The sequence below is a fragment of the Arthrobacter alkaliphilus genome, from assembly GCF_021483235.1.
Taxonomy (GTDB): domain Bacteria; phylum Actinomycetota; class Actinomycetes; order Actinomycetales; family Micrococcaceae; genus Arthrobacter; species Arthrobacter alkaliphilus.
This window is the reverse complement of record NZ_JAKEEC010000013.1, coordinates 1-57671: the sequence shown is the minus strand read 5'-3', so window position 1 is coordinate 57671 and position 57671 is coordinate 1. Positions and strand designations below refer to the sequence as shown.

At 65.2% G+C, this 57671-nt stretch carries 53 protein-coding genes (1 of these 53 running past the window's edge); 11 read left to right on the top strand and 42 right to left on the bottom strand.

Annotated features, from left to right (window positions below; all coding sequences use genetic code 11):
• Together L0B83_RS10900 and L0B83_RS10895 are read left to right on the top strand one after the other, a co-directional pair.
• On the top strand, nucleotides 1-744 hold the 3' portion of the coding sequence (locus tag L0B83_RS10900) for a DUF3097 domain-containing protein (RefSeq protein ID WP_234758433.1). The gene continues 114 nt to the left of window position 1, outside the view; 744 of the gene's 858 nt are visible here — the last part of the coding sequence; the start codon falls outside the window, past its left edge; the stop codon is at nucleotides 742-744.
• A 103-nt stretch (nucleotides 745-847) separates the two neighbouring features.
• Nucleotides 848-1261, top strand: a complete 414-nt coding sequence (locus L0B83_RS10895) for a DUF4870 domain-containing protein (protein ID WP_234758432.1) — start codon at nucleotides 848-850, stop codon at nucleotides 1259-1261.
• Between the two features lie 58 nt (nucleotides 1262-1319).
• On the opposite strand, the gene hemW is transcribed toward L0B83_RS10895, so the two are convergent.
• Together hemW and lepA are read right to left on the bottom strand one after the other, a co-directional pair.
• A complete protein-coding gene (gene hemW, locus L0B83_RS10890; protein ID WP_234758431.1) occupies nucleotides 1320-2549 on the bottom strand; it encodes a radical SAM family heme chaperone HemW in 1230 nt (409 codons plus the stop codon).
• Nucleotides 2550-2552: 3 nt separating this feature from the next.
• Nucleotides 2553-4406, bottom strand: a complete 1854-nt coding sequence (gene lepA, locus L0B83_RS10885) for a translation elongation factor 4 (protein ID WP_234758430.1) — start codon at nucleotides 4404-4406, stop codon at nucleotides 2553-2555.
• Nucleotides 4407-4633: 227 nt separating this feature from the next.
• Between lepA and L0B83_RS10880 the strand changes: the two genes are divergently transcribed.
• Complete coding sequence (locus L0B83_RS10880; RefSeq protein ID WP_234758429.1) at nucleotides 4634-5203, top strand: type II toxin-antitoxin system PemK/MazF family toxin; 570 nt, start codon at nucleotides 4634-4636, stop codon at nucleotides 5201-5203.
• 170 nt (nucleotides 5204-5373) lie between these two features.
• Nucleotides 5374-5634, top strand: coding sequence for a 30S ribosomal protein S20 (gene rpsT, locus L0B83_RS10875; RefSeq protein ID WP_234758428.1), 261 nt, complete (start codon nucleotides 5374-5376; stop codon nucleotides 5632-5634).
• 94 nt (nucleotides 5635-5728) lie between these two features.
• Here rpsT and L0B83_RS10870 read toward each other — a convergent pair whose 3' ends face one another.
• On the bottom strand, nucleotides 5729-6547 hold the full coding sequence (locus tag L0B83_RS10870; RefSeq protein WP_234758427.1) for a sulfurtransferase: 819 nt from the start codon (nucleotides 6545-6547) through the stop codon (nucleotides 5729-5731).
• 77 nt (nucleotides 6548-6624) lie between these two features.
• A complete protein-coding gene (locus L0B83_RS10865; RefSeq protein ID WP_234758426.1) occupies nucleotides 6625-6783 on the bottom strand; it encodes a DUF1059 domain-containing protein in 159 nt (52 codons plus the stop codon).
• Between the two features lie 64 nt (nucleotides 6784-6847).
• Here L0B83_RS10865 and L0B83_RS10860 point away from each other — a divergent pair, with 64 nt between their 5' ends.
• Entirely contained in the window at nucleotides 6848-7600 is a 753-nt protein-coding gene (locus L0B83_RS10860; RefSeq protein ID WP_234758425.1) for an AfsR/SARP family transcriptional regulator, read from the top strand.
• Nucleotides 7601-7627: 27 nt separating this feature from the next.
• Here L0B83_RS10860 and L0B83_RS10855 read toward each other — a convergent pair whose 3' ends face one another.
• From L0B83_RS10855 to L0B83_RS10810, 10 genes are all read right to left on the bottom strand, one after another.
• Entirely contained in the window at nucleotides 7628-8875 is a 1248-nt protein-coding gene (locus tag L0B83_RS10855) for an Nramp family divalent metal transporter (RefSeq protein ID WP_234758424.1), read from the bottom strand.
• 354 nt (nucleotides 8876-9229) lie between these two features.
• Entirely contained in the window at nucleotides 9230-10246 is a 1017-nt protein-coding gene (holA, locus tag L0B83_RS10850) for a DNA polymerase III subunit delta (protein WP_234758423.1), read from the bottom strand.
• Nucleotides 10165-11643 (bottom strand): ComEC/Rec2 family competence protein, encoded by a 1479-nt coding sequence (locus L0B83_RS10845; RefSeq protein ID WP_234758422.1) that lies wholly within the window; start codon nucleotides 11641-11643, stop codon nucleotides 10165-10167. Before L0B83_RS10845 ends, holA begins: the two co-directional genes overlap by 82 nt.
• Before the next feature lie 234 nt (nucleotides 11644-11877).
• A complete protein-coding gene (locus L0B83_RS10840; protein ID WP_234758421.1) occupies nucleotides 11878-12639 on the bottom strand; it encodes a ComEA family DNA-binding protein in 762 nt (253 codons plus the stop codon).
• A gap of 267 nt (nucleotides 12640-12906) precedes the next feature.
• Nucleotides 12907-14394 (bottom strand): HNH endonuclease signature motif containing protein, encoded by a 1488-nt coding sequence (locus tag L0B83_RS10835; protein WP_234758420.1) that lies wholly within the window; start codon nucleotides 14392-14394, stop codon nucleotides 12907-12909.
• A gap of 232 nt (nucleotides 14395-14626) precedes the next feature.
• A complete protein-coding gene (locus L0B83_RS10830; RefSeq protein ID WP_234758419.1) occupies nucleotides 14627-15637 on the bottom strand; it encodes a DegV family protein in 1011 nt (336 codons plus the stop codon).
• A gap of 57 nt (nucleotides 15638-15694) precedes the next feature.
• Nucleotides 15695-18223 carry a leucine--tRNA ligase gene (gene leuS / locus L0B83_RS10825; RefSeq protein ID WP_234758478.1) on the bottom strand — a complete coding sequence of 843 codons (2529 nt, stop codon included), beginning with the start codon at nucleotides 18221-18223 and terminating at the stop codon, nucleotides 15695-15697.
• Nucleotides 18224-18682: 459 nt separating this feature from the next.
• A complete protein-coding gene (glpK, locus tag L0B83_RS10820) occupies nucleotides 18683-20197 on the bottom strand; it encodes a glycerol kinase GlpK (RefSeq protein WP_234758418.1) in 1515 nt (504 codons plus the stop codon).
• 57 nt (nucleotides 20198-20254) lie between these two features.
• Nucleotides 20255-21004 carry an MIP/aquaporin family protein gene (locus tag L0B83_RS10815; protein WP_234758417.1) on the bottom strand — a complete coding sequence of 250 codons (750 nt, stop codon included), beginning with the start codon at nucleotides 21002-21004 and terminating at the stop codon, nucleotides 20255-20257.
• 173 nt (nucleotides 21005-21177) lie between these two features.
• Nucleotides 21178-22992 (bottom strand): glycerol-3-phosphate dehydrogenase/oxidase, encoded by a 1815-nt coding sequence (locus tag L0B83_RS10810; RefSeq protein WP_234758416.1) that lies wholly within the window; start codon nucleotides 22990-22992, stop codon nucleotides 21178-21180.
• Between the two features lie 122 nt (nucleotides 22993-23114).
• Between L0B83_RS10810 and L0B83_RS10805 the strand changes: the two genes are divergently transcribed.
• From L0B83_RS10805 to L0B83_RS10790, 4 genes are read left to right on the top strand one after another with little or no spacing between them, the layout of a single operon-like run.
• Nucleotides 23115-24077 (top strand): sugar-binding transcriptional regulator, encoded by a 963-nt coding sequence (locus L0B83_RS10805; protein WP_234758415.1) that lies wholly within the window; start codon nucleotides 23115-23117, stop codon nucleotides 24075-24077.
• 54 nt (nucleotides 24078-24131) lie between these two features.
• Nucleotides 24132-25013: an aldo/keto reductase gene (locus tag L0B83_RS10800; RefSeq protein WP_234758414.1), complete on the top strand. Its 882-nt coding sequence runs from the start codon at nucleotides 24132-24134 to the stop codon at nucleotides 25011-25013.
• A 10-nt stretch (nucleotides 25014-25023) separates the two neighbouring features.
• The gene (locus L0B83_RS10795) at nucleotides 25024-25971 is read left to right on the top strand and encodes an alpha/beta fold hydrolase (RefSeq protein ID WP_234758413.1); all 948 of its coding nucleotides are present in this window, start codon (nucleotides 25024-25026) and stop codon (nucleotides 25969-25971) included.
• Nucleotides 25968-27053: a glycosyltransferase family 4 protein gene (locus L0B83_RS10790; RefSeq protein ID WP_234758412.1), complete on the top strand. Its 1086-nt coding sequence runs from the start codon at nucleotides 25968-25970 to the stop codon at nucleotides 27051-27053. The genes L0B83_RS10795 and L0B83_RS10790 overlap by 4 nt, the downstream gene beginning before the upstream one ends.
• Here the strand turns inward: L0B83_RS10790 and L0B83_RS10785 are convergent.
• The 27 genes from L0B83_RS10785 to L0B83_RS10655 form a co-directional block, all read right to left on the bottom strand.
• On the bottom strand, nucleotides 27050-29182 hold the full coding sequence (locus L0B83_RS10785; protein ID WP_234758411.1) for a primosomal protein N': 2133 nt from the start codon (nucleotides 29180-29182) through the stop codon (nucleotides 27050-27052). The genes L0B83_RS10790 and L0B83_RS10785 overlap by 4 nt on opposite strands.
• Before the next feature lie 87 nt (nucleotides 29183-29269).
• The gene (gene metK / locus L0B83_RS10780; protein WP_234758410.1) at nucleotides 29270-30499 is read right to left on the bottom strand and encodes a methionine adenosyltransferase; all 1230 of its coding nucleotides are present in this window, start codon (nucleotides 30497-30499) and stop codon (nucleotides 29270-29272) included.
• Nucleotides 30500-30591: 92 nt separating this feature from the next.
• Nucleotides 30592-31839: a bifunctional phosphopantothenoylcysteine decarboxylase/phosphopantothenate--cysteine ligase CoaBC gene (gene coaBC, locus L0B83_RS10775; protein WP_234758409.1), complete on the bottom strand. Its 1248-nt coding sequence runs from the start codon at nucleotides 31837-31839 to the stop codon at nucleotides 30592-30594.
• Nucleotides 31840-31865: 26 nt separating this feature from the next.
• Nucleotides 31866-32126, bottom strand: a complete 261-nt coding sequence (rpoZ, locus tag L0B83_RS10770) for a DNA-directed RNA polymerase subunit omega (RefSeq protein ID WP_028267125.1) — start codon at nucleotides 32124-32126, stop codon at nucleotides 31866-31868.
• 39 nt (nucleotides 32127-32165) lie between these two features.
• The gene (gmk, locus tag L0B83_RS10765) at nucleotides 32166-32738 is read right to left on the bottom strand and encodes a guanylate kinase (protein WP_234758408.1); all 573 of its coding nucleotides are present in this window, start codon (nucleotides 32736-32738) and stop codon (nucleotides 32166-32168) included.
• A gap of 79 nt (nucleotides 32739-32817) precedes the next feature.
• Nucleotides 32818-33144, bottom strand: coding sequence for an integration host factor, actinobacterial type (mihF, locus tag L0B83_RS10760; protein WP_234758407.1), 327 nt, complete (start codon nucleotides 33142-33144; stop codon nucleotides 32818-32820).
• A gap of 109 nt (nucleotides 33145-33253) precedes the next feature.
• Nucleotides 33254-34150, bottom strand: a complete 897-nt coding sequence (gene pyrF, locus L0B83_RS10755; RefSeq protein WP_234758406.1) for an orotidine-5'-phosphate decarboxylase — start codon at nucleotides 34148-34150, stop codon at nucleotides 33254-33256.
• On the bottom strand, nucleotides 34143-37463 hold the full coding sequence (gene carB, locus L0B83_RS10750; RefSeq protein WP_234758405.1) for a carbamoyl-phosphate synthase large subunit: 3321 nt from the start codon (nucleotides 37461-37463) through the stop codon (nucleotides 34143-34145). Before carB ends, pyrF begins: the two co-directional genes overlap by 8 nt.
• On the bottom strand, nucleotides 37463-38752 hold the full coding sequence (gene carA / locus L0B83_RS10745; RefSeq protein WP_234758404.1) for a glutamine-hydrolyzing carbamoyl-phosphate synthase small subunit: 1290 nt from the start codon (nucleotides 38750-38752) through the stop codon (nucleotides 37463-37465). The genes carB and carA overlap by 1 nt, the downstream gene beginning before the upstream one ends.
• Complete coding sequence (locus L0B83_RS10740) at nucleotides 38733-39254, bottom strand: PH-like domain-containing protein (protein ID WP_234758403.1); 522 nt, start codon at nucleotides 39252-39254, stop codon at nucleotides 38733-38735. Before L0B83_RS10740 ends, carA begins: the two co-directional genes overlap by 20 nt.
• Nucleotides 39254-40612, bottom strand: a complete 1359-nt coding sequence (locus L0B83_RS10735; protein ID WP_234758402.1) for a dihydroorotase — start codon at nucleotides 40610-40612, stop codon at nucleotides 39254-39256. The genes L0B83_RS10740 and L0B83_RS10735 overlap by 1 nt, the downstream gene beginning before the upstream one ends.
• Complete coding sequence (locus L0B83_RS10730) at nucleotides 40612-41640, bottom strand: aspartate carbamoyltransferase catalytic subunit (RefSeq protein ID WP_234758401.1); 1029 nt, start codon at nucleotides 41638-41640, stop codon at nucleotides 40612-40614. Before L0B83_RS10730 ends, L0B83_RS10735 begins: the two co-directional genes overlap by 1 nt.
• Nucleotides 41637-42218: a bifunctional pyr operon transcriptional regulator/uracil phosphoribosyltransferase PyrR gene (pyrR, locus tag L0B83_RS10725; protein ID WP_234758400.1), complete on the bottom strand. Its 582-nt coding sequence runs from the start codon at nucleotides 42216-42218 to the stop codon at nucleotides 41637-41639. Before pyrR ends, L0B83_RS10730 begins: the two co-directional genes overlap by 4 nt.
• A 197-nt stretch (nucleotides 42219-42415) precedes the next feature.
• Nucleotides 42416-42826, bottom strand: a complete 411-nt coding sequence (gene nusB / locus L0B83_RS10720; RefSeq protein ID WP_234758399.1) for a transcription antitermination factor NusB — start codon at nucleotides 42824-42826, stop codon at nucleotides 42416-42418.
• Nucleotides 42826-43389 (bottom strand): elongation factor P, encoded by a 564-nt coding sequence (gene efp, locus L0B83_RS10715; RefSeq protein ID WP_234758398.1) that lies wholly within the window; start codon nucleotides 43387-43389, stop codon nucleotides 42826-42828. The genes nusB and efp overlap by 1 nt, the downstream gene beginning before the upstream one ends.
• Before the next feature lie 156 nt (nucleotides 43390-43545).
• Entirely contained in the window at nucleotides 43546-44067 is a 522-nt protein-coding gene (locus L0B83_RS10710) for a tetratricopeptide repeat protein (protein ID WP_234758397.1), read from the bottom strand.
• Nucleotides 44064-45155 carry a 3-dehydroquinate synthase gene (gene aroB / locus L0B83_RS10705; RefSeq protein ID WP_234758396.1) on the bottom strand — a complete coding sequence of 364 codons (1092 nt, stop codon included), beginning with the start codon at nucleotides 45153-45155 and terminating at the stop codon, nucleotides 44064-44066. Before aroB ends, L0B83_RS10710 begins: the two co-directional genes overlap by 4 nt.
• Nucleotides 45152-45718 carry a shikimate kinase gene (locus L0B83_RS10700; RefSeq protein WP_372461185.1) on the bottom strand — a complete coding sequence of 189 codons (567 nt, stop codon included), beginning with the start codon at nucleotides 45716-45718 and terminating at the stop codon, nucleotides 45152-45154. Before L0B83_RS10700 ends, aroB begins: the two co-directional genes overlap by 4 nt.
• Nucleotides 45718-46917, bottom strand: coding sequence for a chorismate synthase (aroC, locus tag L0B83_RS10695; protein WP_234758394.1), 1200 nt, complete (start codon nucleotides 46915-46917; stop codon nucleotides 45718-45720). Before aroC ends, L0B83_RS10700 begins: the two co-directional genes overlap by 1 nt.
• 29 nt (nucleotides 46918-46946) lie before the next feature.
• Complete coding sequence (locus tag L0B83_RS10690) at nucleotides 46947-47852, bottom strand: shikimate dehydrogenase (protein WP_234758393.1); 906 nt, start codon at nucleotides 47850-47852, stop codon at nucleotides 46947-46949.
• A complete protein-coding gene (mltG, locus tag L0B83_RS10685) occupies nucleotides 47849-49408 on the bottom strand; it encodes an endolytic transglycosylase MltG (protein ID WP_443627141.1) in 1560 nt (519 codons plus the stop codon). The genes L0B83_RS10690 and mltG overlap by 4 nt, the downstream gene beginning before the upstream one ends.
• Nucleotides 49409-49536: 128 nt before the next feature.
• The gene (gene ruvX / locus L0B83_RS10680; protein WP_268820788.1) at nucleotides 49537-50124 is read right to left on the bottom strand and encodes a Holliday junction resolvase RuvX; all 588 of its coding nucleotides are present in this window, start codon (nucleotides 50122-50124) and stop codon (nucleotides 49537-49539) included.
• 2 nt (nucleotides 50125-50126) lie between these two features.
• Nucleotides 50127-52805 carry an alanine--tRNA ligase gene (gene alaS, locus L0B83_RS10675; RefSeq protein WP_234758391.1) on the bottom strand — a complete coding sequence of 893 codons (2679 nt, stop codon included), beginning with the start codon at nucleotides 52803-52805 and terminating at the stop codon, nucleotides 50127-50129.
• 119 nt (nucleotides 52806-52924) lie between these two features.
• Nucleotides 52925-53137, bottom strand: a complete 213-nt coding sequence (locus tag L0B83_RS10670; protein WP_234758476.1) for a hypothetical protein — start codon at nucleotides 53135-53137, stop codon at nucleotides 52925-52927.
• Nucleotides 53138-53179: 42 nt separating this feature from the next.
• Complete coding sequence (locus L0B83_RS10665; RefSeq protein WP_234758390.1) at nucleotides 53180-53554, bottom strand: DUF948 domain-containing protein; 375 nt, start codon at nucleotides 53552-53554, stop codon at nucleotides 53180-53182.
• A gap of 144 nt (nucleotides 53555-53698) precedes the next feature.
• Entirely contained in the window at nucleotides 53699-54325 is a 627-nt protein-coding gene (gene rpsD / locus L0B83_RS10660) for a 30S ribosomal protein S4 (protein ID WP_234758389.1), read from the bottom strand.
• A gap of 170 nt (nucleotides 54326-54495) precedes the next feature.
• Nucleotides 54496-55974: a replication-associated recombination protein A gene (locus tag L0B83_RS10655; RefSeq protein WP_234758388.1), complete on the bottom strand. Its 1479-nt coding sequence runs from the start codon at nucleotides 55972-55974 to the stop codon at nucleotides 54496-54498.
• 41 nt (nucleotides 55975-56015) lie between these two features.
• On the opposite strand from L0B83_RS10655, the gene L0B83_RS10650 reads away from it, so the two are divergent.
• Nucleotides 56016-56720, top strand: coding sequence for an acVLRF1 family peptidyl-tRNA hydrolase (locus L0B83_RS10650; protein ID WP_234758387.1), 705 nt, complete (start codon nucleotides 56016-56018; stop codon nucleotides 56718-56720).
• 69 nt (nucleotides 56721-56789) lie between these two features.
• Here the strand turns inward: L0B83_RS10650 and L0B83_RS10645 are convergent, their stop codons facing one another.
• A complete protein-coding gene (locus tag L0B83_RS10645; protein WP_234758386.1) occupies nucleotides 56790-56954 on the bottom strand; it encodes a hypothetical protein in 165 nt (54 codons plus the stop codon).
• Here L0B83_RS10645 and L0B83_RS10640 point away from each other — a divergent pair.
• On the top strand, nucleotides 56940-57407 hold the full coding sequence (locus tag L0B83_RS10640; protein WP_234758385.1) for a hypothetical protein: 468 nt from the start codon (nucleotides 56940-56942) through the stop codon (nucleotides 57405-57407). The genes L0B83_RS10645 and L0B83_RS10640 overlap by 15 nt on opposite strands.
• The last annotated feature ends 264 nt before the right edge of the window (nucleotides 57408-57671 follow it).

Here is a 57671-nt window from a genome sequence, read left to right as displayed (position 1 = left end):
GGCGCCGTGACCAGGGTGGAGAAGTCCGGAGGGATGCACATCGTGGTCCTGGAGGACCGCCGGGGAAAGTCCAAGTCGTACCGGCTCGGCTTCGGATTCCTGCTCGAGGGGCAAGCCGTAAAGCTCCTGCCGCCGGCCCCGCGCCCAGCCGTCGCCACGGGTGCAGCGCAAACAGGCAGGACAGCGTCAGGATCGGTCCGCGTCTCCGGCCAGCGGGCCCAGGTTGCCAAGGCGAGCCGGATATGGGTGGAAGGCAAGCACGACGCCGAACTCGTGGAAAAGGTGTGGGGAGATGACCTCCGGGTGGAGGGCATCGTCGTCGAACCCTTGCATGGCGTGGACGATCTCAAGTCGGCCATAGCCGCGTTCTCCCCTGGCCCGGGACGCCGGCTTGGGATCCTCGTGGACCACTTCGTACCGGATTCGAAAGAATCGCGGATTGCTGCCGATGCCATGACGCTGCCGGGCGCGGCAGGAAACGTCCTGATTGTGGGACACCCCTACGTGGACGTCTGGCAGGCAATCCGGCCCAAGACCTTGGGTATCGCGCAATGGCCGGCGATCGCGCGCGGCACGGACTGGAAGACCGGGATCCTCAAGGCATTTGGTTGGCCGCATGAGACGGCCGAAGACATCGGACTGGGTTGGCAGAAGCTTCTGGGAGCAGTCCGCAGCTACGCCGATTTGGAGCCTTCGTTGCTGGGTCGCGTGGAGGAAGTGATCGATTTCCTCACCGTTCCATGATCGGTCACTCGGCCAGTGCGCGGGACTTGGTCGGCTGACGGCGCGCCAAGCAAGTATTCTGGGACAGCAACACTGGACCATTAGAGACCCAAAGGAAGAAACTGTGGCAGACAACGCTCCTGACGATCGGGATGGCACCTCGGGCCGGTCCCAGTACCACGGTGTTCCTGCCAATGCGCTGCCCTTGACCGCCTCGGAAGACCGGCAGTGGGCAACCCTGGCGCACTTCGGCGGGATCCTTGGTTGTGTCCCCTCGCTCCTGATCTACCTGATCTTCCGCGACCGCGGCCCGTTCACGGCCCAGGAATCCAAGGAAGCGCTCAACTTCACTTTGCCTCCGACGATCGCGGCGGTCCTCGCGAATATCCTCGTCTTGCTCCCGGTGGTGGGAAACCTGTTCGCGGTTTTGGCGACCGCTATTTGGGTCGCCGTGACCTGCTACTCGGTGTCGGCCGGAATCCGGGTCAACCACGGACAGCCGCACCGGTACCGCTTCAACCTGCGCTGGATCAAGTAGCCCGCGTCCGCGGGCGCCTTAGGAGCTTCGGCCTTCCGCGCTTCGGCAGCGGCGCGCGCTAGTCCGGGAGGATCCGGCGCACCACGGCATCCGCGAGCAGCCGGCCCTTGATGGTCAGGACCAGCCGTCCTTGGAAGGCTGCCGCAGGTTCAACCAGGCCGTCGGCAATGAGGCCCGCGACGGCGTGGCGGCCAACCTTGTCGAGTGCATCGACGTGAAGCCCCGTGCCGAGCCGCGCCTCCAGCATGATGCGCTCCACTTCCCGGGTTGCGGCGTCGAGCGTTTCCCGTCCCGCGGCCGGTGAGGCCCCGCTGCCGAGCCTGCCGGCGTAGGCGGTGGGGTGCTTGACGTTCCACCATCGCACGCCGCCCATGTGTGAATGCGCACCGGGTCCGATGCCCCACCAATCGTCCCCCCGCCAGTAGGCAAGGTTGTGTCTGCATGCCTGTTCGGGTGTGCGGGACCAGTTGCTGACCTCGTACCAGTCCAGCCCGGCGGCGCTGATCAGCTGGTCGGCGAGCTCGTACTTGGCAGCATGGTCGTCGTCGTCGATTCCGGGAACCTCTCCGCGCCGGATCTGTGCCGCCAGCTTCGTGCCTTCTTCCACGATCAGTGCATAGGCGCTGATGTGGTCCGGCTCGTAGGACAAGGCGGTCTCGAGGGAGGTCTGCCAATCAGCCATGGATTCACCCGGGGTGCCGTAGATCAGGTCCAGGCTCACCGCAAGGCCCGCGTCGCGCGCCCACTGGACCACCATGGGGACCCGGCTGGGGGTGTGGGTGCGGTCCAGGACCTTGAGGACGTGAGGCACAGCCGATTGCATGCCAAAGGAAATCCGCGTGAAGCCCGCCTCGGCGAGCAGTTGGAGCGACTCCGGCGTCACAGAGTCCGGGTTCGCCTCAGTGGTGACTTCGGCTCCGTCTTCAAGGCCCCAGTGCCCGACGGCGGCCGTCAGGATCCGTGCGAGGTCCTCGGCGGGCAACAGGGTGGGCGTGCCGCCGCCAAAGAAGACCGTGCTCAGAGGCCGCCGAGGCAGTCCCGAGGCATCCATCGCCTGGACGGCGAACTCGACTTCCGAAATGGCAGTGGACGCGTAGGCGTCCTGCGAGGCCCCGCCGCCGAGCTCAGTGGCGGTATAGGTGTTGAAATCGCAGTATCCGCAACGCACGGCACAGAAAGGTATGTGCACGTACAGTCCAAATCGGCGTGAATCGACGCCGTCGAGCACCTGCGGCGGCAAGAGGCCGTCCGCAGGTGCCGGATCGCCGAGGGGTAGAACGCTAGGCACTGGTTACTTCTTGGCCTTGTCCTTGGACTCGTCGGTGGTCAGCGCCGCGATGAACGCTTCCTGTGGCACTTCCACGCGGCCCACCATCTTCATGCGCTTCTTGCCTTCCTTCTGCTTTTCCAGAAGTTTGCGCTTACGCGTGATGTCACCGCCATAGCATTTGGCAAGGACGTCCTTGCGGATGGCGCGGATGCTCTCACGTGCGATGATCCGCGAACCGATGGCCGCCTGGATGGGCACCTCGAACTGCTGGCGGGGAATGAGCTCCCGCAGCTTGCTCGTCATCATGACGCCGTAGGCATAGGCCTTTTCCCGGTGGGTGATGGCGCTGAAGGCATCAACCTGCTCCCCTTGGAGCATGATGTCCACCTTGACAAGGTCGGCGACCTGGTCGCCGTCGGCCTTCCAGTCAAGCGAACCGTAGCCGCGGGTCTTGGATTTGAGGATGTCGAAGAAATCGAAGACGATTTCGGCGAGCGGGAGGCGGTAACGGATCTCCACCCGGTCTTCGGACAGGTAGTCCATCCCGCCCATGACACCGCGGCGGCTCTGGCACAGCTCCATGATGGCGCCCACAAATTCGTTGGGCGCAAGGATGGTGGCCGAGACCATCGGTTCGCGCACTTCCGCGATTTTGCCCGTCGGGTACTCGCTCGGGTTGGTGACGTGGACGACCCGCTTGTCCTCGAGGGTGACCTCGTACTCAACGTTGGGAGCGGTGGAGATGAGGTCGAGGTTGTATTCGCGTTCGAGGCGCTCGCGCGTGATTTCCAGGTGCAGCAGGCCAAGGAAGCCCACGCGGAATCCGAAGCCCAGCGCGGCCGACGTCTCCGGTTCGTAGACGAGGGCGGCGTCGTTGAGCATCAGCTTCTCGAGGGCGTCGCGCAAGACGGGATAATCCGTGCCGTCCAGCGGGTACAAGCCGGAGAAGACCATGGGCTTGGCATCGGCGTAACCGGCGAGGGATTCGGAAGCGGGCTTGGCCATGTTGGTCACGGTGTCGCCGACCTTCGACTGGCGGACGTCCTTCACGCCGGTGATCAAGTAGCCTACTTCGCCGACGCCCAATCCCTTGGTGGGAGTGGGTTCCGGAGAGCTGACACCGATCTCCAGGAGCTCGTGGGTGGCACGGGTTGACATCATCTGGATCCGCTCGCGCGGGTGCAGCATGCCGTCGACGACGCGGACGTAGGTGACCACGCCGCGGTAGGTGTCGTACACGGAGTCGAAGATCATGGCGCGCGCCGGACCGTCCGGGTCACCGACAGGGGCTGGCAGATCGCGGACGATCTTGTCCAGGAGGGCCTCCACGCCTACGCCGGTCTTGCCGGATACGCGCAGGACGTCCTCGGGATCGCCCCCGATCAGGTTGGCGAGTTCCGCGGCGTACTTTTCGGGCTGCGCGGCCGGAAGGTCGATCTTGTTGAGTACCGGAATGATGTTGAGGTTGTTTTCCATCGCCAAGTAAAGGTTGGCGAGGGTCTGGGCCTCGATGCCTTGGGCGGCATCCACGAGCAGGACCGCGCCTTCACAGGCCGCGAGGGACCGGGAGACCTCGTAGGTGAAGTCGACGTGGCCGGGGGTATCGATCATGTTCAGGGCGTAGCTTATGCCATCCAGCTCCCACGGCATGCGGACGGCCTGGGACTTGATGGTGATGCCGCGTTCGCGTTCAATATCCATGCGGTCCAGATACTGGGCCTTCATGTCGCGGGACTTGACGACGCCGGTGTACTGCAACATGCGGTCGGCCAGGGTGGATTTGCCGTGGTCGATATGGGCGATGATGCAGAAGTTCCGGATGAGGGCCGGATCTGTCGCGGCGGGCACCGGTGCGGTGCGGGCCATGGGAGACACGCAGGGTCCTTACTGTCGATACTCACACGGCCGGACTCCGGACTGGTGTGGACCATTCCGGGCAAAGCCGCATATCTGAACTAATAGTCTCCCATGAACATGACGCCCCTTGTGCACTGTGATCGGGCGCCGTCGCAATGCGGGAGGCGTAGGCAGCTGCCTTCGATGCTTCGCGTGCGCCTCGGGTGCGACGCGTTTTGTGCGGCACAGGAAAGTACGGTGGTTCCATGGCTTCGGACACAAACTTGATTGGCAGGCTCTTTAAAGGCTCCCTGGGCTACCTCCGGCGGATCGTCGGGCCCGCGGCCGGCACATCCCCTCGCCGGCCCCGGAAGGTCCGGGCTTCGGCGAGGGCGGGCCGGGACCGGAACGCAACGTCCGGCGTCGGGCAGCTTTCCCGGCCCTACCCGGGCGACTACCGGGGTACCGTGTCTCCGCGGTACTCCCCCCATCCCGACGGCAAGCCGGATCCCGGGGAGATCGTGTGGTCCTGGGTGCCGTACGAAGAGGACTATTCCCAGGGCAAGGACCGCCCGGTCCTGCTGGTAGGGCGCGACGGCGGGTGGCTGCTGGGGCTGATGCTGACCAGCAAAGACCACGACAACGGCCGGCGTTCCGATGACTACGTCGACATCGGAACCGGCTCCTGGGACCGGCAAGGCAGGCCCAGCGAGGTCAAGGTAGACCGGGTGGTGCGCATTGATCCGGCGGACATCCGGCGTGAGGGTGCCGTCCTCGACAAACGCACTTTCCAACTCGTCGCGCGACGGCTCAACAAGCAACACGACCCGGCGTAAACCCGAAATCCCCGGAAAAGCGCCGAGTCTGATAATATTTATGGCTGTGTGTCCGTGCAGGTCGACGGCCACTCATGGTTGGCTGCCATAGGCATCCCCACGCCGCTCAGTCGATGGCCAACCTGACAACCCTCTAGACCATTTCCGCATTAAAAAGAGAGTTCACACACGTGGCTAATATCAAGTCCCAGAAGAAGCGCATCCTCACCAACGAGAAGGCTCGCCTGCGTAACAACGCCGTCAAGTCTGAGCTGAAGACGGCCATCCGCGCCGTTGCCGTCGCCGTTGAGTCCACGGACAAGGATGCCGCTGCAAAGGCTCTTGTTGCTGCCAGCCGTAAGCTGGATAAGGCTGTCAGCAAGGGCGTTATTCACAAGAACAACGCTGCAAACCGCAAGTCGGCGATCTCCAAAAAGGTCAACGCACTCTAAGGTTTATCCAGTTCGACTGAGCTGAACGCCTGAGGCCGGCACCCAACGGGTGCCGGCCTCAGGTCTTTAAAGCGTGGCTCTTTAATGTGCATCTTTAATGCGGAGCGAGATGGGGTGTCTCCACCGGGGTGTCGGGGCGAAGGCCCCATTCGGCCCATGATCCGTCGTAGACCCGCACACGCTCCCGGCCGAGAAGTCCGGTGAGCACGTACCACGCCGTAGCCGCGCGGCCACCGACTGTGCAGTATGTGATCAGCTCGTCCTCTCCTTCGAGCTCCGGCACCGCCAGCGCCTGGCGCAGCTCGTGGGCCGGGCGGAATGCGCCTTTTTGGTCGTAGAGATCGCCGAATGGCCGGTGAACGGCGGTAGGGATGTGTCCGGCGCGCCCTCCCGGCTCCATTCCGCCGGACGGCCAGAACCGCTCACCGGCGTACTCGGACTCGGAGCGGACATCCAGGATAGTCGTTCCAGGACGGCCGATGGCCTGGCGGACGGCCTGCATGTCGGCGTACAGGAGCTCGTTCCGTTCATTGAGCTCGTACGGTGCCGCCTCTACATGGGCCGTGGACGTGCTCGTGGGATGTCCTTCGGCACGCCACGTGTCGCGGGAGCAATTCAGGATGCGGACCTCGGCGTGACCGTATGTCTTGAGCAGCCAATAGCCGAGGGCCGGGGCGTATCCGTAGAGCACAACCGTCGAGTCCAGGCCAATGCCGGAGCGAGCCAACAGCCGCTCGATGGCCTGCCTGCCGACCGGGCTATACCCGTCTTGTTTGAGGTCTGCGTAGACGTTCCAGAGTACGGCACCGTCGATGTGCCATTGGTTGTAGGAGGCCGCGGACACGTCCACTTCGACGACGCGGACGGCAGGGTCGGACAAATGATTTACCAGCCAGATGGGTTCGATGAGCATGTCCACAGTCTCCCGCCTCGTCCTTGGGCCAATGTTGGCTCAAGGTTGGCGCTACCTTGGCGTCAGGGCGCGTCTGGCTATTCCACTTCAATCCAGCCCAGCAGATCCTCGCGACTGACGGATTGGAGCAGCACCGGGTGGTCGCTGGCGAGGTGGCCGCGGATCGCCCCGATCACTTCCTCCTCGGTATCACCGCGGCCGACGAAACCGCATTCGCATCGGATGAGCTTAGCCATAACGACCTCCTAAAACTGCTGGGTCCCTCTCCGAAATGATGGAAGCCCATGGGATCATGGTGTCATGACCGTGCAGTCAGCGCTGCGTCTGCAAATTTGCGGACCGCTGGTTGTGGAACGGGACGGGCTAAGGGTCGATCATGGCCTTCCCGGCCGTCAGGGACGCCTGCTTTTTACCTACCTCGTGGTCAACCGGCACCGGCAGGTGCCCCGGGACGAGCTCATCGAGGCGTTGTGGCGCTCCCCCGATTCCACTGGAATCGATGCCCGTCTCAATCCGCTGCTCTCCAAGCTTCGCCACGTCTTCGGTCCGGACGCTGTGGATGGCCGTGTCACTGTCCAGCTTCACCTGCCTGGTGCCTGGATCGACCTCGAAGCTGCCGTGGAGGCAATCCACCGCGCCGAGTCCGCCGTGGCACAGAAGAACTGGACGCGTGCCTGGGGGCCGGCGCTGGTCGCCCTGTTCGTCGCCGAACGCGGATTCCTGCCTGGCGAGGATGCGGATTGGATCGACCAGACCCGGAGCCAGCTCGCCGAGATCCGGCTCCGATCGCTTGAGTGTTATGCCGCCGCCGAGCTCGGCATCGGCGGCGCTGAACTCGCCGGTGCGCTCCGTGCCGGCCGCCGACTCATCGCCCTGGACCCACTCCGCGAAAGCGGTCATCGCTACCTGATGCAGGCTCTCGCCGCCCAGGACAACCTGGCCGAGGCGCTGACCGTGTACGGCCTGCTGGCCGACCTTCTCCGCGACCAGCTTGGCGTCTCGCCCAGCCCGCGGACGCGGGCGCTTTATCAGCAGCTCCTCGAACAGACCTGATTCCGCCTAGCCGCAGGCCGCCGCCTCTTAGGCGCCGCCGCTGACGGTGGTCCAGATGCCGATGGCGCCGGCCACAACCATGATGGCGGTCGTTGACCAGCCCAGTGTCGAAGCTAGTTTTCCGTTGCGATACTTCCCCATGAGTTCGGGGTCCCTCGCGATCAGCATCGTGACAATGAGGAATGGTGCCGCTGCTATTCCGTTGATGATGGCGCTGAGGATGAGCAGTCCGATGGGGTCGGAGGTGAAGAAACTGATGACAACGCCGCCGATGGTCCCCACGCCGAGCAGCATATAGAAGAGGGGGGCCTTCTTGGGTTGCTTGTCGAATCCCCACTCTTTGCCGAGCAGCCCGGCCAGCCCGGAGGCTCCCGCAGCCGCCAGGACAGGGACAGCGAGGATCCCTGAACCGATGAACCCGGCGGCGAAGAGGTACTTTGCGGCCGGACCAACGATGGGTTCCAGGGCCTTGGCGGCGTCGGCTGCGGTCTTGACGTCGGTGCCGTTTTTGCCCAAGGTCGCGGCGGTGGCCGCGATGATGGCAAACATGACGAGGACCGAGAAGAACATCCCGGTAAACACATCGGTGCGCGCTTCACGGAGTTTGCGCCTGGCCGGAGCCGCGGCACGGTACTTGAGGCCGAGTGCGTGATCGCCGGCTCGGTCGTCCTCCTCCCGGAGTTCCTCGATCCGGTCTTCGCTTTGCCAGAAAAACAGGTACGGGGAGATGGTGGTTCCGAGGACCGCCACGATCAGCCCGAGGTAATCCAGGCTGAACCGGAACTGCAGGCCCAGGACCCCTGCCACGACGTCGGCCCAGTCCACCTTGGCCACGAAGAGGACCGCCACGTATGCCAGCAGGGCCAAGCAGAGCCACTTGAAGATCCGCGCGATGGTCTTGAAGCCGCCCGTCATCAAGGCAACGGCGATGCCGATTCCGGCGACGGCGCTCCAGAGGTGGCCCGGTCCCGCACCCAGCAGAGCCATGCCTTGCCCGATCGCCATCAGGTCCGCCGCTGCATTCAGCGTATTGGCCACCAGCAGTGCCACGATCAGGATGCCGATCATCACCCGCGGCTTGCGGGAGAACTTCCGGCGGGCAAGCTTGCCGAGGCTGTCGCCCGTGGCCAAGGCGGTGCGGTCGCACATTTCCTGGACGACCATCATCATCGGCAAGGTAACGGGAGCGGTCCAGAGCATGCCGTTGGAGAACGTGGCACCGGCCTGGGCGTACGTCGCGATTCCCGATGGGTCATCGTCTGCGGACCCGGTCACCAGACCCGGCCCGAGCAGACCGAAGAACCGGCCTATAGGTGAACGCGGCTTCGGAAGAGGTAAATCCTTCCCTGGGGCATCTTCCGATTCCGCCTGGCTCCTTGAAGACTGCGGTGTTTCGGGCTCAGATGCCCCGATCGCGTTCATCGTCTTTGCCTGCTTTCACCCGATAAATATAAGCATGCTTACTTCCCCGGTGGCATAAGCATAAAGGAAAACCGGGGCGAAAGGTCGATTATCGGGCGCCCGTGCATGCCTGAGGGGCTTGGGTGCAGGCGAAACTCACGGCGCCGGGCAGCCATAGCTCATGGCCCGGGCAGCGGACGCTAGCGGCCACCGGCTGGGCGCCGGCCTCTAGCGGCCGCGGGCCGCGTTGGAGATAACGGTGACGGCGTGCTCGACCGCGTACACCGGATCCCGCGAGAGGCCCTTTACCTGGGCATCTGCTTCGGCCGTGGCCTGGATGGAACGGATCAAGCCTTCGGGCGTCCAACGCCGGACATCCCGCTGGGCCTGTTCCACGAGCCACGGCTGCATGCCAAGCTGCTTGGCGATTTGTGCCGACGACCCCTGGGCGCCGGCGACCTTAGCCAGTGTGCGGAGCTTGGAGGCAAGGGCGGCAACCAGGGGTACGGGATCGACCCCGGTGGCGAGGGCGTGCCGGAGGCTGGACAGGGCTAGCGGCCCGTTGCCGGCCATGGCGGCGTCCGCAACCTTGAATGCGGTGGCTTCGACGCGGCCGCCGTAGTAGCGTTCCACGGTGGCCGCGTCCACAGTGGTGGTTGCATCCGCGATGAGCTGGTTGCATGCCGCAGCAAGTTCGGAGAGGCTGGCACCGACTGCATTGACGAGGGCCTGGACGGCTTCGCCTTCGATCCGGCGGCCGCCTGCCTTGAACTCCGAGACGACGAATGCTGTTTTCTCGGCGTCCTTTTTCAAAGGCTGGCAGTCCACTACCGGCCAGCCGGAGGACTTGATGGCGTCCAAAAGCTTCTTTCCCCGCACCCCGCCAGCATGGCGAAGGACGAGCACGACGTCGTTCTCCGGCTGGGCTATATATTTCAAGGCATCGGCAAGGAAGGCATCGGTCATGGACTCGAGGCCCTCGATCTCGACAAGTTTTGCCTCATCGAATAGTGACGGCGTGACCGCCATTGCGAGGGAACCGGACTCGTAGCTCCCTGCGTTGAGCTTGCTGATTTCCACTTCCGGTGCCGCGGCCCGCACCTGTGAGCGGATCCGATCCATGGCCCGAATTCCGAGGTATTCTTCAGGTCCGGTAATGAGCACTACGGCGGCTGGCGTGATGTCCCGCCAGCTGGTGGTGTTCGCCGCAGGGGTTTTAGCTTTGGAGACCTGGGCAGCGGGCAATGTTGCTTCCTTCCAGAGGGTTTTTCGCAGGCTTCCAGTCTCCCATGGCCAGCACGGAGAGCCGACTCGCCGGCGGCTATGACGAGCACCAGGCGGCCGTGCAACCATCGCACGGCGGAGCCCACCCGCGTCGGATGCAGGACCAGCCACACCATCAGGATGCTCAAAACAGACCAAAGCGTCATGGTGGCGATTCCTGCAGGCCCTTCCGGCCACGGCAGGGCCGCCCCCGGCAGTCCTGCGAAGAACCTGGCGATTGCCGCCACCAATCCCGCGCTGGCCCCGGCAACGGCCATCGGAACAACTGCAAGCCAAGGGAGCAACGGAACAAGCGGAACCGCAAGGGTTCCCAGGATTGTCACTGGTGCGACAAACGGAGCAACCGCGATATTCGTGAGCAACGAGTAGCTGGAGAACTGCGGTTGCAAGGCTACGATCACTGGGCTGCAGAGCAGCTGTGCGGCCAAGGGAACAGCGACGGCGGAGGCCAGCCAGGGAGGCACCCATACTGGCGCCCAGGACGCCATGGGCCGTGCCAACAGGATAATTCCCAAGGTTGCGAGCACTGACAGGAGGAACCCCACGCTCATTCCAAGCGAGGGATCCAGGATGAGCAGGCCAGCTACGGCCAGGCAGAGGAAGCCCAGGCTCCGGCCCCGCCTGCCGCTGCTTAGCGCGGTGAGCCCGATAGCACCCATGACCGCAGCCCTGAGGACGCTCGCGTCCGGGCCGACCATCATCACAAAGGCCGCCAATCCGCCAAGGGCCACGATTGCCGCGAATCCCCGGGCAATCCTGAAGCTTCTTGCCAGTAGTACCAAGCCGCCAAGAATGAGGCTGCAATTTGCGCCGCTGACCGCGGTGAGGTGGGTGGTGCCGGTTGTCTTCATCGCCGTTTCCAGGCTTTCATCCAAGTTGGTGGTGTCGCCCGTGACCATTCCGGGAAGGAGCCCGGCAGCGTCGCCCCCCAACTCCTCGGCGGCCAAGGCGAACTGTTCTTTCAAGTAGGCAGGACCGTGGGGACTGTCGGCGGGACTTTCCGGGTCTGGCCGCATGGGCGGGGTGGCGGCGGCAAGAACACCGGCCTCGACTTGTCCCGGCTTTGCAGGCTTCAGATTTCCGGCCGTCCTGACCTCCTGACCGGTGACCACCTTGTCCCAGCCTTCGCCTCCTGTCAGCAGAATTCGTGCGCGGGAGCGGATCAGCATGCCGTCGGCGGCAATATCAATCACTTCCGCCGGTACGGCCCATCGTCCCGAGCCGCGTGAATCCGTGCCCAATTCGCGTGGATCGCCCACGATCAACAGGTTCATGACTACCGAGTCGCGCGCAGCCGCAGCATTGGCCACCGGGCCGCCGTCGCGCAGCCCTGCGTCCATTGCGGCGTGGGCCGTCACTGCCGCTCCGAATAAGCACGCGACAGCCAAAGTAGCCGCAAGACTCCTCCGGTTTGGAGCGGCCACCGCCCGGGCGGTGAGAAGAAGGCACGCGGCTACGAGCAAAGCCACACACCCGGCTCCCGTCCACGGCGAGGGCAGATAACCCGCCGCAAGCGAAACCGCCCACGCGAGAACGGCGGACGGGGCCAGCCGAAGGTCCAGGCGTCCCGGGCCCACCCTTGCTCCACGCACCTAGACCGTCACCAACGGCAGAAGGGCTTCCATCATTTTGGGACCAACACCATCCACGGCATCAAGATCCTCCACGGAAGCGAACGGTCCGTGCTTCTGCCGCCAGTCGACGATACGCTGCGCAAGGACGGGGCCGATCCTGGGCAAGGCGCCGAGTTCCTCGGCCGTCGCGGTATTGAGATTGACTTTGCCCTCGCCGGAAGTCCCGGCTCCTGTTCCATCGGCTGCGGGAGCACTGCCAACCGGGCCCGCACGCTGCGACGGAAGGGCCTCCCCTATCCGCGGGACATGAATCTTCGCCGAGTCCTCCACGACGGCGGCAAGGTTGAGACTGTCCAATTGGGCTGCCGAATCCGCACCGCCAGCGGCTGCGATCGCATCGAACACCCGCGCCCCTGCGGGCACCCTGACGATACCGGGGTTCTTAACGGCGCCGGCGACATGGACTACGAGGAGTTGGGCTCCATCGGGTGCTCCTGTGGCCCTGTCGACACTTCGGTTTCGGCTTCCCCCGCCCGCCTCCGGAGTTGCTCCGGCGTGGGAGCTCCGGACGAGAGGCTCAACGGTGGGCTGCCCGGACCAGGACTGCCAGAAGAACCACATCACCAGCAACAAGCAAGGCAAAGCCAACAGCACGGGTATGCGCCAAGGAGTGCGCCACCGAAGCCGGGGCGGAGGTCCGGCTCCTTCGGACGCGTCATCGGTGCCGGGCTGTTCCCCCGCACCGGCCACCCCCGAGCCGGCTGTCATCGAGGTTTGCATTGGAAGCAGGGGTTCTTTTTTGCTGACGTGCCTCGGCTGGGCGTCAGAGGCGTCGTCCGAGGGCGGGGCAAGACGGACAGCAAATCGGAGCCGGGCCGCACTCGCAGCATCCTCCGCGGGTGAGGCTCGGTTCCTGCGTGGCATATCCACGAGCCTAGAACGTCCGGGCCGGGAGCAGCAGCCCGGTCCGGTCCTATGTGGACAGAGCTGCCGCAGGGTGCCTGTGGAGGATCAGTGCCGGCAGGCGACGGCCGGCCATTTCCGGGCTCATAGCTGGAAGTACTGATTTCTTCGGGGTTTCCGGTGCGGGTCTATGTGGGGTGGCGGGATGAACCAGGGGATCCCGTCGTTGACCTGGATGTGCCAGTCTTCCTTATGGATCAAGTGATGGTGATGGCTGCAGAGTAAGGTCCCATTGCCGGTGCTGGTCGCTCCGCCGCGGGACCAATACTCGATGTGGTGCGCCTCGCACCACGGTGCCGGCATGGTGCACCCAGGGAAAGCGCAGCCCTTGTCCCGTGCCGTGATGGCCTTGCGGATCTGCGGCGGGAATATCCGTGATGCCCGCCCGATGTCCAGAACCTGACTTTCGCCTCCCAAGACCACGGGGATGATGTCCGCGTCGCAGGCAAGCTTGCGCAATGCCGCGGCCGGAACCGGCCCGGTAAACGTGAACGACCCCGTCCCCAGGACCGCAGGCTCACCCGGCTCCTGATGGTCGCGAGAGGAGAACAGTTCGGTGTGGTTGATTATGGCCAGGATATGCGGGCGGTGGCCGCCCGTGGCGGGCAGATAGCCGGCGGCCAGGGCGAGCTTGCACGCCCCGACCAGACCGTCCAGGAGTTTCTGCGCCCGCGAACGCCGGTCCAACTGGGCGGACGGTTCCCCGGCCGACGGGTCCGTACCGCGGGGTGCCCCGATGCGGGGATTTGTGGCAGTGTTCATGACGGTGAGCAGGTGTTCGTATTGTTCGGTGGTGGCGAAAATTTCCACGTGCTGTAGGCCGTGCCTGGGCCGGCGCAGGAACGCTCCCTGGTGATAGCGGAGGGATTCTTCGGACGGTTCCGGGCCGTCCTGGTCGATAGCCTCGACCCAGCGCCGGGCAACCCGGCTGAGGAAATCCTGATCGTTTTCCTCCGCGGTCCGGGCGAGGGCACGTTCCACCTCGGCCGCCTTTTCCGGGCTGCACATCGGACGCACCTTCTCCACGGCCATGGTGATGATCCCGGCTGAACGAGATCCGATCGCCCCGGATGCCAGCGCGGCGGCGGTTTCTTCGTGCCGGGGCCGGACCGCTTGCCCGGTTAGGCCGCGGCCCGGCAGCAGCTCCCGGGCCAGGGCAAGCCGCCGGCGGGCCTCGGCGGCACTGATCCGCAGCAAGGAGCGCAAATGCTCGGCCGTGGACCTGAACTCCGCTCCACGGTCGCCTCCCCTTGCTTGCACCGAATGCACCGCATCGGGATGCACCGAGCCCGCGCCACTATCCTGTGCGCCTTCCGGGCCTGCCGCGCTTCCGGAGGTCCAGCCCGCGCCCCAACCTGCCTCGGTTTCGGCGGCCCAGCTGCTAGTCCGGCCCGGCCTGCTGGTGTGTTCTTCGTTCCGGGCCGCGTCGAGCGCAGAAGCGGCGACCACTTGGAGATAATCCAGGGTGCGGGAGAGCTCCTCCACCGCGTCCGCGAACGCGACAGCTTCTTGGAAACCCAGGACCCCGACGTCGTCGGCCGCTTTCCCGCTCAACGACCTCACTGCAGCCACGGCCCCCTCCAAGGCAGCCCGACCGCCGCCCACATCCCGTACATTTACCAGGGACAGCGAGCCTCGAGGGGCGCCTGAATCGAGACTGCCACGCGGACCACGGGAACCGCGGGACACACCGAAAGGCCCACGGTACGCGAGCCCTTGCAGCGTGTCGGAGTGTCCGATGGCTTCCATGGAAACACTCTGCCAGGAGGCTACGACAAAATAAGACCGGCGCTCGTGATCGCGGTTACGCCTGGCTCGGCGCCGGAAGCGCCGTCGCGCCGGGTGTGCTGCTTTCGCCGACCACCACGGCCAAAACACCGAGTCCGGCATGGGCCGCCAGCACCGCAGGCAGGGCGCTGATCTGTGCGGGCGGGCAACCGTCGCAGTTCTCTCGAAGCCTGGCCGCGAGCCGCTCGGCCTCCGCCAGGTTCCCAAAATGATGCACCGCAAGCCGCGATTGTCCTTCCGGCCGGGACGTGACATCCGCAGCAACGATTTCTTCGAGCCTGGCGACGGCCTTGGCAGCTGAGCGCACCTTCTCGAGCGGGACGATCTTGCCGTCGTCGACGGCCAGGATCGGTTTGATGGAGAGCATGGCCCCGAGCCAGGACGCCGCCGTGCCGATTCGGCCACCGCGCCTGAGCTGTTCAAGGCTCGGCACATAGAAGTAGACCTTGGTGCGGGCCAAACGCTCCTCGGCAAAGCGCCGGACTTCGGCCGCCGAACGGCCGTCCGCGGCGGCAACCAGAGCGCTTTGGACACCCATGCCTTGGGCCATTCCCACGGTGCGCGAGTCAATGACCTCCACCGGGATGGGGACGCGTTGCGCGGCCAGCCTCGCAGCGTCCGCGGTGCCGGAGAGCCCGGCGGAAATGTGGATGGAGACAACGGCTTCGAAACCGCGGGCCCGGGCGGCGAGATAGGCCTGTTCGAACTGGCCCGGAGACGGCCTGGACGTCTTCACCGAGGAACCGGCGGCCAGCGCCACGGAGAGGGTCTCGGTAATGTCGTCCTCCCCCTCGCCATAGATCTCCTCGCCCACCATGACGGGCATCGGCACGACGGCGAGGCAGCCGTCGCTGACGAAAGCCTTGACCCATTCGGGCGGGAGTGCGGCAGCCGAGTCTGTGACGATGGCGGTGCGCACCGCGATCGGTGCCGGCTCGGTCCCGAAGCGGCCCGGCGCCGTCGACTGGCGCAGCCGGGCCAAACGTTCCTTGAGCCACAACCAAGCGGGTGGTTCGCGGTCCGTCAAGGCAGCCTCCTGAAGCTGGTGGCCGGCCGCCGGCACGCGCCGACGGCCGTTTCCCGGCTAGGCCGGGACGATGTTGACCAGTTTAGGCGCGCGCACGATCACCGTACGGATACCGCGGCCATCGAGTGCACGCTGAACGTTTTCACTGGCCAGGGCGAGCTCGCGCAGGTCCTCTTCGCTAATGTCCGGCGAGACGTCCAGGCGGTCACGGACCTTGCCTTGGACCTGAACGACGGCGGTGACTGTCTCCTGGACGAGGAGTGAGGCATCGTACGAGGGCCAGCCTGCGTTCGCCACCGAGGCCGGGTGGCCCAGCTGGTTCCACAGGTCCTCGGCCGTGTACGGCGCGAAGAGGCTCAGGATGATTGCCACGGCCTCGACGGCTTCACGGACGGCAGGGTCCGCGCCACCGGCACCGGAGTCGATGGCCTTGCGGGTCGCGTTGACCAGCTCCATCAGTTTGGCCACCACGACGTTGAACTTGTTGTTGTCCAACAACTCCGCCGCGTCGGCAATGGTCCTGTGGGTCACCGTGCGCAGCGCCCGGTCGCCAGTTGAGAAATCGACGCCAGGCTCGCTTGCGACACTCTGGCCAAGGCGCCAGGCACGCGCGAGGAACTTCGCGGAGCCCGACGGCGAGACGTCCGCCCAGTCGACGTCGTCCTCGGGCGGTGACGCGAAGACCATGGTCAGGCGGACGGCGTCGACGCCGAACTTGTCCAGCTGCTCGCCCAGGTCCACGCCGTTGCCGAGGGACTTGCTCATGGCCTTGCCGCCGTTGAGGACCTGCCCCTGGTTGAGCAGGGCGCTGAAGGGTTCGTCCGCGTCGAGGAGGCCCATGTCGTGGATGACCTTGGTGAAGAAGCGGGCATACAGCAGGTGCAGGATGGCATGCTCGACGCCGCCGACATACTGGCCCACCGGCATCCAGTCATTGATCTTGGCCGGATCGAACGGTCCCTCGGTGTAGTGCGGGGAGACGAAGCGCAGGAAGTACCAGGACGAGTCCACGAAGGTGTCCATCGTGTCGGTGTCGCGCTGGGCTGCCCGGCCGCAATTCGGGCACTCGACGTTGACCCACTCCAGTGCCGCGGCGAGAGGAGAGGTGCCCCTCGGCGACAGCGCCTCGCCGCGCAGGTTTTCGGGCAAAGTGACAGGCAGTTGATCGTCCGGCACCGGCACCTCGCCGCACTCGGCGCAGTGGATGATCGGGATCGGGGTACCCCAGAAACGCTGGCGGCTCAAGAGCCAGTCGCGCAGGCGGAAGTTGACGAACTTCTCCCCTGTGCCCAACTTCTCCAGGATGCTGATGGCTGCAGGGATGGCCTCGGCCTTGGACAAACCGTCCAGTTCGCCGGAGTTGGTCAGGGTGCCCTCGCCAGCCGTCGCAATGCCCGTCTCCGCCGGGTCTTCCCCGCCGGTGTCGAGTACAGCACGCACCGGCAGGTCGAAGGCGCGGGCGAAGTCAAGGTCGCGCTGGTCGTGCGCCGGAACCGCCATGATGGCGCCCGTGCCGTAGTCGGCGAGCACGTAGTCCGCGGCCCAGACCGGCAGCCTTTCGCCGTTGAGCGGGTTGATGGCGTAGCGGCCGGTGAAGACACCGGTCTTCTCGCGCTCGGTGGACTGGCGCTCGATGTCCGACAGGGCCTTGACCTTTTCGCGGTAGGCCATGAGGGAGTCGTGGTGCTCGGGCGTGACCAAGTCCAGCGCCAGGTGGGCGTCTGCGGCGACGACGAAGAACGTTGCCCCGTACAGGGTGTCCGGGCGGGTGGTGAAGACAGTAACTTCACGCTCCGGACGGCTGTCCGTGGCCTCGATGACGAAACGCACGTGGGCGCCTTCGGAGCGGCCGATCCAGTTGCGCTGCATCGCCAGCACACGCTCGGGCCAGTGTCCCTGCAGTTCGGACATGTCGTCCAGCAAACGGTCGGCGTAGTCGGTGATCTTGAAGTACCACTGGTTCAGGGACTTCTTGGTGACAGGGGTCCCACAGCGTTCGCACGCCCCGTTGACTACCTGTTCGTTCGCCAGGACGGTCAGGTCCTTCGGGCACCAGTTGACCGGGGAATCCTTGCGGTAGGCCAGCCCGCGCTCGTAGAAACGCTTGAACAGCCACTGGGTCCAGCGGTAGTACTCCGGGTCCGAGGTGTGCAGCCGGCGGGACCAGTCAGCCGAGATCGCGTAACGCTTGAACGATGCCGCCTGCGTGTCGATGTTGGCGTATGTCCACTCGCTGGGGTGGGCGTTGCGCTTGATCGCGGCGTTCTCCGCGGGCAGGCCGAAGGAGTCCCAACCAATGGGGTGCAGGACGTCGAAGCCCTTCTGGCGCAGGTAGCGCGCCACCACGTCGCCCATGGCGAAGGCCTCGGCGTGGCCCATGTGGAGGTCGCCGGAAGGGTAAGGGAACATGTCCAGCACATAGCGCCGCTCGCGCGAGCCGTCGTCGAGAGGAGTGAAGACCTTAAGGTCTTCCCAGACCTGCGGCCACTTGGCCTCCATCGAGGCGAAGCTGTAGACACCCTCCTCGGGCGCCTCGCCTGCCACTGTTGACTGTGCTCCGGTTTCTGTCTCCGGCTGAACGCTCACTGCTGCCCTCTTCTGTTCTTCCATGACGGTTTTGCCTCCTGCTCCGGGCCCCGGAAGGTCCCGGACACACAAAAGCCCCTCGGCAAGGAGGGGCGGCCGCTCGGTTCGCGATGTTCTAAATCGACGTTACCCGGGCGGCTAGCTAAGCAGAAGGATCGCACGCATAAAGCCACCTTACCCGCCTGTTACGTGTTTATGGAAACAGGTAACAGGCGCCGCGAGCAGGCGGCGGTTGGAGGAGGCTGCCACTCGCACCGGTGACTGATGCACGGGAAAAGGGGCCGGTGACTCCCCGCCATGGTGTGGTGGGCACCGCGATGGGCCCACGGCAGCGAGGGCCCCGACGCGAGCTTGCGAGCGTTGGGAGCTGCCGGGGACGGGCGGGCGGGAGTTACCGGCCCCTTTTCGGGCGAGTAGGACTAACCCGGGTGAAGGGCGAAAGTCTCCTTCTGGTTGAACTTACTTAACGTCCTCGTCGACCCAATCCATCGACTTCGTCACTGCCTTCTTCCAGAGGCGCATCTGGCGGTCCCGCTCGGCGTCGTCCAGCTGCGGCTCCCAGCGCTTGTCCTCGTTCCAGTTGGCGCTCAGCTCGCCGAGGTCCTTCCAGAAGCCGACGGCGAGACCGGCCGCGTAGGCAGCGCCCAGGGAAGTGGTTTCCACGACCTTCGGACGGACCACGGGCACGCCGAGGATGTCGGCCTGGAATTGCATGAGCGCCTCGTTGGCGACCATTCCGCCGTCGACCTTCAGCTCGGTCAGTGGAACGCCCGAGTCGGCGTTGACGGCGTCGAGCACTTCGCGGGTCTGGAATGCGGTGGCCTCCAGTGCCGCGCGGGCGATGTGGCCCTTGTTGGCGAACCGGGTCAGGCCCACGATGGCTCCGCGGGCGTCGGCACGCCAGTACGGGGCGAACAGTCCGGAGAACGCGGGCACGATGTAGACGCCGCCGTTGTCCTTGACGCCGGCCGCCAATGTCTCCACTTCCGGTGCGGAACTGATCATGCCGAGGTTGTCCCGGAGCCATTGGACCAGCGAACCCGTGACGGCGATGGAGCCTTCCAGGGCGTAGTGCGGTTTGTCGTCACCCAGCTTGTAGCCAAGCGTGGTCAGCAGTCCGTTCTTCGAGTGGACGATTTCTTCGCCCGTGTTGAAGATCAAGAAGCAACCGGTGCCGTAGGTGTTCTTGGCTTCGCCCGGCTGGAACGCCGCTTGGCCGAAGGTTGCCGCCTGCTGGTCGCCCAGGATGCCGGCGACGGGCACTTCGCGCAGAAGCTGCGAGGTGTGCACGGTGCCGTAGACCTCGGAGGAGGACTTAATGGCGGGCATCATCGATGCCGGCACGCCGAACGCGTCCAGGATGCCCTGGTCCCATTGCAGGGTCTCGAGGTCCATGAACATGGTGCGCGAGGCGTTGGTGACGTCCGTGGCGTGCACGCCACCGTCTACACCGCCTGTCAGGTTCCACAGGACCCAGGAGTCGGTGTTCCCGAAGATGAGGTCCCCGGCCTCGGCCTTGGCCCGCGCACCTTCAACATTGTCGAGGATCCACTTGATCTTGGTGCCGGAGAAGTAGGTGGCCAAGGGCAGGCCCACCTTTTCCTTGAAGCGCTCAGGGCCGCCGTCCTGGGCCAGCTCGTCCACGATGGACTGGGTGCGGGTGTCCTGCCAGACGATCGCGTTGTAGATGGGCTCGCCGGTGTTCTTGTCCCATACGACCGCGGTTTCGCGCTGGTTGGTGATCCCGACGGCTGCGATGTCGTGCCGTGTCAGGTTTGCCTTCGACAACGCGGATCCGACGACCTCCCTGACGTTGTCCCAGATCTCCACGGGGTTGTGCTCAACCCAACCGGCCTGGGGGAAGATCTGCTCGTGCTCCATCTGGCCCGTGGAGACGATGTTGCCTGAGTGATCGAACACGATTGCACGCGAGCTGGTGGTTCCCTGGTCAATGGCGATGACATATTGCGACATTTTGACGTCCTTGTCTGCTTGCTTTGGTGTGGATGCGGATAAGTACTGACCGGTTTGCTACTTGGCGACGGTGGCCATGATCGGTATGGAGTGGGCGACTAGTCCTGCGATGGTTCCACCGACGAGCGGGCCGACTACCGGAACCCAGGAGTAGGCCCAGTCGCTGGAACCCTTGCCCTTGATCGGCAGGAGTGCGTGGGCGATCCTCGGACCGAGGTCACGCGCGGGGTTGATCGCATAGCCCGTCGGGCCGCCGAGGGAAGCGCCGATGCCGACCACAAGGAACGCGACCGCGAGCGGTCCGAGGCCGGAGGGGGTCCCGCCCAATGTCAGGATCACGAACACCAGGACGAACGTGGCGATGATTTCGGTGACGAGGTTCCACGGGTAGGAGCGGATTGCCGGTCCCGTGGAGAAGACAGCCAGCTTGCTCGCTGCCAAGGGCTCGACGTCGAAGTGCTGCTTATGGGCGAGCCAGGCGAATACGGCGCCGAGGAAGGCGCCAAGCAGTTCTCCGCCGAAGTAAGTGAAGGTGGAGGCCGCGCTCACAGCCACGCCCGGGGCATACTCGGACTTGCCGTCAACCAAGAGCCCAAGGGTCACCGCGGGGTTCAGGTGCGCCCCTGACATGGCCGCTACGTAGACGCCGGCAAATACGGCAATCCCCCAGCCAAAATTCACCATCAGGAACCCGCCGCTGTTGCCCTTCGTGCCCTTGAGCGCGACGTTGGCCACGACCCCGCAACCAAGGAGGGTTAGCATGCCGGTTCCAAATACTTCGGAAAGGAAAACAATTCCGAGAGACATCTTTGACTCCTCTTTTCCTTCTTTTGTCAGCCCCGCAGGTTTTATGGGGCCGGTGGGCCAGCGTCTGTTAGCGCCGCCCCGGTTTCGGCGTTCCCATACGGAGCGGAAGGCCGGAACCCCTGTGTCCAGGCCTCTTGGCCCGAACAATCAAGCTGATGTGACGTACATTACGTTCATGCGACGAGGCTGTGAACAGTAACGCCATGAAAACGTCGAAGCACCTCCTGTGCATGCTGGATTTCGGCCTGGCGCTTCGCTGAATCCCAGCCGAGGTGCATGGCGAGGACCTCTGCGACCTCGTTCAGGAGCTCGCCGGTCACGAGGCCGCGGAAGGCCAGTGAGGTGCGGCGGATGAGGACATCCACGAGGTGGCCGATCTGTTCGTTGGCGGCCATGAACTCCAGCTCGCGGACGCTAAGTTCATTCGTGGAGCGGAGTTTCCGGTCTTCGCCTGCAGCGAGGTAGGCCATGACGTCTTCCGCGCGCGTGCCGTAGCGGGTGAGCAGGCCGTTGACCCGATCGGCGTCGAACCCGGATGCCATGTGCTTCTTGATCCAGTCCTGGATTCCGTCTTCGCTGTCCGGGAAGTCCAGGCCGCCTCCGATGGCAAGTTCCGCCGTCGAGACCTTGCGGTCCATGCCGAGCTCGCGGAGGACATCGTTGCTCAGGTGTTCGGCGAGGGCGCGGAACGTGGTCCATTTTCCGCCGACCAAGGAGAGTACGACGGCGGCCTTCCCGCCCGCGGCGGTCAAGTCACCGGCGGGTGCGGCACCGGAAGGTTTCGGCCCGCTTCGCTCGATGCGGTAGTCGCGGGAAACGAAGCCCGGCTGGGTGTCATCGTGGCGCGGAAGCGGCCGGACGCCGGCGAAGCTGTACACGATGTGGTCGCGCTCGACCTTGATGGACGGGAAGACATGGCCCACAAGGTCGAAGAAGTAATCGATCTCCGCGTCGGTGCACACGGCATCCTGGGCCATGTCCGCCTCGACGTCGGTGGTCCCCACGAGGACGCGGTCACCCATCGGGTAGATCAGGACGATCCGTCCGTCAGTGTGTTCGAAGAAGATCTCGCGGCCCCCGCAGGCTGCGAGCAATTCCGGGTGGTCAAGGACAATGTGGGAGCCTTTGGTTCCGCCCATGAAACGGCTCGCGGCGCCCATTGCCTCGTTGGTGAGGTCAACCCAGGCCCCGGTCGCGTTGACGATCACGTCCGCTTGGAAGCTGAATTCCTCGCCCGTGAGTTCATCCCGCAGCAGCACAGCGCCCGCCTGTCCGGCCGGGGAGTCTGTCGACACCATCGCGACGTAGTTGCTGGCGCGGGCACTGCCGCCCGGCAAGCTGCTGGCGCTGCCGGCCTTCTCGCCGTCCTGGAGCACATCGAGCGTCAGGCGCTCCGGGTTGTGCACGGAGGCGTCGAAGTAGGTGGCTGCGTATTTGATGCCCGGGTGCAGCCGCGGCAACTCGGTGAGGGCCTTCTCCTTGCCCAGGAACTGGTGGCGGGGGACGCTGCCGCCGTCGCGGGAGAAGAAGTCGTACATGCTCAAGCCGAGTTTGATGAGGAAGGCCCCGCGCTCCTTCGGCTTCCCCCGCTTGTGCGTGAGGAAGCGCGTGGGGGCGGAAAGTATGCCGGAGAAGGTGCTGAAGATGGGGATGGTCGTCTGCAACGGCTTGACGTAGTGGGGAGCGATCTTCAGAAGCCGGTTGCGCTCGACCACCGATTCCTGCACCAGGCGGAACTCGCCGTTCTCGAGGTAGCGGATGCCGCCGTGGATCATGTGCGATGAGGCTCCGCTCGCGCCCTGGCAGTAATCGCCGCGTTCGACGAGGGCGACGTCCACGCCCTGGAGTGCCAGGTCACGGAAGGTTCCGACGCCGTTGATACCGCCGCCGATGATCAGTACTTGGGCCTGTGGCCGTTCACGAAGTGCCGAAACCGAGGTACGACGCGGTGATCCTGCTGCGGAACCGGATTTGCTGGTGTTTCCCAAAACTGCTCCCTCGGGCTTGAATGTGCGCTGCTTCACTTGACGTCGCACCGTGCATAACTATTCTTCGAAAGAGTGGAAAATGAAATCAAGCTACTTGCACAAACGTGCAGAACGGAATTGAGATGCCGCGATCACGCCATTCGGAGGCCCTCAGGGCAGCACAGATGTACTACCTCCAGGACCTCACCATGGACGCCATCGCCCGCGAACTTCGGACCTCGCGCTCAACCGTTTCCCGCCTGCTGTCCTCGGCCCGCGAGTCGGGATTGGTCCAAGTCCAGATACGCAGCCCGCTCGATTCTGCCCCCGAACTGGAACGCATGATCCGCGACCACTACGGCGTCGACGCGCACGTGGTGCCCGTCCTGGACACGCTGAACGAGGCGGAAACCCTCGACCGGGTCGCGACGCAGGCCGCGCGGACGATCGGCCCTTTGGTCGATTCGAACGCCATTATCGGAGTGGCCTGGGGTGCCACCATCAGCGCCGTCAGCAGGCACCTGACACGGAAGATCACGCACGGCAGCACCATCGTGCAGCTCAACGGCGCCGGCAACATGCACACCACCGGCATCACCTACGCGAGCGACATCATGCGCCGTTTCGGCATCGCCTATGGTGCGCGGGTAGAACAGTTCCCCGTACCCGCCTTCTTCGACCACGCCTCCACCAAGACCGCCATGTGGAATGAGCGCAGCGTCCAGCGCGTGCTCGATCTGCAAGCCAGGATGAGCATCGCCATCTTCGGTGTCGGCTCGGTGCATTCGGACTACCCCAGCCACGTCTACGCAGGCGGATACCTCGATGAAACGGACTTGAACTTGCTGGCCGGCTCCGACGTCGTGGGCGATGTCGCCACCGTCTTCTTCCGCGCCGACGGCTCTTCCGACGGCATCACCCTCAACGAGCGGTCCACCGGCCCAAGCCACGAACAACTGAGGCAGGTCCGACGCCGGATCTGCGTCGTCTCGGGTGAATCCAAGATCAACGGCCTCCGCGGAGCACTGGAAGCGAAACTGGCCACAGACCTGATCCTGGATGAGGCTACGGCGAAGCGCTTGGTCAGTTTCGACAGCCCTTCCTGAATAATTGAAGGCCCCTGAAACATTCCCGGCATCGAGGTAGGTAGAGTCTTGGCTATGAAACACCCGCCAAGGCTCAGTCTCAACAACGGTGTCTCCATTGACCAGTTGGGATTCGGGCTCTACAAGGTGCCCCCGGCAGATGCCACGTCTTTGGTCGCAACAGCACTGGGCGCCGGGTACAGGCACTTCGATACAGCCGCGATGTACGGCAATGAAACGGGGGTCGGGCGCGGCATCGGAAGTGCGGTCATACCGCCGCCAGGTGTCGACGGCGGAACGGGCGGCTCCGGGGAGCGCACCCACGGCCTTTCCCGCGAGGACGTCTTTGTCACCACCAAGCTCTGGAACGATGACCAGGGCTACGACTCCACGCTGCGCGCCTTCGATACCTCCATGGCCAATCTCGGCCTCGACTACGTCGATCTCTACCTGATCCATTGGCCTTGCGCGGGGCGCGGCTTGTTCCAGGAAAGCTACCGGGCCATGGAGACCCTGTACCGCGAAGGCCGGGTGCGCGCGATCGGCGTTTCCAACTTCCAGCCGGCCCACCTCGAGGCACTCATGCAAAAAGCCGAAGTGGTTCCGGCCGTGAACCAGATCGAGCTGCACCCCTGGTTGCAGCAGACCCGGCTCCGGACCCTGCACGAGCAGTTGCACATCCGTACGGAGGCGTGGAGTCCGCTGGGGCGCGGGCAGGTCCTTCAGGACCCGGCGATCCGCGCGCTGGCGGAAAAACATGGAAAGACTCCCGCCCAAATCATCATCCGCTGGCACCTCCAGCTCGGAAATATCGTGATTCCCAAAGCCAGTACCGCGGCACGCATCCAGGAGAACTTCGATGTCTTCGGCTTCGAGCTGGACACCGATGACATGGATGGCTTGGCCGCCCTCGAACGCCACCACCGCACCGGATCGCATCCGGACAACGTCAACTAGGACCTGCCGAATGGAACAAGTGGACACCAACCACTCCCCCGAACCCGCACCAGCTTCCCCACGACAGTTCTTCAGCAAGGACCTCGCCTCGCGGACGAGTGCCTCGGACGTCGACGTCGACGGCAGCAACGTGGCCTATTGGTGCTACGAACCGGTCACGGTGACCGCGGCCACACGCACCATCCTGGTCATCCACGGCTTCCGCGGCGACCACCACGGCCTGCTCCGCGTAGTAGACCACCTGCCGGAAATGCGGGTCATCATGCCCGACCTTCCCGGCTTTGGCAGCTCGGAGCCTTTCTCGGGAGAGCCGCACACCGTGGAACGCTACGGGAAGTTCATCAGCGGTTTCATGGCGGCCCTGGGCCTCGGAGCGGACACCGTTCTCCTGGGGCACTCCTTCGGATCCATCGTCGCGAGCCACTTCGCCGCGGCGAACCCGGGCGCCATCCGTTCGCTGATCCTGGTCAATCCCATCGCGGCCCCCGCGCTTGAGGGCCCCAAGGGCCTCATGACCAAACTCGCGGTCCTGTACTACCAGGTCTCCGCCAAGCTCCCCCGCCGGCTTGGACTCGCCGTCTTGCGCAGCCGCATCATAGTCCGCGTCATGAGCGCCACGATGGCAAAGACCCGGGACAAGGAACTCCGGGCTTTTGTGCATGGCCAGCACGATGCGTACTTCTCCGCGTTCGCCGACCGCGCGAGCCTCCTGGAGTCATTCCGGGCGTCGGTGTCCAGCCACGTGGCCGAAGTCGCCGGGCAACTGGACCTTCCCGTGTTGCTCGTAGCCGGCGAGAAGGACGAGATCGCCCTGCTCCGGGACCAGCACAAGCTCCTGGAGTTGCTCCCGGACGGCACGCTGGAAGTGATCCCCGACGTCGGGCATCTGATCCATTACGAGACACCGGCGCCTGCCGCCGCCGCCATCCGCAGCTTCCTGGAGGAACACCCCGCGTGAAAATCGTCATAGATGCCCGCTTTACCCGCACGGACCATCATGACGGGATCAGCCGCTACGGATCGAGCCTCATCGCGGCGACGTCCAAGATCGCGGATGTCACCATGCTCATTAGTGACAAGCGCCAGTTGGCGCTCCTCCCGGATGTCCCCTACGTGCACATCGGCAGCCCGCTGTCTCCCCGCGAGCTGTTCGTGGCGCGCGAAGTCAACAAGCTCGGCGCCGATGTGGTGGTTTGCCCGATGCAGACGATGGGAACCTGGGGGCGCAAATACGGCCTGGTACTGACCCTGCACGACCTCATCTATTACGAGCACCCTGCCCCTCCCGGCTTCCTGCCCGCACCGGTAAGGCTGCTCTGGCGGCTGTACCACAAGGCATACTGGCCACAGCGCCTGCTGCTCAACCGGGCCGACATCGTCGCCACCATCAGCCACACCACCGAGTCGCTCATGGCGAAGTTCAAGCTGACGCGCCGACCAGTCCGGATTGTGGGCAACGCACCGCAGCCAGGCCAGGCGCCGCGCGATCCGGGCGCCGGCGCTGAGAAGTCGCTGCTCTACATGGGTTCCTTCATGCCCTACAAAAATGTGGAGACCATGATCCAGGGGATGGCCGAATTGCCCGGATTCACACTGCATCTGCTCAGCAGGATCACCCCCGGGCGCCGCGCCGAACTGGAGGGCTTGGTCCCGCCTGGTGCCAGCGTCGAGTTCCACAACGGAGTCACGGATGCCGAATACGATTCCCTCCTGCTCCGGGCCACCGCGCTCGTCAGCCTGTCCAGGGCGGAAGGTTACGGCCTTCCCTTGGTCGAGGCGATGGCACTTGGCACTCCGGTGATCGCCAGCGACACCCCCATCTTCCGTGAGGTGGGCGGGGACGCCGTGAGCTACGTTGACCCCGAATCGCCCGGCGAGTTCGCCGCAGCCGTGAAGGCCCTCGAAGACGGCGAAGTGTGGCAAGCGCGCTCACGCCGCTCCGTGGAACGTGCGGCCGATTTCTCGTGGGACGAGTCGGCCCGCCAACTGCTGGCCGTGGCCGAAGAGATCGTTGCGATGCGCAGCCGCAAACGGCGCTAGAGGACGTCGACGCCGTCGAGCCGCAATTGCACCGGCCCCGAAGTGCGCTTCGCCGCGCTTGCGGCTTTGACGGCCCTCATGGACTGGGTGGCAACAGCCGCCTGGGCATAGGGAATGAAGATCAGCGTCCTGACGTCAGGATCGTCGTCCAGCCCTGGGGCGCGCTGGGCCGACAAGGCGAGCGAGACCGGCGCGGGGCCCACGGTGCGGAGTTGGATGGTGCCGGCCAGGCTTTCGGTGAAATGCACGACGTCGGCCCTCTTGCCGGTCACTGAGGCGATCCGCACGGCGGGCGGCAACTCGAGCTCCTTCCGCAAGGCAAGTTCGCGGGAGGCATATCCCGCCGGGTCCCAGCGCAACAGGGCACCTGTCGCGGTGGTGTCGTCTGCGGTAACGACGACGAGTCCGCCTTCATTCGCGGGCCGCACGAGGGCCGCGGCATTGAACCATCGCCGTACCGTGTCCTCGCCGGCGCGCAGGTTTTCCCGGCGCAGTAGCGAATTGCCGTCCAGGAGCAGCGCCGCTGCGTAGCCGCCTGCCGCGACCGGTTCGGCCCCCACGGTTGCGACCACCAAGGCACGGGCTTCGGACACTGCGGCCTTGACCTGGTCGCCCGACGATGTCACGACGGGCTTGCCTGGAAAAGCCCTGCCCAGTTCTTCCGCGGTCCGCAGCACTCCGGCGGCACCCCTGCGGAGACGGCCGCCGCCGCAATGCCGGCAACGCCATTCCGGTGCCGGCGTGGAGCACCAGCGGCACTGCGGCAGGGCCGATTGTCCTGCGATTGCCAAGGGACCCTGGCAGTTGTTGCACCGGGCGGGTTCGCGGCAATCCTCGCACACCAGGGAGGGGGCATAGCCGGCCCGGGCAACCTGGACCAGGACGGGTCCGCGTTCCAGTCCTTCTTTGGCTGCCCGCCAGGCGGCGGCGGGCAATCGTGCGATCTTCGCCAGGGGGTCGCGTTCCTGCTCGAAGCTGTCAGCCGTATTGAGCACCCTGGGCGTCATGGCGCGGACCACTTGACGCGGCGCTTCCACTGGAACGGCCCACCCGCCCTCGACAAGCCGCTGAAGCTCTGTGCTGCGGCTGTGCGCAGCCATGAGGCACGCAGCCGACTCCTGTTCCGAACGCAAGAGCAGGATTTCCCGGGTGTGGGCGTAGGGAGCCCGCTGGTCAATGTGGAGGTCGTCGCCGTCGTCCCAGCAGACCACCAGCCCAAGGTCGCGCACCGGAGCGTATGCGGCGGAGCGGGTGCCTACTGCCACCGTCGCGGCGCCGCTGAGGAGCCGAAGGTAACTCCGGTACCGCGGTGTCTGGCCGTCGTCGGCCGTCAGGCGAGCGATCTCTCCGGGCGGCAGGACAGCGCGCAGCGCAGCCTCCATGCGGTCAAGATCGCGGTAGTCGGGAACGACGACGACGGCGCCGCGCCCGGAGGAGCGGACGGCCGCCACCGCGGATGCCACCAGCCCGGGCCAGGCTGCGGGTCCGAAACCCTGCGCCGCCGTCAAGACCGCGCGGGGTGAGCCGCCCCCGGCCAGGTGTTGCAGGTAGGGCGCTCCGTTGGTGTAGGAAGCCCAGGCCGCTTGGGCGTACGAAGCGGTCTCGGTCTGTCCTGCAGGACTGTCCAGCGGGGAATTGCCGTCCAGGAGGGACTCGCCGGAGAGGAACTGCTTTTCCAGCCGCGCGACGCGGGGAGGAATTGCCGTGCGGAGGACGTCGCTGAGCGTCCCGGCGTAGCGCGCGGCTACGCTTGAGGCGAGCTCCAGCAATGCGGGAGTCAGCACCGGGACGGCTGAAACCACTTTGAGGAGTGGGGTCAGGGCATGTCCGGCTTCCGACGATTCCATGCGCTCCAGGACGTAGCCGCTGAGTTCCTGGCCGCTGAAGCGGACTTTGACCCGGACGCCTGGCAGCGCGGTCCGGTCCAACTCGGCCGGGACGCTGTAGTCAAAGGGCCTGTCCAGATGCGGCAAGGAGGATTCGATCAGGACCCGGGCTACCGGGTTGCTGGCGGCGAGCGGCGGCCCGGCCGCGTCCTTCCCGCGCAGGGGGAAGCCTTGGAGCAGGGACGGCTGATGGGCCGGCGAGGACTGCGGCGCGGCAAAGGGAAGCAATGAACCGTCGCCCATGCTTGTCACCTCCCTGAAGTGCCGGATGCTTTATCGCAATCCAAGCAGGCACCACCGACAATTCCGGTTCCGGCTGGAGCGGCCACGTCAGGCGTTGAAGAATTCCTTCAGTTCGTCCACGCGGTCCAATCGTTCCCACGTGAAGTCCGGTTCTTCGCGGCCGAAGTGGCCGTGCGCTGCGGTCTTGGCGTAGATGGGGCGCTTGAGGTCGAGGGCGTCGATGATGGCGCGCGGACGCAAGTCGAAGATCTCCGCGATCGCCTCGCTGATCTTCGCCGGATCAACGGTCTCAGTGCCGAAGGTTTCGACGTAGGTGCCTACCGGACGCGCTTGGCCGATCGCGTAGGCGATCTGGATTTCGGCCCGCTTGGCCAAGCCAGCCGCCACGACGTTCTTCGCCACCCAGCGCATCGCGTAGGCCGCAGAGCGGTCCACCTTCGACGGATCCTTACCGGAGAAGGCACCGCCGCCGTGGCGGGCAAATCCGCCGTACGTGTCAACGATGATCTTCCGGCCGGTCAGCCCGGCGTCACCCACGGGACCGCCGATGACGAAGGCGCCGGCGGGGTTGAGGATATTTGTGACATGCGAGATGTCCAGGTTGGACACAGCCAGGACGGGATCGATCACGTGCGAGGCGAGATCTGCGCGCAGCTGATCGAGGTGGGCTTCTTCGGCATGCTGGCTGGAGATGACCACCGTCTCAACGGAAACCGGACGGTCCCGGTCGTAGCCGACCGTCACCTGGGTCTTGCCGTCAGGGCGCAAGTACGCCAGCTCGCCGCTCTTGCGGACTTCAGTGAGACGCTCGGACAGCCGGTGCGCGAGCCAAATGGGCGTCGGCATGTAGGACGGGGTCTCGTCGCTCGCATAGCCGAACATGATGCCCTGGTCACCGGCGCCTTGGAGGTCGTAGTCGTCCTCCTGGCGGCCTTCGCGCGCTTCGAGCGAGTTGAAGACGCCGCCGGCGATGTCATTGGACTGCTGTCCAATGGAGACAGACACGCCGCAACGGGCGCCGTCGAAGCCATTGGCGGACGAATCGTAACCGATTCCGAGGATGGTCTCGCGGACGATCTGCGGGATTTCAACGTACGCATCCGTGGTGACTTCACCGGCAACGTGCACCAAGCCGGTGGTGGCCATGGTTTCAACGGCAACGCGCGACTCGGGGTCTGCCGCCAGGAGCGCGTCAAGGATGGCGTCGCTGATCTGGTCGCAGATCTTGTCCGGGTGCCCCTCGGTAACCGACTCGGATGTGAAGAGCCGGAGCTTGGACGGGGTGCCGTGGGATTCATGGTGCAGCGGTAAAGTCACTCGACTACCTTACTCGGTTGGGGACGGCCGGCTTCCGCCGTATGTCCCAATGCTAAGGATGGGCCAGCTGGCTCATGAGCCTTGCCCGGCGCCTAGGTGGCGGGGCGCACTTGGCTTAATTCGCTGCTGATCCGGTCAATGACGGCGGCGGCGACGTCGGATTTGGAACCCGCCGCGGACTGCGGCGCCGCGCCATGGCCGGAGAGAATGATCACAGAATTCTGGTCCTGGCCGAAGACTTGCCCGACGCCGACCTGGTTGACCACCAAAAGGTCGCAGCCTTTGCGCTTGAGCTTGGCGGTGGCGTGTTCCAGGACGTTGCCGTCCTCGTCCCCGGTCTCGGCCGCAAAACCGATGATCAGTTGCGTGGATGCCTCGGCGTCGCGCCGCACCACGAGTTCATGGAGAATGTCCGGGTTCTGCACGAGCCGCACCACGGGGGCGTCGTTGCCATTGGCCTTCTTGATCTTCGTGCCTGAAACCTCGGCAGGCCGGAAATCCGCGACAGCCGCGGCCATGATCACGACGTCGGAGCCGACGGCGGCTTCCAGCGCTGCGTCACGCAGTTCCAGCGCGGATTCGACCTGGACCAGTTCGACCCCTGCGGGTGCCTGCACGTCCATGTGGGCAGCGAGGAACCTCACGTGGGCACCTGCGTCGAGAGCAGCGGCGGCCAGGGCAACACCCTGCTTGCCGGAAGACCTGTTCCCGAGGAAACGGACTGGGTCCAGGGGCTCCCTGGTGCCGCCGGCGGAGATCGTGATGGTGCGCCCGGCCAGCGGTTTCGATCCGGCAATGCGGCCTGAAGGCGAGGAGGCGCCCACCAACGCCATGGCGGCCGCGAAGATCGCTTCCGGCTCGGGCAGCCTGCCCGGCCCGGAGTCCGCGCCTGTCAGCCGGCCCACCGCGGGTTCCAGAACGGTGATTCCCCTGCTGCGGAGTGTTTCCACGTTCGCCTGGGTGGCTTGGTTCTGCCACATTTCGGTGTGCATGGCCGGGGCGAAAAGAACCGGGCCGTGGGCCATGAGCAGCGTGTTGGTAAGCAGGTCCCCCGCTTGTCCGGTTGCTGCCTTCGCAAGCAGGTCTGCGGTTGCCGGGGCGACCACAATGAGGTCCGCCTCATGGCCGAGACGGACGTGGTTGACCTTCTCGACATCGTCAAAGACGCTGTTGCTCACTGGATTGCCCGAGAGGGCCTCCCACGTAGCCACGCCGACAAAGCGGACGGCGGCCTCAGTGGGAATGACCGTGACGTTGTGTCCGGCTTCAGTAAAAAGCCGGAGGAGCGATGCAACCTTGTAGGCTGCGATCCCTCCCCCGACTCCGAGGACTATGCGCACGTGACCTCCGTCAACAGGCAGTCTGCTTACTCTGCGGGCTCGATGGGCGTGGAAACCAGCAGGCCTTCGTTGATCTCGCGCAGGGCGATGGAAAGCGACTTCTCGTTCAGCTTGGTGTCGACCAGCGGGCCGACGTACTCGAAGAGGCCCTCGTGCAGCTGGGCGTAGTACGCGTTGATCTGGCGTGCGCGCTTGGCGCCGAAAATCACCAGGCCGTACTTGGAATCGGCAGCAGCAAGCAGCTCGTCGATCGGCGGGTTGATGATGCCTTCAAGGTTCGTGGACACGAATTCTCCAAATTCTAACGGGCTGACAACTGCTAGCGCTTAGCGCTGGTGCGGGGTAAGCCCCATGAGTGAAACAAGCTCGTCCGCTGCCCGGCGTACGTCGTCATTGATGACGGTGTGGTCAAACTCCGGTTCAGCGGCAAGTTCCAGTTTAGCGGTTTCCAGCCGGCGCTGCTGTTCTTCCGGGGTTTCAGTGCCGCGTCCCACCAAGCGGCGGACCATTTCGTCCCAGCTGGGCGGAGCAAGGAACACGAAATTGGCGTCCGGAACTGCCGCCTTGACCTGGCGGGCGCCCTGCAAATCGATCTCCAACAGCACGGACTTGCCTTCGGCGATGGCAGCGTCCACGGTGCTGCGGAGCGTGCCGTAGCGGTTCCTTCCGTGGACAACGGCCCATTCAAGCAACTGCCCGTCCTCAACCAGCGCGTCGAACTCTTCGGCGGTTTTGAAGAAGTAGTGGACCCCGTCCTTCTCCCCCGGCCGCGGTGCGCGGGTGGTGGCTGAAACCGACAGCCAGACCTCGGGGTAATTGTCCCGGATATATGTAGATACTGTTCCCTTGCCAACGGCAGTGGGGCCTGCGAGGACGGTCAGTCCCGGATTCTTGCTCACATCGTCCTTCGTGGAGGGGCGTTAAGCGCTGTTGTTCTTAAACGCTGCATTCGCTGTGCTTTTTAAGCGCTGCATTCGTTTAAACGCTGTATTTGTCTTCCATAAAATCTATCAGCGACCGGGACTGGTGAATTCCCAGGCCCCTGAGCCGGCGTGAAGCAGCGATCCCTATCTCCGCCATGATGGCCGCTGCGCGTACCGGACCAACGCCCGGCACGGCCTCGATGAGCTCGGAAACACGCATCCGGGCGATGGCTTCGTCAGTCTGCGCCGATTTGATCAGGCCGGCAAAGCTGAGTTCGCCCGTCCTGAGCTGTTCCTTCGCGAGTGCGCGCCTTGCCCGGGCTCTCGCTGCTTTTTCCAAGGCATCGGAACGTTCCTCTGGCGACAGAGCCTTTAAGGTCACTGACACATCCCCCTTTGGCCGGCAGCGAGTGCATAGCGGATTGGACTGATCCTGAAGCTATCCTGTGGCCAGTGCGGAGCGCAATGGATTGGCCCCACCAAGATGGCGCTCAGGCGTCCAGCAAGCCGTCGCGGGTGGATTCGGTGGCGGACCGCAATCCGGCAATCGTTGGTCCAGCTGCCAGGATTCCCCGGCTCGACGTCGCGAGGACCGCCGGGTATGCCGCGCCGAAAGTGGCACGCAAATCCGCCGGTGTGGCTCCCTGTGCGCCCAGCCCGGGCGCGAGGATCGGCCCATGGACGGCATCGAGGTCCAGCCCGAGGTCCACGAGTGCCCCTCCGATCGTGGCACCTACCACGAGGCCCACAGAGCCCAGGCCCCCCGTACGCAGGGCGGCGGGATAGCGGCGGTTCTCCGCTCCCGCGGCCTCGGCGATCCGCCGGGCCACGGACTCCGGACCGCCAACGTGCTGGACGGACTTGCCCTCCGGGTTGGACGTGAGTGCGAGCACAAAAACACCACGGCCCGATTCGGCCGCAAGGTCCAGGGCCGGGCGCAGCGATTCGAAGCCGAGGTACGGGCTCAGCGTCACCGAGTCTGCTGCCAAGGCGGAACCGTCCCGTAGCCAGGCGTCGGCATATGCGGCCATCGTGGAGCCGATGTCTCCGCGTTTGGCGTCGGCGATGCTCAAGACACCGGCATCGGAGGCGGCCGCAAGGGTCCGTTCCAGGACCGCCATCCCGGCCGAGCCGTGACGCTCATAGAGTGCCACCTGCGGCTTGACCGCGGCAGCGAGCGACGCCACGGCCTCCACGACGGTGAGGGAAAAGCTTTCCAGGCCGGCGGCGTCGTCGTTCAATCCCCAGTCCGCCAGGAGTCCGGGGTGGGGGTCGATGCCGACGCACAAGGGCCCGCGGGCAGCCATCGCGGCAGCGAGGCGGGAGCCGAACGGCTCCTGCCCCGGCTGCGCAAGGGCCTGCCGGACGGCTTCGGCAGACTCAGGCATTGACGGCCTCGGCCGTTGCGGCCTGGGAAGCTGACAATGCCGCCGCGTGTTCCTGAAGGCTCGTCACGGACCACTCGTAGGTGCGCAGCGCCTCGATGGCCTGCACCGCGGCATTGAACTCCGCCACGGTCGTGATGCAGGGGATGCCGATGGACGTAGCGGCAGCGCGGAGTTCGTAGCCGTCGCTGCGGGCTTCGCCGCCGGAAGGCGTGTTGAAGACCATGTCGATTTCGCCGGCGACAATGAGGTCCGCGATGGTTCCTTCGCCTTCCGCGCTGCTGCCTTCGGCGACCTTGCGGACGGGGGTGGCCTGGATGCCGTTGCGCCGCAGGACATCCGCGGTACCGCCGGTGGAGACAATTTCGAAACCGAGGTCCGACAGGCGCTTGACGCCCATGATCACCGAGCGCTTGTCGCGGTTCGCGACAGAGACGAAGATCTTGCCTTCCGTGGGCAAAGCGTTGTTGGCCGCGGACTGGCTCTTGGCGAAAGCGGTGTCGAAATGCTTGTCGATGCCCATGACCTCACCCGTGGAGCGCATTTCCGGGCCGAGGAGCGAGTCCACTACCTTGCCTGCGGGGGTCCGGAAACGGCTGAACGGCAGCACCGCTTCCTTCACGGCCACAGGGGCGTCGAGTGGAAGGTTGGAACCATCGCCTGTTTCCGGCAGCATCTTGTAGGCGCTGCGGAGCTGGTTGATGGTCACTCCGGTGCCGATGAGCGCGGCGGCTTTGGCCATCTGTACGCCGGTGGCCTTGGAAACGAACGGCACTGTGCGGGATGCGCGCGGGTTTGCTTCCAGGACGTAGAGCACATCGGACGCCAGCGCGAACTGGATGTTGATCAGGCCGCGGACGCCGACGCCTTCGGCGATGGCCCGGGTGGCCGTACGGACGCGTTCGATCACGTTGCTGCCCAGGGTGATCGGGGGCAGGACGCAGGCGGAGTCGCCGGAGTGGATGCCGGCCTCCTCGATGTGCTCCATGATGCCGCCGAGGTACATGTCCGTGCCGTCGAAGAGCGCGTCGACGTCGATTTCGACGGCGTCCTCAAGGAAGCGGTCGATCAGCACCGGGTGGTCCGGGGTGATTTCCGTGGCGTTGGCGATGTAGCGCGAGAGGTTGGCCTCGTCGTAGACGATCTCCATGCCGCGTCCGCCCAGCACGTACGACGGACGAACGAGGACCGGGTAGCCGATTTCGTCGGCGATCTTCTTGGCGTCCTCGAAAGACACAGCCGTGCCGTTCTTCGGGGCGATCAATCCGGCCCGGTCAAGCACGCGGGAGAACATGCCGCGGTGCTCGGCAAGGTCGATTGCTTCCGGGGAGGTACCCAGGATCGGCACGCCGGCGTCGGCCAGCTGCTGTGCGAGCTTGAGCGGAGTCTGGCCGCCGAGCTGCACGAAGACGCCCATGACGCCGCCCGTGCGCTCCTCAGCCGCGATGACTTCGAGGACATCCTCGAGCGACAGCGGTTCGAAGTACAAGCGCGTGGAGACGTCGTAGTCCGTGGACACAGTTTCCGGGTTGCAGTTGACCATGACGGTCTCGTAACCGGCCTTGCGCAACGCCATGGAAGCGTGGACGCAGGAGTAGTCGAACTCGATGCCTTGGCCGATGCGGTTCGGTCCCGAACCCAGGATGATGACGGACGGCTTGGAGTGCAGGGCAACCTCGTCCTCCTCGTCATACGCCGAGTAGTGGTACGGGGTGTAGGCGGCAAATTCGGCGGCACAGGTGTCCACCGTCTTGTAGACAGGACGGATGCCCAATGCCTGCCGGACGCCGCGCACAACCGCTTCCGGGTTGTGGGTCAGGGCGCCGATCTGCTCGTCCGAGAAGCCGTGGCGCTTGGCGTTGCGGAGCATGTCTTCCGTCAGGGCACCGGCGTTGCGGATCTCCTGGGACGTTTCGTTGAGCAACTGCAGCTGGTCCAGGAACCACGGATCGATCTTGGTGGCGGCGTAGAGTTCTTCCACCGAGGCCCCACCCAGCAAGGCGCGCTGCACCTGGTACAGGCGGTCCGTCGTCGGGCGCTTGGACTTCTCGACCAGCTCGGGAACTTCCCATTCGGGCACGTGGCTGAAGTCCAGCTGGGAACCCTTCTGCTCAAGCGAGCGAAGGGCCTTCTGCAGGGCCTCCGTGAAGTTGCGGCCCATGGCCATGGCCTCGCCGACCGACTTCATTGTGGTGGTCAGCGTGTTGTCCGCGGCCGGGAACTTCTCGAACGCAAAGCGGGGAACCTTGACGACGACGTAGTCGAGGGTCGGCTCGAAGCTCGCCGGGGTCTTCTGCGTGATGTCATTGGGGATCTCGTCCAGCGTGTAGCCCAAGGAGAGCTTGGTGGCGATTTTCGCGATCGCGAAGCCGGTGGCCTTGGAGGCCAGCGCGGACGAACGCGAAACACGCGGGTTCATTTCGATGACGACGACGCGTCCCGTGTCCGGTTCGATGGCGAACTGGATGTTGCAGCCGCCGGTGTCGACACCGACTTCGCGGATGACGGCGATGGCGACGTCCCGCAGCTTCTGGTACTCGCGGTCGGTCAGGGTCAGGGCCGGGGCAACGGTGATGGAGTCCCCCGTGTGGACGCCCACCGGATCGAAGTTCTCGATGGAGCACACAACAACGACATTGTCGTTCTTGTCGCGCATCATTTCCAGCTCGTATTCTTTCCAGCCCAGGATGCTCTCTTCGAGCAGGACCTCGGAAGTCGGGCTGTACTGCAGGCCCTGGCCCACGATGCGGCGCAGGTCGTCCTCGTTGTACGCCAGGCCCGAGCCCAGGCCGCCCATGGTGAACGACGGACGGACCACCATCGGGTAGCCGAGGTCGTCCGCCGCGGCGAAGGCTTCGTCCATGGTGTGGATGATGTGGCTGCGGGCCGACTCGGCGCCGCAGCGTTCCACGACGCCCTTGAACTTCTCGCGGTCCTCGCCAAGTTCGATCGCGGCGATGTTGGCACCGATGAGTTCGACGTTGTACTTCTCGAGCACGCCGTTCTTGTCCAGGGCGATGGCCGTGTTGAGCGCCGTCTGTCCACCCAGGGTGGGCAGCACGGCGTCCGGACGCTCCTTGGCGATGATCTTTTCGACCACCTCGGGAGTGATCGGCTCGACGTAGGTGGCATCGGCGAACTCAGGGTCCGTCATGATGGTGGCCGGGTTGGAGTTCACGAGGATGACGCGCAAGCCCTCCTCCTTGAGCACACGCAGCGCCTGGGTCCCGGAGTAGTCGAATTCGGCCGCCTGGCCGATGACGATCGGGCCGGAACCGATAACGAGGACGCTCTTGAGATCTGTACGCTTTGGCATTACTTGTTGTCCTCGTTCTTCGCGGAGTTCGATGTCTGAGTGTCGGTGGCCTGCGCGGCGCCATCGCCGTTCTTCGTGCTCTCCATCAGGTCGATGAAGCGGTCGAAGAGGTATGCGGCGTCGTGCGGTCCGGCTGCGGCTTCGGGGTGGTACTGGACCGAGAAGGCCGGGATGTCGAGGCAGGCGAGTCCTTCTACGACGTCGTCGTTCAGGCTCACGTGGCTGACCTCGACCCGGCCGAAGCGCTCTTCGGGAGCCATCGTGGCACCGTCCGTGGGAGCGTCGACGGCGAAGCCGTGGTTTTGCGAGGTGATTTCCACTTTGCCCGTGCGGCGGTCCATCACCGGCTGGTTGATGCCGCGGTGGCCGTACTTGAGCTTGTAGGTACCGAATCCGAGGGCACGGCCCAGGATTTGGTTGCCGAAGCAGATGCCGAAGTACGGCAGCTTCTCGTCGAGCACGGAGCGGAGCAGGTTCACCTGGGCGTCTGCGGTGGCGGGGTCGCCCGGGCCGTTGGACATGAAGAAGCCGTCCGGGTTGACTGCCTTGACGTCCTCCAGGGTTGCGGTGGCCGGCAGGACGTGGACGCGCACGCCGCGTTCGGCGAAGCGGACCGGGGTCATCGCCTTGATGCCAAGGTCTACCGCCGCGATGCTGAATTTCGGCTCGCCGTCCCAGCCATGGTCTGCGGGTTCGACGACGTAGGCTTCCTGGATGCTCACTTCTTCGGCCAGGCGGGCGCCTTCCATGGGGGCGCTGGCCAGGACAGTGTCCAGGAGTTCCTTGTCGGTGGCCTTGGCTGCCTCGCCGGAGAAGATTCCGGCCCGCATGGTCTTGTGTTCGCGCAGGTGCCGGGTGATGGCGCGGGTGTCCACGGCCTGGATTCCGACGATGCCCTGGTCCGCAAGCTCTTCGTCAAGGCTGCGTTCCGAGCGCCAGTTCGAGGGACGGCGTGCGGCGTCACGGACTACGTACCCTGCCACCCAGATGCGGCGGGACTCTGCGTCCTCTTTGTTCACGCCGGTGTTCCCGATGTGCGGAGCCGTCTGGACCACCAGCTGGCGGGCGTACGAAGGGTCCGTAATGGTTTCCTGGTACCCGGTCATGCCGGTGGCGAAGACCGCCTCGCCCAGGGCCACGCCGGTCGCGCCGTAGCTGCGGCCGCGGAATGTGCGCCCGTCTTCGAGGACCAGCACTGCCGCCGAGGACTCTGCTGGGTTGGTCTTGCCTGTCACTGTGCCTGCTGCGGCATTGCTATCCGTCACTTTGTTACTTTCCACTATCGGCATCTGCCTGGGGGGCTGCAGAGATCAATTCTTGAAGTGCTTCGAGGAGCGGTTGCTTGTCGGCGGCTTGCCTGGGTCTGAATCCGGTATCGAGTCCGCGCCCGCCGAGCATCCAGCTCAGGACCACGAGTCCGTCCTTCTCTACGAACTTGCCGGCCATCCCGTTGGCGCTGCCGCAATCCGTCACCGATTCCGCCGGGACGAACAAGGGCGCGGTCCCCTTCCGGTCGAAGAGGACGCCTTCCGGGTGGACGCTCATTTCCGCGTTCCCGCGGAAGCCAAGCCCGTGGACTGCGATCCGGTCAAGCCAGTCTCCCGCCGTCGTCGTGGCCACGTACTGGCCTTCAGCCACAACGCTGGCCGGGCTGAGCGTTTCGGACACGTCCGGAAGCTGCCCGAGGCCGGCCTGCCGTTTGAGCCTGCCGCGCCAACCGATCGCAATGAGTCCGGCCGCGACCCCGGCGAGGACCACGACGAGGAGCAAGGAGGCAATCTTGGTGTCCATCACTTGCTGCCGGCACCAGCCGGCTCCGCTGCGTAGCGGTACGGCGTATTGAGCTTGCCGTCCAGTACGGTGGGGTGGCCCTTGAAGAACGTGGCGACGACGGCGCCCGGCAGCTCTTTGCCCGCAAAGGGTGAGTTCCGGCCCATGGTCGCCATCTTATGCGGATCGACTGTCCAGCGGGCAGCCGGGTCCACCAAGATGACGTTCGCGGGCTCGCCGACCTCAAGCGGCCGGCCCTGGTCCGCCACGCGGCCGATGGCCGCGGGAACCGTGGAGGTGACGCGGGCGAAGTCCGCCCACGTCATGAGCCCGGTTTCGATCATGGTTTCCTGGACTACTGACAAGGCCGTTTCCAGTCCCGTCATGCCCATGGCGGCCTGTGCCCACTCGCATTCTTTGTGCTCGCTCGGGTGCGGTGCGTGGTCCGTGCCGACGACGTCGATGGTGCCGTCCGCAAGCCCCGCACGGAGCGCCTGGACATCGGCGTCGGTGCGCAGGGGCGGGTTGACCTTGTAGACGGGGTCGTAGCTGCGGACCAGTTCGTCGGTGAGCAGCAAGTGGTGGGGCGTGACCTCGGCGGTGACGTTGATGCCGCGTTCCTTGGCCCAACGGACGATTTCCACGGAGCCGGCCGTGGAGACGTGGCAGACGTGCAGGCGCGAGCCGACGTGCTGGGCCAGGAGGACGTCCCTGGCGATGATGCTTTCCTCCGCGACTGCCGGCCATCCGGCCAGTCCGAGGACCGCGGACACGGTGCCCTCGTTCATCTGGGCCCCCGCGGTGAGGCGAGGTTCCTGCGCGTGCTGGGCAACGACGCCGTCGAACGCCTTGACGTACTCCAGGGCGCGGCGCATCAGCACGGGATCGTGGACGCAGATTCCGTCGTCGGAGAAGACCCGGACCTGCGCACGGGAATCCGCCATGGCGCCCAGTTCGGCGAGCTGCTCGCCGGCGAGGCCGACCGTTACGGCGCCTACCGGGCGGACATCAACCCAACCCGAGGCCCGGCCCAGGCTGTGCACTTGCTCGACGACGCCGGCGGTGTCCGCCACGGGGTTGCTGTTGGCCATGGCGTGGACCGCGGTGTAACCGCCAAGGGCCGCGGCGCGGGTGCCCGTCTCGACGGTTTCCGCGTCCTCCCGGCCGGGCTCGCGCAGGTGCGTGTGGATGTCCACCATGCCTGGCAGCGCCACGAGGCCCGCGGCGTCGATGACGGTCGCGCCATCTGCGGAAAGGCCGACGCCGCGCCCGGCGATGACGCCGTCACGGATCAGCAGGTCTTCGGCGTCGCCGCCCAGGATAGCGGCGCCGCGGATCAAGTAGGTACCCGTCGATGTTCCTGTTGCGGTCTCGGTCATCAGTTGATCTCCTTGTCGGAACGGGCAGTGTTGGTTCGGGCTGCGCCTGGAGTGTGGGCGGCTTCACGGGTATCCCCCGAGAGCAGCAGGTACAACGCCGCCATCCGGACGGACACGCCGTTCCGAACCTGGGCCAGGACGGTGGAACGGGTGGAATCGGCCGCGGCCGAGGAGATTTCCAAACCGCGGTTCATGGGACCCGGGTGCAGGATGATGGTGTCCTTGAGCCCAAGGTCGTCGAGCGCGCGCAGGCGGCGATCGTCGAAGCCCCAGCGCCGCGAATACTCGCGGGTGGACGGGAAGAAGGAAGCGTTCATGCGCTCGCCTTGGACGCGCAGCATCATGATGGCGTCCACTCCCCCCTCGAGCGTCTCGTCGAGATTGTAGCTGACCTTGCAAGGCCAGTGTCCGACGCCGATCGGCAGCAAGGTGGGCGGGGCCACGAGGGTTACTTCCGCACCAAGGGTGCGAAGGAGCCACACGTTTGAACGCGCGACACGGGAGTGCAGTACGTCGCCGGCGATCGCGACGCGCATGCCGGTGAGGTCTGCGCCCGTGGATGCCGAGCCGTGCAAGGCGGACCAGTGCCGGCGCATCGTGAAAGCGTCGAGGAGGGCCTGCGTGGGGTGCTCGTGGGTGCCGTCCCCGGCGTTGATGACGGCAGCGTCTATCCAGTCGGTGGCGGCCAGCCGGTGCGGGGCGCCGGAAGCCCAGTGGCGGATCACAACTGCGTCCGCCCCCATGGCCGCCAGCGTCTGCGCGGTGTCCTTGAGGGACTCGCCTTTCGAAACCGAGGACCCTTTCGCAGCGAAGTTGATGACGTCGGCGGAGAGCCGCTTCGCCGCTGCCTCGAAGGAAATACGGGTGCGGGTTGAGTCCTCGAAGAAGAGGTTGACCACGGTCCGCCCGCGCAGGGCCGGCAGTTTCTTGACCTCCCGGTCCCCTACCGTAGCCATCTCTTCGGCGGTGTCAAGGATGCGGATGGCGTTCGCAGCGCTGAGGTCCTCGGTGGAGAGCAGGTGCTTCATGCGCCCGCCTCGATCACAACTTCGTTGATCGGCTGACCGTCCGCGGAGTCGAGTTCTTCGAGGCGGACCCGGACCTTTTCGGAGGAAGAGGTGGGCAGGTTCTTGCCGACGTGGTCCGCGCGGATCGGCAGTTCGCGGTGCCCGCGGTCCACGAGCACGGCCAGGCGGACGATGCGCGGCCTGCCGAGGTCGGTGATGGCGTCGAGCGCTGCACGAATGGTGCGTCCGGAGTACAGGACATCATCGATGAGGACAACCACCTTGTTGTCGATGCCGGACAACGGAAGCTTGGTGGGGTAAGGAGGCCTGGCTGGCTGGTGGGAAAGATCGTCACGGAACATGGTGACGTCCAACTGACCGACAATCGCAGCGGCATTGACGGATGGATCCGCGGCGGCGATTTTCTCCGCCAGCCGCACTGCCAGCGGATAGCCGCGGCGCGGGATGCCCAAAAGAACCAGATCCTGGGAGCCCTTGTTAGCTTCGAGGATCTCGTGGGCGATACGAGTGAGTGCGCGGTCAATGTCCGCGTGGTTGAGGACAACCCTGGACGGCACCGGCGCAGTGACTTCAGTCATCGCTCGTCTCCCCTTTCCCCGCCTCACGGGACGGAATTAAAAAAGGAACATTTGCCCTTCAAAATTACCACAGGGCCAAGGCCTGCCCGGCGCGCGTGCGGCCAAGCCAGTGCGCTTTAGCTCACAGTCGCGGAGACGTCGAAGGGCCGGCGCCCGGAGTTTCCGGGGGCCGGCCCTTTTTTCGCAAGCAATGACGCTTAGGCGAGCAGTGACGGCTTCAGCGTCTGCAACCGGCCGAGGAGGCCGTTGATGAAGGCGGGCGATTCGTCCGTGGACATGACCTTGGCGAGGGCAACCGCTTCGCTGACTGCCACGCCGTCCGGCACGTCGTCGTTGTAAAGCAGTTCCCAGGCGCCGATCCGCAGGATGATGCGGTCGACCGCCGGCATCCGCTCGAGGGTCCAGCCCTGGGCGTAGGTCTGCAGGAACTCGTCGATGGTGGGTTGCATCGCAACCACGCCTTCCACGATGTCCACCGTGTACGGATTGACGACGAGGTCGGTCTTGTCCCGGCGAGCCTTCAAGACCTCGAAAGCGGAGGCGGAACGCTGCTCCGCCTCGAACAGTACTTCGAGGGCCCTGTTACGGGCCTTACCACGGGCACTCACTAGTCGGTGACCCGGCCCAGGTAGCTGCCGTCGCGGGTGTCGACCTTGACCTTGGTGTTGTTCTCAACGAACAGGGGCACCTGGATCTCGTAGCCGGTCTCGAGGGTGGCAGGCTTGGTGCCGGCCGAGGAGCGGTCGCCCTGCAGGCCCGGCTCGGTGTAAGTGATTTCGAGGACAACGCTCGGGGGCAGTTCGATGTAGAGCGGGGTGCCCTCGTGGATGGCGATGTTGACCATCTGGTTTTCCAGCATGAAGTTGGTGGCGTCGCCTACCGTGGCACCGGAAACAGTGATCTGGTCGTAGTCCTGGGTGTCCATGAACACGAAGTCCGCGCCGTCCTGGTACAGGTACTGGTAGTCGCGGCGGTCAACCGTGGCAGTTTCGATCTTGAGGCCGGCGTTGAAGGTCTTGTCGACCACTTTGCCCGACATGACGTTGCGCATCTTTGTGCGCACGAACGCGCCGCCCTTGCCCGGCTTGACGTGCTGGAACTCAATGATGTTCCAGAGCTGGCCCTCGAGCTTCAGCACGGTTCCGTTCTTGATGTCATTTGTGGTTGCCACTAGTTTCCTCTGGTCTCTCTCACTGGTGCTAGCTACTGGTTTAGCTTTGAGCCGACTATGCCAAGCAGGCATGCCGTGACGGCAGCCAGCGCGTATTTATCAAAAATCCAAAGACCATTCTACCGGCAAAATGCGGGGCGTCCGCCCGCTGCTGCCTCAGGAGGCGAACTCGAGGACGTTCCGGGCGCGCTGCAGGGCCACGGCAGAGGAGTAGATCAACGAAGCGTCGGCAGCCAAAGCGACCCGCAGATCCAACGCCTTCGTGAACGATTCTGCCGCGGCTGCATGATTGCCGGCCACGAAATAGGTCCGCCCCAAATACTGGTAGACCACCGGTTCCTCGGCGGTTCCGTGGACCTCGCCCAGGAGCTGGCGGAAAAGCTCCACAGCCCGGTCAAAGCGGTGGGTGGCACGGTGGAGTTCGGCCTCGAAGATCCGCAATTTGAACGACTCGGGATCCTTGTAGCGAGCCTCGGCCAGCAACTCGGCGGCTTCACCAGGGTGGCCCTCCAGCATGAGGGCCATGACGCGGTCGGCCGGATCGTTCGACGCGGCCAGTGCGGCCTGCATGGCCTCCTCGTTGACGATGGCAGGCAGGAGGGTGTCCGGGTTGGTGCGCACGCCGGGAAAACCGCCGGTTGGCCAATCACTGATGCTGATGAAGGTCTGCGTGGTCATGAGGCGATCTCCTGGTAAGCCGCGAAGAGCAGCGAAGTGTCCGGCACGTCGAGGATTCCGGGTTTCCCGACGCCGTCGAGCACCACGAAGCGCAAGAGGTCGCCGCGGGACTTCTTGTCACGGCGCATGCCGTCAAGCAGGCCCTGCCAGCGGTCCCGGCGGTAGGTGACCGGCAGCCCGAGGCCCTCCAGGATGGTGCGGTGCCTGTCGGCCTCGGCGTCGGAGAGCCGGCCGACGCTGCGGGCAAGCTCTGCGGCGAACATCATGCCAACCGAAACCGCTGCGCCGTGCCGCCACGAGTAGCGTTCGACGAGTTCGATTGCGTGGCCGAGCGTGTGTCCGTAGTTGAGGATTTCCCGCAGGCCCGATTCCTTGAGGTCCTCGGAAACCACCTTCGCCTTGACCGCGATTGCCCGTTCGATGAGCTCGCGGAGCACGGCCGATCCGGGATCGGTGACTTCCTCCGGCTTGTTTTCGACGAGTTCCAGGATGGCGGGATCGGCAATGAAGCCGCATTTGATGACTTCCGCCATTCCGGAGATCAACTCGTTCTTGGGCAGCGTCTGCAGGGTGTCCAGGTCGGCGAGGACAGCCGCGGGCGGATGGAAGGAACCCACCAGGTTCTTGCCTTCGGCCGTGTTGATGCCGGTCTTACCGCCAACTGAAGCGTCCACCATGCCCAGGAGGCTCGTGGGCATATGGATGACCTTGACGCCGCGCAGCCAGGTGGCGGCGACGAATCCGGCGAGGTCGGTGACCGCTCCCCCGCCCACAGCCACGATCGCATCGGAGCGGGTGAAGTCATTCTGGCCGAGCACTTGCCAGCAGAAGGCCGCAACCTGGATGTGCTTGCCTTCTTCGGCGTCCGGGATTTCGGCCGTGAGGGCCGTGAATCCGGCAGCCTCGAGGTCCGCGCGGACCGTATCGCCGGTGAGGCGCAGGGCACGGGGGTGGATCACGAGAACCCGCCTCACCCGCTCGCCCAGCTTCGCGGGAAGGGTCTCCAAGAGGCCGCGCCCGACGACGACGTCGTAGTTCTCGTTGGCGGACTGGCCGGTGACCTTGATGACCGTTGCTTCGTTGCTCACTTTTGCACTTCCTCTTTCAAGGCCGCGTATTCACGCAGTCTTTCCTCCACGTGGAGGGCGATTTCCGCCACGGTCCCGGACCGGACGTCGACAATGATGTCTGCAAGGCGTTCATAGACTGGACGCCGGGCGGCGAAGAGGGTCGCCCAGCGGGCCATTGCGTCGCCGGCCAGGAGTGGCCGGCCGGTGTTGCGGGCAATGCGCTCGGCGACCGTGTCGGCGTCGCACTCAAGGTAGATCACGGTGCAGTCGCCCAGCAGTTGCTGCGTGCCCGAATCGAGCACCGCGCCACCTCCGAGGGAGACCACCGCGCCCTCGACGTTGGCGGCGTCGACGGCCCGTGCCACTGTCCTGGCCTCGATCTCCCGGAAGGCGTGTTCTCCGCGACCGGCGAAAATATCCGCGATCGTGCCGTGGTGCTCGACGATGACCGCGTCCGTGTCCACAAAGGGCACGCCCAATTGCTGGGCGAGCTGCTGGCCAATGACCGACTTGCCGACGGCCATGGGTCCCACGAGTACTATGGCGGGACCGAAACCGACCCCGGAACTGCCGCGGACCACTAGTGGCCGACCGAGTCCAGGGTTGCCGGGATGCTGTCCAGGTAACCCCGCAGGTTGCGGGCGGTCTCTTCGACCGAGTCGCCGCCGAACTTCTCGGCGACCGCCTCGGCCAACACCAGGGCGACCATGGCCTCGGCTACAACACCCGCGGCCGGAACGGCACAGACGTCGGAGCGCTGGTGGTGCGCCTTGGCGGCCTCGCCGGTGCTCACGTCAATGGTCTTCAAGGCACGCGGGACCGTGGCGATGGGCTTCATGGCAGCGCGGACACGCAAGACCTCGCCGATGCTCATGCCGCCTTCGATGCCACCTGCACGGTTGGTCTTGCGGACGATCCGGCCCGTCTCGTCCTTAACGATCTCGTCGTGCGCGGCGGAGCCTCGGCGCGCCGCGGTCAGGAAGCCGTCGCCGACTTCCACGCCCTTGATCGCCTGGATGCCCATCAGCGCGGCGGCCAGGCGCGAGTCGAGGCGACGGTCCCAATGCACGTAGCTTCCAAGTCCGGGCGGCAGTCCGTAGGCAAGAACTTCGACAACGCCTCCGAGGGTCTCGCCCTCCTTGTGTGCTGCGTCCACCTCGGCCACCATGGCGTCGGAGGTCTCACGATCGAAGCAGCGCAAAGGATCGGCATCGAGGGCCAGCACGTCGGACGGCACCGGGAGCGGCCGGCCCTCCGGCACGGTCACGCTCGCGATGGATACTGTGTGGCTTACGAGTTCGATGCCAAGCTGCTTCAGGAATTGCGCAGCGACAGTGCCCAACGCGACACGCGTGGCGGTCTCCCGCGCACTGGCACGCTCCAGGACAGGGCGGGCCTCCGGGAATCCGTACTTCTGCATACCCGTGAAATCTGCATGGCCGGGCCGCGGACGCGTCAACGGCGCATTGCGGGCCTGGTCCGCGAGCAGCGCGGCGTCCACCGGGTCGGCAGACATAATCTGCTCCCATTTGGGCCATTCGGTGTTGCCGATCTGGATCGCGACCGGGCCACCCTGCGTCACGCCGTGCCTGACGCCGCCAAGGATGGTCACTTCGTCCTGCTCGAACTTCATCCGGGCGCCGCGGCCATAGCCGAGACGCCGACGCGCCAAGGCGTCGCGGATTTCCCCGCTGGTGAGTTCAACACCGGCGGGTACGCCTTCTACAATTCCGAGCAGTGCCGGTCCATGGGATTCACCGGCAGTCAACCAACGCAACATATATCCAATCCTGCCATGTAAGGCCCCTACTAGACCCGCCGGGGAAGCCCGACTGAGTCACACATCACATCTATGACGTCAGCGGTAACCTCGGCTCCGGAAAACAGCCGGATTTGCTCCACGGCTTGGTAGAGCAACATCTCCAACCCGGGAACCACGGCTCCGCCCCGCGAATGCCATGCTTCGGCAATGCGGCTGGGCCACGGATCGTAGGCGACGTCGAGGAGGACACCCCAGACATCGTCGGGAACCTTGCCATCGTCGGGAAACTTGCCACCTTCAGGAAGTTTGCCACCGTCGGCGAGCTGCCTAAGTTGCGCCGCAATCCCATCCGCCGCCCGCGGTGGCAGCGTGGAGATCACCAGGTCCGCTCCCGCCATGCCTTCAGCGGCTTCGGCCAGCGGCCGAAGATGAACCGGGAGCCCGACGGCGGCTGCCGCGGCTTTCGCCTCAGCGGCCCGTCCGGCGTCGCGCACAAAGACGTCAACATGGTTCGAACCGAGCTCCCGGAGCGCCGCAATAGCGGCCGCGGACGTCCCGCCTCCGCCAAGGACCGCTGCCCTCGGCTGATCCGTGACTCCCGCATTCCTGACGGCGTCGACGATGCCGGCCACGTCCGTATTGTGGCCGACCCGCCGGACGCCGTGCTCGGTGGCCTCAAACGCAACCGTGTTGATGACCCCCAGGTACGCACCGGCCCCGCGGACCTCGTCGACCTCGTCCACCATGGCGGTCTTGAGGGGCATGGTGACGGACAAACCGCACCAGTCGTCCCCGGCCGCGAGGCCCGCCATGAAGGCCGGGAGCCGCTCAACTGTTACATCGATGGCCGAGTAGTCGATGTCGAGGCCAAGCTTCGCATAGGCCGCGCGGTGCAGCGCTGGTGACTTCGAGTGGCTGATGGGGTGCCCCAGGACGGCAGCACGTCTACTCACACGCACCGTCCGGCATTGGCGGCACACCATGCGTTGTATTGCTCAACGTACTTCTGGTGTTCCGCCAGCGTGCTGGAGAACTTCGTTTCCTTGGTGTCGAGGTTGATGGTCACCCAGTAAAGGTAGTTGTTCGGTGTCGGCTTGGCGGCGGCATCGATGGCCGTCTTACCCGGTGAACCGATGGGACCGACCGGCAGGCCTGCGTTGGCATAGGTGTTGTATGGGTTGTTCTTGTCCGCCTTTTGGGCGTCGGTCAGGTGGAAGGTCTTGGTACCCAGGCCGTACGTCACGGTGGCATCGGACTGGATGAGTCCGTTCGTCTCGGTGTTGCCCGGCTTCAGCCTGTTGTAAATGGCGCCGGCCACGTTGCCGTAGTCGGCCTGCCCGCCTTCAGCCTGCACGATGCTGGCCACCGTGATGACCTGGTACTGCTTGGCGGGATCGGTGACTCCCTGGGCCTTGAGCTCGTCGGTGGTGGCCGAGACGAGCTTCTGGAGGATGTCCTTGGCGGGGGTGCCCAACGGGAAACGGTACTCCCCCGGTGCCAGGAAGCCTTCCAGGTTCTTTGCCTGTGCAGGAACGCCGAACTGGGCCGGTGAGTCGCTGAGCGCCTTCAATTCGGAAACAGGTATGCGCGAACCCTTGGAAATCGCGTCAAGGGATTCATTGATGCGGAGCCCGGCACTCAGGGCGAAGTACATGACCTTCGAAGAGTCCTTGCCGATCAGGACGTTCACCGCGTCGGAGTTTTTCATTTCGGTTTTGAAGGTGAAATCACCCGGTGAGAGTTCACCGCCGGAGGCAGTAAATGCCGCCACGAAACTATCGGCGTCGGCAATGACGTGCTGGCTCTGCAGGTTGCTCGCGACCAGCTTCGGGCCGGAGCCCGGGGCCACAGTGATGGTGACCGAACCGGTGCCCGGGCCGGGGTAGTCGGTGACCTTGTCCATCCCGAGCAATGGCTTCAGGAACTGTGCACCAACGGCAACCGCTGCGACGAATACCGTAAGGGTGAGAAAAAGGGCGAGAAGGCGACGGCGACGGCGGACCTTTTTCGAGGGGACCTTCGGCGCCGGAGTCGCGGCCGCCATGAGGTCATGGGCGCCGGCTTCTTCATGGACTCCGTAGTCGAAGTGCGGATCGTGGTGCTCATAACCTTCCTCATGGGCCTCCAGCTCGTGGAACTCGTCACCGTGGGCGACGTCGTAGCTGTGCACGGCGTCGGCGTGCACAGCGTCGTGCTGGACGGTCTCGGGGTGAACGGTGTCGTGCAGGACTGTCTCCGCGTGAACGGCGTCGTGCTGGACGGTCTCCGGGTGCGCCACGTCGTGGTGCACGGCCTCGGGCAGCGCAGAATCAACTGGCTCCGCCGTGGCAGGGTGCTCCAGCATGTCCTCTTCGTGTGCGGGTGTCTCGCCGTGCAGACCGTCGCCGTGCAGACCGTCGTCGTGGAGGCCAGCGGCGTGGGCGGTCTCTTCCCGGGACGACGGCGCGTAGTCCGGGACGTATGCAGGCTGCGGCTTCGGGACTTCGACGGGTTCAAAATGGACAGGCACAGGCGGTGGCAAGACCTCCTGGTTCTGGGTCTCCAAGAATCGTTCCCTGGCACGGATTTCACGGCGCGTCAGAGGCCGGATACGGTCTTCTGCAGCGTCGTTGGAGGGGTCGTTGTTGACCGGGCTCACTATTGTCTTCCCCTCGTTGGAGAGTGTGGATCAATGCCGGAGGCCGGCAGCGGCGCACTGGCACCGTCGATGTGTTGGGGTGGCATCGGCGCCTGCACACGCCTGCCCACATCCGCACCTCTGGCTTTTTGCATGTCGATCGCGTGCTGCAGAATTCCGGCAGCGGCGACCTGATCCACCACTTTACGATGATCCTTGCTGCTCATGCCAGCTTCGTGCAGATTGCGGTGTGCCGTCACGGTACTGAGGCGCTCGTCCACCAGGTTGACGGGAACCTCAAGCCCACGGGCTTGCAATTGAGCCGCGAGCAACTCCGCGTAGTCGGTTGCCATGACGGCGGACGCCCGTTCCTCGCCCTTCAGTGTGCGCGGCAGCCCGACGAAGATCTGAACTACGCCCAACTCCGCGGCGTGCCGCACGATGACTGCGACGTCCGAATTCTTCTTGGCGTCCCTGCTTACCGTCTTGAACGGCGTTGCCAGGATCCCGTCCGGATCGCAGATGGCAACTCCCACACGGACGGTCCCGACATCCACCCCCAGTTTGATGCCCCGCGGGTAATCAGCGTTGCTCGCAATGGCCTCCAAGATCAGCGCTTGGCAATCGCGTCCACAACGGCCTCAAGGGCCGGTGCGATCTTCGCGGCGTCGGTTCCGCCGCCTTGGGCGACATCATCCTTGCCGCCGCCGCCACCGCCGAGGATTCCTGCAGCCACGCGGACCAGCGCGCCCGCCTTGACGCCCGCGTCGCGCGCGGCCTCGTTGGTGGCCACGATGATGACCGGGCGATCGTTGCTGACTCCGGCCACGGCTACCGTGGAAGCGTCGGAGCCCAGCCGGTTGCGGAGGTCCATGGCGAGGCTGCGGAGGTCGTCCGCTCCGCCGACCTGGCCGGCGTCGTGCGCCACCACCCGGACGCCTGCGGCGTCCCGGGCCGTCGCAACGAGGTTCGCAGCCGCCGCGGTCAGCTGCTCCTTGCGGAGGCGCTCGAGTTCCTTTTCTGTAGCTTTGAGCTTGGCCAAGGTGCTCGAGATCCGGTCCGCCAGCTGGCCCGAGGGGACCTTGAGCATCTCCGTCAGCTCGGTGACCAAGGCGCGCTCGGCTGCGAGGTGCCGGAAAGCGTCAAGGCCGACGAAGGCTTCCACGCGGCGGTTTCCCGAACCCACGGACTGCTCGCCGAGCAGCGACAGGCTCCCGATCAAGGAGGTGTTGGCCACGTGGGTTCCACCGCAGAGTTCGCGGGACCACGCGCCGTCGATCTCCACAACCCGGACTTCGCTGCCGTAGTTTTCGCCGAAGAGGGCCATGGCGCCGAGTGCCTTCGCCTCCGCGAGGCCCATGATCTTCGTGTCCACCTGGAAGTTGTTGCGGATGGCGATGTTCGAGACCTCTTCGATCTCGGACTTCGTGGCCGCGCTCAGCCCCTCGCCCCAGGCGAAGTCGAAGCGAAGGTAGCCGGCCTTATTGAAGGAGCCCCGCTGGGTCGCCTCCGGGCCGAGGATCTGGTGGAGGGCGGCGTGCACGATGTGCGTGCCCGTGTGGGCCTGCTCCGCAGCGTGGCGGCGTTCGCGGTCGACGGCGGCGCGCACCAAGGCGTCCGAAGCGATCTCGCCCTCACGGACGATCGCCTTGTGGACGCTCAGGCCTTTCACGGGGCGCTGGACGTCGAGGACTTCGACGACGAAGCCGTCACCGGTGATGAGCCCCTTGTCGGCCGACTGGCCACCGGCCTCTGCGTAGAACGGGGTCTCGTTGAGCACCAACTCGATTTCGTCGCCGGTGGAGGCGTGGGCAACACGCTGGCCGGAGCTGACGATGCCGCGGACCCGCGCTTCGCCTTCCAACTCGGTGTAGCCCGTGAAGACTGTCTCGCCTTCGGCCAGGAGCTCCTGGAAGGCCGAGACATCGGCGTGTCCGCCCTTCTTGGCCTTGGCATCCGCCTGGGCCCGCTGGCGCTGTTCAAGCATGAGGTTACGGAATTCGGCCTCGTCGACCTTCAGACCGGCCTCTTCTGCCATTTCGAGGGTCAGATCGATCGGGAATCCGTAGGTGTCGTGCAGGGTGAAGGCATCCTCGCCGGACAGCGGCTTGCCGGCGGCCTTGGAGAGCACCACTGCTTCCTCAAGGCGTGCCGTACCGGAGGCGATGGTGCGCAGGAAGGCCTTTTCTTCGGCATAGGCGATGCGGCTGATGCGCTCGAAGTCGGTCTCCACCACGGGGTAGACACCCTTCATGGCGTCGCGGGAAGCCGGGAGCAATTGCGGGAGGCAAGCTTCCTCGACACCGAGCAGGCGCATGGCACGGACGGCACGGCGGATAAGCCGGCGCAGGACGTAGCCACGGCCTTCGTTGGACGGGGAAACGCCGTCGGAGATCAGCATGAGGGCCGAACGGATGTGGTCGGCGACGACGCGCATCCGGACATCGTCCGTGTGGTGCGGGTCGTCAGCGGACTCGGCGGAGGTGTATTCCTTGCCGGACAAAGCCGCTGCCTTGTCGATGACGGGACGGACCTGGTCCGTTTCGTACATGTTTTCAACGCCCTGCAGGATCATCGCGAGGCGCTCCATGCCGAGGCCGGTATCGATGTTCTTCTTGGGCAGTTCGCCAACGATGTCGAAGTCCACCTTCGAGCGGACGTTCTCGATCTGGTACTGCATGAACACAAGGTTCCAGATTTCGATGTAGCGGTTTTCGTCCGCGATGGGGCCGCCTTCGGCGCCATACGCCGGTCCCCGGTCGTAGTAGATTTCCGAACACGGGCCCGCAGGGCCGGGCTGCCCGGTGGACCAGTAGTTGTCCGCCTTGCCCATCCGCTGGATGCGCGACGCGGGGATGCCGGTGTTCTTGAGCCACAGCTCCTGGGCTTCGTCGTCTTCTTCGTAGACGGTCACCCAGAGGCGGTCGACGTCGAGTCCGTAGCCGCCGTCGTCGACGCTCTTGGTGAGCAGTTCGAAGGCGAACTTGATGGCGTCTTCCTTGAAGTAGTCCCCGAAGGAGAAGTTTCCGCACATCTGGAAGAAGGTGCCGTGGCGGGCGGTCTTGCCCACTTCCTCGATGTCGCCGGTGCGGATGCACTTCTGGACGCTCGTGGCCCGGGTGAAGGGCGGCTCCTCGCGGGCGGTCAGGTAAGGGATGAACGGAACCATGCCGGCCACAGTGAAGAGCAGGGAGGGGTCGCTGGATACGAGCGAGGCTGAGGGAACGGCGGTGTGGCCCTTGCTGACAAAAAAGTCCACCCAGCGTTTGGTGATCTCGTGCGACTTCATTAGCTGATTACTTACCCTTCTCAATTCACTGCACGTGAGTTTGTGCGCGGTTCTGGCATGCGCCATTGCCGCAGCTTCTAATTCTGCCCTGTTGGGGCCGCTCGGGCGAACCGCGGCGGCTAGCGCCTGCCGGCGTCGGACTCCACGATGCCGAGCGCGGACCTGAGGTCGACTTCGCGTTCATTCATTCCGGCGCGGACGGCGTCGGCGAAGTCGTACACGCCGTCGGCCAGCCGCGCAACGGCACGGTTCAGGCCTTCGGGACCAAGCGCGGACTGTGCTTGGGTGATCTTGCGGAAGGCGATGACTCCGATTGCCACGCCGATCCCCATCCAGACAATTCTTTTCACGGTGTTCCTGACTTCGGGATGGATTCAGCGGCTGCGGCGGCCGCTGCTCGGTTTACGGCGGGAGGCAAAAGCCGAACGCACTCCATAACTAAACGCTGCCACCTTGATAAGCGGCGAACCGACTGTTGCGGCCACCAGCGAGGACAACGCCGAGATGTTCGCTGACGCGTCGGAAACGTTCGAGGTGATGCCATCCACCTTTTGCAGCTGCTGGTTGGTGGTGGAAACGGTGGCCGTCACCTCATCCATGAGGGGCGTTGCTCCGTCGCTCAGGGAACGGATGGAGGTGCGGACCTCATCGAAGACGCGTCCGAGCTTGAGGATCGGTACGGCCAAAAGCAGCACAAGGAGCGCGAAAACTCCGGCCGCGATCAGGCCTGCAATATCGCCACCAGTCATGGACACTCATCTCCTAGCATTTGTGCGTTGCCGCTGGCGCCGTGTGGTTCTACACAGGCGCGCCCGGCGTGGCTTCCCCAAGTACCTTACATACAAAGAAGCCCGCGGCGCGTGCCACGGGCTTCTTTGTAGGTGCTTGCTGAATCAGCGAGCGTAGAATTCGACCACGAGCTGCTCTTCGCAGGTCACGGGGACCTCGGAGCGCTTCGGGCGACGAACCAGGCGTGCCTGCAGGGCGTCAAGCTTGACGTCCAGGTAGGCCGGAACCTGGGGCAGGACATCGCGGTGCGCACCTGCAGCGGCGACCTGGAACGGAGCCATGACTTCGCTGCGGCTGTGAACGTGGATGAGCTGGCCTTCACCAACGCGGAACGACGGGCGGTCCACGCGGACGCCGTCAACGAGGATGTGGCGGTGCACAACCAGCTGGCGGGCCTGGGCGATGGTGCGGGCGAAGCCGGCACGCAGCACGAGGGCGTCGAGGCGCATTTCGAGCTGTTCGATCAGGTTTTCACCGGTCAGGCCCTTGGTACGGCGTGCTTCTTCGAAGGCACGGGTCATCTGGGCTTCGCGGATGCCGTACTGGGCGCGCAGACGCTGCTTTTCGCGCAGACGAACGGCGTAGTCGGAGTCCTGCTTCTTGCGGGCACGGCCGTGTTCACCGGGGCCGTACGGACGGCGCTCCATGTACTTGGCTGCCTTGGGAGTCAGAGCGATGCCGAGTGCACGCGAAAGGCGTGCGGTACGGCGAGCACGAGTGTTGTTAGCCACTTGTGTCCTTCCAATATTTGCGGTGTGTCAGTGTTACTGGCCTCCATGAGGGAGAGCATCGGCCAACCGCTGCCTTTTGCTACGGGGCGCAGGGCACAGGCCCACCCATTGGAATGTGATGGATTGTGCGTCCGCGCCTTGCCAGACAAACATCCATCCTAGCACGGCAGCTACTTGCCCCGGATAATCCTGCGCAGCCGCTCAAGCCTCGGAGCAATGTCCCGTTCGGCGCCGTTTGCCGTGGGCTCGTAGTAGTCCCTGCCGACCAGGTCATCCGGGGGGTACTGCTGGGTGGCGACACCGTGCGGGGCATCGTGGGCGTACTTGTAGCCTTGGCCGTGCCCCAGGCCCTTTGCTCCTTGGTAGTGCGCGTCACGCAGGTGCGCCGGAATTCCGACCCCCATCCCCGCGCGGACATCGGCGATGGCCTTGTTGATGCCCATATAGGCGGCGTTTGACTTGGGCGCCGTGGCCAGGTGCACCACGGCTTCGGCGAGGATGATCCGGCCTTCCGGCATTCCGATCAATTGCACTGCCTGGGCGGCGGCGACGGCGGTCTGCAGCGCCGTCGGATCGGCCATGCCGATGTCCTCGGCCGCCGAAATGACAATCCGGCGGGCCACAAAGCGCGGGTCCTCGCCGGCCTCGAGCATGCGGGCCAGGTAGTGGAGGGCCGCATCGACGTCCGAGCCGCGGATGGACTTGATGAATGCGCTGGCGACATCGTAGTGCTGGTCACCGGCGCGGTCGTAGCGGACGGCAGCCACGTCCAAGGCCCGCTCTGTATGGCGGAGTTCGACGACCACCGGTGCCTCGGGGGCGCCGTCGCCGGCTAGGCCTTCTTCTTCAGGTGCATCTTCCGACGCGTCGCCGTTGTGCCTCCGGTCCCCGTACGCGACGCCGGCCGCGGCCTCAAGCGCGGTGAGCGCGCGGCGGGCGTCTCCGCCGGACAGTCGGACCAGATGCTCCAGTGCTTCAGGGGTGAGCTCTACTCCCCCTGCAAGGCCGCGGGCATCGGCAACTGCGCGCTGCAGGAGGGCTTCGATATCGCCGTCCGTGAGCGGCTTCAGGGTGAGCAGGAGGGACCGCGAAAGCAGCGGCGATACCACCGAGAACGACGGGTTTTCGGTCGTAGCTGCGACGAGGACCACCCAGCGGTTCTCGACGCCGGGAAGCAAAGCGTCCTGCTGTGCCTTGTTGAAGCGGTGGATCTCATCCAGGAACAGCACAGTGGTGGTCCGGTAAAGGTCACGGGCGGTGAGCGCTTCGTCCATAACGCGCCGGACGTCCTTCACGCCCGCGGTGATCGCCGACAACTCGACGAACTTCCGGCCCGGTCCCCTCGCGATGACATGCGCGAGCGTGGTCTTGCCTGTTCCCGGCGGTCCCCACAAGATGACGGAACTGGGACCGGCAGGACCGGCTGCGTCAGCCCCGGCTGCGAGCTGCCGGAGCGGCGAACCTTGGCCAAGAAGATGCTGCTGTCCCACGACGTCGTCGAGCGTCCTGGGCCTCATGCGGACAGCCAAAGGGCTCCGCTGCGACGCCGCATGGCCTGCTTCGACGCGGCCCGAATCCGGCTGGCCGCCGTCGTCGTCGACGTTGTCCGCCCCGGCGTTGTCCGCCCCGGCACCAAAGAGATCTTCCACATGGATAGGCTACTCATGATTCCAGCTAAGGAGACATCGACGTGGAGACCCCAGCGCACGGCTCAGCCGGCAAGCAAGCCGTGCCGGCCGCCCGGACGGCCTTCGTCGCCGGGCCCAGGCTGGCCGGCTGGGTGGAGCGCTTCGCCGCGAGCCATGGCGCGCTGCGGGAGGATCTCGACGACGAAGGCGTCTTGTTGCGGGCCGCCGACGGCGTCGTGCTGCGGGCCGCCGACGGCGCGACCGCTCTGCTACGCGCACCATGGCCCGTTGATGGACGGCCCGGCAGGGGAAGCAACTCGGTGGAGCGTTTGGCCTCGCTCGCTTCGCAGGAACGGCAGCTTGGGATCATCCTGTTGCGGCGGGGCGGCTATGCAGTGGGGGTCGCGAGCGGCGGCATGCTGGCCGCGTCCAAATCGGGTTCCCGCTACGTGCAGTCGCGCTCGGCGGCGGGCGGATCCTCGCAACAGCGCTTTGCCCGTCGTCGCGAGAACCAGGCAAACGCCCTGACGGAAGCCGTGGCCGGTTATGCCGCAGGGGTGTTTGCCGGGCACCCAATTGAATATCTCGTGCTGGGCGGAGACGCCGCCCTGTCAGCAGCTGTCCTGGAAGAAAAGGCGTTGAAGGAATACGCGTCGCGGACGAGGCTCCCGTTCCTGGCAGTAGCCGACCCCAACACAACCGTGCTGCGGAAGGCTGCCGCAGATGCGTGCGCGGTGCGCATCGAGGTCACTGATCCGCCGAGGTAGGCTGCGACGCTGGAACGGCCTGTGCAGGGGTTGGGGGCCCTGGGGGTGCGGGTCCTGGGGGTGCGGGTCCTAGTCGTGCGGGGGCAGGGCGGGCAGTTGCGGCGCTTCCCCGACCCCGGGTACCAGCACGAGTACTTCACCCAGCTCGGTTCCTGCAGCTGTGATGCTTAAGGGCATGCCGATAACGATCACGCCCACGTCGCAAGTGAGGGTCCCGTGATGAATGTAACCCACGCGCTCACAATGAACGGCCGGGTTCATGGCGAGCTCAAAGATCCGGTGTTGGCGCCTCGGGAGTTGATCGAGCAGCGGCTCGGTCTCCTCGACGGCGTGGTTCGCTACTCGCTTAGCCTCTGGAAGCTTCCCAGCGGCATCCCGTTCGAGCGTGTCGATCTCACTGAATCGCCACAAGAGTACATTCAGGCGGCAGGCTCGGTGAAAGCGATGACTCTTGAACTTCGGCGGCTCGAGCAAGAACGTCATGACCCTGCGCACTTTGTCGTGGGTCGCGCCGGAAGTAATGGCTTGGCCCTGCCACCCGAGGTCGTCATTCCATGGGACGGATGTGAGGCGCGCGTGGCCGCGTCCGAGGTGTTTTCAGCATCCGAGGCCGCTGAGGTGTTCGCGTCGTACTACGAGACCGGCCAGCTCCCAGCCCCTCTCCAGCTCCGGCCGCTCGCCCTCTGAAGGCGGGAACCTCGAGGCACGGCGTCTCTTCAGTTAGTCTTTCCGGACGCTCGTCCCCTAGCTCCTTGGTCGCGGTCCGCGACCGTGTTCTTGGGGTTTTTTCGGGGAATTTTCCGGGCGGGGGCCCCTTGGACGCTAAATTGTCGGTGCCTCGTGTGAGGGTGGGGGTATGGATCGAAGGACAGTCTGGGGTGCGGAAAGCACGGCGGCCGTGGAGGCCGTCGCCGCTTCCGTCACCGTGCTTGCCGGTCTTGCCGCCAGTGC

Coding starts and splice junctions, on each gene's coding strand:
- L0B83_RS10880 (WP_234758429.1), top strand. CDS start 4,634: ATGGCTTCGGACACAAACTTGATTGGCAGGCTCTTTAAAGGCTCCCTG.
- L0B83_RS10870 (WP_234758427.1), bottom strand. CDS start 6,547: ATGCTCATCGAACCCATCTGGCTGGTAAATCATTTGTCCGACCCTGCC.
- L0B83_RS10865 (WP_234758426.1), bottom strand. CDS start 6,783: ATGGCTAAGCTCATCCGATGCGAATGCGGTTTCGTCGGCCGCGGTGAT.
- L0B83_RS10860 (WP_234758425.1), top strand. CDS start 6,848: ATGACCGTGCAGTCAGCGCTGCGTCTGCAAATTTGCGGACCGCTGGTT.
- L0B83_RS10840 (WP_234758421.1), bottom strand. CDS start 12,639: ATGCAAACCTCGATGACAGCCGGCTCGGGGGTGGCCGGTGCGGGGGAA.
- glpK (WP_234758418.1), bottom strand. CDS start 20,197: ATGTCGCAATATGTCATCGCCATTGACCAGGGAACCACCAGCTCGCGT.
- L0B83_RS10815 (WP_234758417.1), bottom strand. CDS start 21,004: ATGTCTCTCGGAATTGTTTTCCTTTCCGAAGTATTTGGAACCGGCATG.
- L0B83_RS10805 (WP_234758415.1), top strand. CDS start 23,115: ATGCCGCGATCACGCCATTCGGAGGCCCTCAGGGCAGCACAGATGTAC.
- L0B83_RS10800 (WP_234758414.1), top strand. CDS start 24,132: ATGAAACACCCGCCAAGGCTCAGTCTCAACAACGGTGTCTCCATTGAC.
- L0B83_RS10795 (WP_234758413.1), top strand. CDS start 25,024: ATGGAACAAGTGGACACCAACCACTCCCCCGAACCCGCACCAGCTTCC.
- L0B83_RS10785 (WP_234758411.1), bottom strand. CDS start 29,182: ATGGGCGACGGTTCATTGCTTCCCTTTGCCGCGCCGCAGTCCTCGCCG.
- pyrF (WP_234758406.1), bottom strand. CDS start 34,150: ATGCCTGAGTCTGCCGAAGCCGTCCGGCAGGCCCTTGCGCAGCCGGGG.
- carB (WP_234758405.1), bottom strand. CDS start 37,463: ATGCCAAAGCGTACAGATCTCAAGAGCGTCCTCGTTATCGGTTCCGGC.
- carA (WP_234758404.1), bottom strand. CDS start 38,752: ATGCCGATAGTGGAAAGTAACAAAGTGACGGATAGCAATGCCGCAGCA.
- L0B83_RS10740 (WP_234758403.1), bottom strand. CDS start 39,254: ATGGACACCAAGATTGCCTCCTTGCTCCTCGTCGTGGTCCTCGCCGGG.
- L0B83_RS10735 (WP_234758402.1), bottom strand. CDS start 40,612: ATGACCGAGACCGCAACAGGAACATCGACGGGTACCTACTTGATCCGC.
- L0B83_RS10730 (WP_234758401.1), bottom strand. CDS start 41,640: ATGAAGCACCTGCTCTCCACCGAGGACCTCAGCGCTGCGAACGCCATC.
- pyrR (WP_234758400.1), bottom strand. CDS start 42,218: ATGACTGAAGTCACTGCGCCGGTGCCGTCCAGGGTTGTCCTCAACCAC.
- L0B83_RS10710 (WP_234758397.1), bottom strand. CDS start 44,067: ATGACCACGCAGACCTTCATCAGCATCAGTGATTGGCCAACCGGCGGT.
- aroC (WP_234758394.1), bottom strand. CDS start 46,917: ATGTTGCGTTGGTTGACTGCCGGTGAATCCCATGGACCGGCACTGCTC.
- alaS (WP_234758391.1), bottom strand. CDS start 52,805: ATGAAGTCGCACGAGATCACCAAACGCTGGGTGGACTTTTTTGTCAGC.
- L0B83_RS10670 (WP_234758476.1), bottom strand. CDS start 53,137: ATGGGGATCGGCGTGGCAATCGGAGTCATCGCCTTCCGCAAGATCACC.
- L0B83_RS10665 (WP_234758390.1), bottom strand. CDS start 53,554: ATGACTGGTGGCGATATTGCAGGCCTGATCGCGGCCGGAGTTTTCGCG.
- L0B83_RS10640 (WP_234758385.1), top strand. CDS start 56,940: ATGAATGTAACCCACGCGCTCACAATGAACGGCCGGGTTCATGGCGAG.